Here is a 57,671-nt window from a genome sequence, read left to right on the forward strand (position 1 = left end):
GCGTAGACCACGGTCGTTCAAATAACTGGCGATCTGCCGGACGCCCATCGGCCCATCGCCATCGCCCAGCCGCGCAAGCCGGAAGATCAGGCGAACTGTTTCAACCTGGGTCGGGTCAGGCTCGATCTTTTTCTTTGTCCGGGCGCCGCGCATCTCGACCGCAACCACTTTATAGCCGAAGGGTGGTCGCGAGCCATTCCAATAGCCTTGGCGCGCGTTCTCCTTCATCGCCCGGAGCGTGTGCTTTGCATTCTCCTTCGACTGATATTCATCAAATAGCGCCATAATCTGCCGCATCATCACGCTCATCGGATCGTCGCCCAACTCTTGCGTGATCGACGTCAATCTGACGCCATTTTTAGCCAGCCGGCGCACATAGAATTCGAGTTGAAACTGATCGCGAAAGAAGCGCGAGAATGAATGGACGATGATGACGTCGAACGGCGAGGGCCGCTGAGACGCCTCATCCATCATTCGTTGGAAAGCGGCCCGCTTGTCGTCAGTTGCCGTTGCGCCAGGCTCCACGAATTCCGCTATCACCTCGATGCCACGCGCCGCGCAATAGGCCCGAAGTTGACGACGCTGGTCGGGAATTGAGAGATCTTGCTCGGCTTGGCGGCCGGTCGAGACGCGAAGATAAAGTGCTGCACGTCCCAAGACGACCGAGGTGGAGGCCGCATTGGCATTCATGCGAGACCTCCCTTGGAACGATTACTTTTTGAAGCCGAGGATTTTGTCCAATTCGTCGCCGAAGTAGAGTTCGTATAGCTCAAGCTCTTCAACATAGACCGGCACTTCCTCTGGCCAGTCATCGACAATCTGCGGCGCCCATTTTTGCCTTCGCCGGCGCGAAATTCGTTCGCACGACGGCGGCTCTTCAATTCGCTCGGCGCAGAAGTCGAAATCGTCGGCTTTACTGTCCTCTGGCGCGAGACATGGAGTGACCTTTCGGGACATGCCGCCATTCTTGCGCAATATCCTATATAATCCAAAGCATTACCTCCATATGTTAATGCGAGAGATTGGATAGTGCCGCGCACGGGCGGTGAGCGTCGTGCAGAAAGGACGGCGGCAGCGTAGTGCAAATACGCACGCTTTTCGGTGCAAATACAGTTCAATGGGGACGCGGCGGCTCCCAAAGGCACCAGTGAGGTGGTTGGCATTAGGCAGCCTTAAGCGGACGGGCGCGTTTGATCCGCTCGCGCTCCTTGGGACTATGCAACGCCTCCCAAAGGTCAGTGCGCCGCTGCACGTTCAGCCAGAAGTCTGGGCTATTACCGAAAACCCGGGCCATGATGAGGGCCGTCGATGCCGTCACATTCCGACGCCCATTGCACAGCTCATTGACGTGCTTGCGTTGTACGCCCATCGCCTCGGCGAGAGCCGCCTGAGTCAAGCCCAAAGGCTGCATAAACTCTTCCACCAAAATCTCGCCGACCGTGATCGGCTTGCGCTTTGTCATCAGCATGTTTGCTTCGCCTTACCTGTAGCTATGGTCATCCAGATAAACGCCATCTGCCTCACCTCGACCGCTGTCCCATCGGAAGACCAGCCGCCATTGTTTGTTGACGCGGATCGAATGGAACCCCGCCAGATTGCCGCGCAGCTTTTCAAAGTGGTTGCTGGGCGGCACGCGCAAATCTTGATCGGTCGCGGCGTCGTCAATCATCTGCAGCTTCCGAAAGAGTCGGCTTTCGAGATCGGGTGGGATATTTCGAGAGTGGATATCCTCAACGAAAAAGGCGCGCAGCCATTCGTCCTGAAAGCTCACGATCATACCACAACTCCGCGCGAGTGTATGTACCACTCCGTGGTACATCTTGCAATAGTTTTGATCTTGAAACAGCGCCGGACCCTAGGCGAAATGGCATAAGGAGGCCCTCGCCTAGCCGCGAACTGAGAAGCAACCGATGTTGAACTTTCAGCGTCGATCAGTCCCTGACGATGTCACCCTCCAGCGTCCGCTCTTTTCCAGAGTCAGGGCCGGATCTCCGACGCGGATGCGTTCGCCGAGAAAGTCGATGAAGGCCCGCACACGGGCTGGCAGCGGCCCCCCTTGTCCCAGGTAGACCGCGTGGATATCTTCCCGGTCACCAGGATTGAACTCTTCCAGCACCAGCACGAGCCGCCCCGCCTCGATGTCCTGTCCGATGTGGAACAGCGCTAGCCGCGCGATCCCGATGCCGCCGAGCGTGAGAAGTTTTGCTGCCTCGCCGTCGCTGGCGCGCGCGATCGGTGGAGCGGAAACCGCCTCGGTCCCCTGCCCGCTGCGGAACGGGCCATCCCCCGATGGTCCGAAAGAAGGTCCAGCCAATGCCCTTGTGACGGATGAGATCGTCGGGACGCTGCGGCGTGCCGTGCCGCGTAAGATAATCCGGCGATGCGACGACCGCCATGCGACTGGTCCCGAGCTTGCGCAAGCGCAGGCTGGATTCTCGCAGCGGTCCGACGCGGATGGCGATATCGGCGCGCTCCTGAAGCAGATCGACCACGGTGTCGGAGAGAACAATATTCAGGGTGACTCCCGGATGCTGCTCAAGAAAGGCCGGCACCAGCGGCATCACATGGAGCAGTCCGAACGGGATATTGCTGTTGATCCTGAGGTGTCCCCGCGGTGACGCCAGACGCCGCGATGGAGATTTCCCGTTCAGACCTTCCGGAATTGTTTAAAATGCGACCAAGCGTCAAGTTTCGGCGTCATCGATGCACCGAGCCAAGATCAAGAAAAAGAGAACCCCATCATGAAAAGCGAAGCCGAGCCTGCGTTCGATCCCAAGGTTTTCCTTGCCAAGGCCGACGGTGGGCGGACTGTGTCCAAATATCAAAGGAACGACACGATCTTCACGCAGGGCGATCCGGCGGATTCAGTCTTCTACATTCAGCGCGGCAAGGCCAAAGTCACCGTCAGTTCTGCACAAGGCAAGGAAGCCGTGGTTGCGATCCTGGGGCCGGACGAATTCTGCGGCGAAGGATGCCTGGCGGGACAGCCCCGACGTATGGCGACAGCGACAGCAATGACCGATTGCGAACTCATGCGGGTGGAAAAGACCGCTATGATCCGCGTCCTCCACGACGAACCGGCATTTTCCGAGATGTTCGTCGCGCACCTGTTGGCCCGGACCATTCGGGTCGAAGAGGATCTGGTCGATCAATTGTTCAATTCGAGCGAAAAGCGCTTGGCACGGGCGCTACTTCTGCTGGCCAATTTCGGCAAGGAAGGCAAACCCGAACCGATTATTGCGAAGGTCAGCCAGGAAACGCTTGCCGAGATGATCGGCACCACGCGGTCGCGCGTCAGCCACTTCATGAACAAATTCCGGGAATTGGGCTTCATCGAATACAACGGTACTTTGAAAGTTCATAGCTCGCTGTTGAGCGTCGTTCTGCATGATCAGCCGCAGATCAGGCGCGACGATGAGGAAACATGACAGGGCACGGCACGATGGTCGTAACTTCGACATGCAATCGCCATCGCTAGAGCCGTTTACGGCCAGGCACCGCGACATCGCAACTATAGGATCACCAAGGCGCGCGATCCGCGATTCATGTGACATTTCGATGGGATCTCGACGATCGGTGCGAGCACGCGGTTGCGAAATGCGATCGCAGGCGCAGCCCGTCTCGCCGATCTGGTGGCTGCAACGGAACGGGCGCGACCTCAAAAATTCAGAGTGATCGGCAGTTGTCCGCCTTGGTGCGCCTCGTTTTTCGGAACCAAAGATGGTTGCGCCGTCGCGCACTGCGATCTCAGGCCGCCACGCGGGACTGATGAAGGTGAACCATTTCGGCTTCGTCCTTCAGCGCCTTCCGCGCGGAAGGACGTGCTTCGACGCGGGCGACGTAGGCCATCAGGTTCTTGAGGTGGTCGATCTTCACTCCTGACCGCTCATGCCACATGGTGGCCCAGACATAGGCATCGGCCACGGTGAACTTTTCGCCGGTGATATATTTCCGGCCATCGGCCAGGCGCCGATCGAGTTCGGTGTAAGCCTTCACAAGCTTGTTGCGGGTCCACTCGGTACCTTCGTCGGTGAGCAGCTTGCGCATCAGGGGGATGTGCTTCTGCGCGATCTCCGTCGCGAGGTAGACGAGAAGCTGGTCGAATTTCGCGCGCTCGAGCGTGCCGGCGGCTGGGATCAGCCCAGATTCGGGATGCTGGTCGGCGAGATACGACGTGACGACGATGGTCTCCGTCAGGCGATCGGATGCATCGTTGTCCAGTTCGAGGACCGGCACGTAGGCCAACGGGTTCACTTCGGTGAATGACTGACCGTTCGATGTGGTCCTGTTGTGGACGTCGAAGTGGACCAGTTCGGGGGACAGAGCGAGTTCGTTCGCGACGAGCTGAGCGGCGAGGGAGCAGGTTGCCTGTGCGATGTAGAGTTTCATAGTGGGTTCCTTTCGTTCGGATGATCGGAACCTATCTGGACCTTGAGGAGCGATAAATGGCGGGCTGGGCGGAGGAGTGTCTCCTTGAAGGATACAATTTCGACGGCTTTTTCTCGGACGTCCTGCGGTCGGGTGCCCCTATCCTACTCACCAAAAAAAGCGCCCGCCCGCCGATGCACAGCGGACGGGGGCGGCGGTCGCTCGAAAGTTCAAGCCGCGAGCGCCAGTCGCTCCGGAGGGGCCGCGCGGATACGCTTCGCCTTGGCACCCGACAGGCGACGCACGACGACATAGAACACCGGCGTGAACAGAAGGCCGAACAGCGTCACGCCGAGCATGCCGAAGAAGACGGCGATCCCCATCGCCTGACGCATTTCCGCGCCTGGTCCGCTCGAGGTGACGAGCGGCAACACGCCCAGGATGAATGCAAAGGACGTCATCAGGATCGGGCGGAGCCGCAGCCGCGCCGCCTTCACGATGGCCTGCACCATGCCGTTGCCGGCGTCTTCAAGCTGGCGTGCGACCTCGACGATCAGGATCGCGTTCTTGGCGGCGAGACCGACCAGGACGATGAAGCCGATCTGGGTCAGGATGTTGATATCTCCGCCGAGCATCCGGACGCCGGCCGAACCGGTCAGGAGAACCATCGGCACGATCAGCAGGATCGAGAGTGGCAGGCTCCAACTTGCGTACTGCGCGGCCAGAACGAGGTACACGAACATGACAGAGAGCGGGAAGATCAAGAGTCCCAAATTGCCCGTCGTGGTCTGCTGATAGCTCAGGTCCGTCCACTCGAAGCTGATGCCGGCCGGCAGGATCTTCTTCGCCAGTTCCTCCATCTTGGCGACGCCATAGGCGGCCCCCATTCCCGGTAATGTGTCGCCATTGATCTCGGTCGCGGGGAGCAGATTGTAGCGTGGCACGCGATCCGCGCCGAAGATATCGCGCATCGTGGCGACGTTGCCGAGCGGGACCATATCGCCCGCGGCGTTACGGACCTTGATGCGGGTCAGATCGTCGGCGCTGCTCCGGAACGGAAGGTCAGCCTGCGCGGTCACGTGATAGGTGCGACCGTACATGTTGAAGTCGTTGATGTAGCTCGACCCGAAATAGGTCTCGATCGCCGCGTTCACGTCCTGGCTCTGAACGCCCAGCATCTCGGCGCGCTCGCGGTCCAGATCGACCTTGATCTGGGGCGTGCCCGCCGAAAACGTGGTGTAGACGCCGGTGAGCCCGGACGTGGCGTTGGCGGCGGCAACGAGATCGTCGGTCGCCTTGGCAAGCGCGGCGGTGCCAAGACCGGCGCGGTCCTCCAGCCTCAGCGAGAAGCCGCCGGCGCTGCCGATACCGGAGACCGGCGGCGGTTGCACGACGAGGATGTTGGCGCCGTCGATATTGGCGACGCGCCTGGTCAGTTCGGCCTGAATCCACGCGGCCGTCTGGCCGTGCTTCATGCGCTCTTCGAACGGCTTGAGCACGACGTAGGCCGCGGCCGAGCTTGACGAGATGGTCTGCGTCGCTCCGGAGAAGCCCGCGAAGGTCGGCAGGTGCGACACGCCCGGGATTTCGAGCGCGATACGCCCGACTTCCTTGGCAACCTCGGTGGTGCGCTCCAGCGAGGAACCGGCGGGAAGCTGCGGGATCGCGATGATGTAGCCGCGATCCTGGGCAGGGATGTAGCCTTTCGGGCTCTCGATCAACAGGTAGCCGGTCGCGCCTAACAGCGCGACGTAGACGGCGAGCATCGCCCTGGAATGCCGCACCAGGCGTACGACCAGCGCACCGTACAGTTTCGACAGCTTGTCGAAACGAGCGTTGAAGCGCTCCGAGGCCGCGGTACCGAGGCGCTTCAGCACGCCCCCGCCCTCCCCGTGCCCGGCATGCCGCTTCAGCATCATCGATGCTAGGGCGGGCGACAGCGTGAAGGAGTTGAACAGCGAGATCACGGTCGCGACCGCGATGGTGATGCCGAACTGCCGGAAGAACTGGCCGGACAGGCCGGGCACGAACGCCGTCGGCACGAACACCGACGCCAACACCAGCGCAATGGCGACCAGCGCGCCGCCGACCTCGCGCATGGTCAGCAGGGTCGCCTCCCGCGCACTTTTGCCTTCCGACAGATGCCGCTCGACGTTCTCGACCACGACGATGGCGTCGTCGACGACCACGCCCACCGCCAGAACCAGGCCGAACAGGCTGAGGTTGTTGATGGAGAAGCCGAACGCCGCCATGACGGCCATGGTTCCGATCAGCGACACCGGTATGGCCAGGATCGGAATGATCGACGGCCGCCAGCCCTGCAGGAAGACCACGACCACCACCACGACCAGAACCATCGCCTCATAGATGGTCTTCACCAGTTCGTGGATGCTGTCGGCGATGAAGCCGGTCGGGTTGTAGCCGATTTCGTACTGGATGCCCTTCGGGAAGTCCTTCGCAAGTTCGGCCATGGTCTTGGCGATCTCGTCCTGGGTCGCCAAGGCGTTGGCGCCGGGACGCTGCAGCGCGGCGAGCGCGACCGCGGGCTTGTCTCCGAGGTAGCCGCCGGTCGAATAGGTCAGCGCGCCGAGTTCGACCCGGGCAATGTCCTTCAGCCGGACCACATGCCCGCCATCCGCCTTGACGATGATGTTGCCGAACTCCGCCGGCTTTTTCATGCGGCCCTCGAAGATCAGCGTCGACTGGAACGCCTGATCCGTGACCGGCGGCTCCGCGACGACGCCGCCGGCGACCTGCGTGCTCTGGGCGTTGATGGCCTTGGTGATATCGGACGGCGTGATCCCGAAGGAAGCTGCGCGGTCCGGATCGAGCCAGATGCGCATGGAATATTCGCGGACGCCGAACAGCTGGATATCGCCGACGCCGTCGACGCGCTTCAGGACGTCGACGACGGCGCGCAGCGCGTAGTTCGAGACGTAGAGCTGATCGTAGCTTCCGTCAGGAGAGAACAGGAAAACGCCGCTGAGGATGGTCGGCGAGGACTTCTTCACCGAGATGCCGTTCCGCTGCACCGGCTGCGGCAGACGCGGCACGGCCAGCGCGACGCGATTCTGGACGAGGACCTGTGCCTTGTCGAGATTGGTGCCTGGCTTGAAGGTCACGGTCAGGGTCAGGCCGCCGTCCGAGGTGGCCTGACTGTACATGTAGAGCATGTCCTCGACGCCGTTGACTTCCTGCTCGATCGGCGTCGCCATGGTGTCGGCGACGGTCTGCGCGGAAGCGCCCGGATACATCGTGGAGACCACGACGGTCGGCGGGACGACGTCGGGATACTCCGTGACGGGAAGCGTGAAGTAGGCGATGCCGCCGACGATCACCGTGACAATCGATAGAACGATGGCGAAGATCGGCTGGCGGACCGAGAGTTGACCGAGATTCATAACACGTCTCCCTTCGAGGCGAACTGTTCAGGCTTGATGGTTTCCATGCGGACGGTGACTTTGGTCCCGGCTTGCACGCGCTGAATGCCGGAGACCACGACGCGGTCGGTGGACTCCAGGCCGCGCGTGACCTCGCGCATCTTTCCGAACATGCGCCCGAGCTCGACGGGACGCGCGGCAACGCGGTCGTCGGCGCCGACGACGAACAGAACCTGCTGAGAAGAATCGCTGGCCACAGCCGTGGCCGGCACCAGAACGGCCTGATGCGCCGGTTCGGCCGCGAGCGAGACGCGCACGAATTGGCCGGGCATGAGCACGTGGCCCGGATTGGCGATGCGGGCCCGCAGGCGCAGCGTCCCGGTTGACGCGTCGAGGCGATTCTCGGTGAAGTTCAGCCTGCCGGTGAAGCGCGGGCCTGCTTCGCCGGGCAAATGGATACCGACTTCGCCGACGGCTTCAAATGCGCTGGCCTGGCTGCCCTCCTTGCCGGCGCGCCCGTAGCGCAGGAAACTCTGCTCGTCGATGTCGAAATAGGCGTCGATGGTATCGAGCGAGACGATGGTCGTCAGCAAGGTGGCGTTCGAATCGCCGCCGGCGACCAGATTGCCTTCGCTGACGAGCTTGCGGCTGATGCGCCCCGTAATAGGTGCCCGCACTTGCGTGAAGTCGAGATCGAGCTTGGCACGAACCAGCACCGCGGATGCGACTTCGACGGCGGCTTCCGCCCCCTGCTGGCTCTCCGATCGCTGATCGAGAACGTTGGTGGCGATCGCTTGCGTCGTGATCAGCGACTTGGCGCGATCCAACTCTTTATTGGCCAACACAAGCTGAGCCTTTGCCTGCGCAAGTTGGCCCTCGGCCTGCTTTGTCGCGGCCTCATAGGGGCGCGGGTCGATGACGAACAGGAGGTCGCCCTTGTGAACGTAGTCGCCGTCGCGGAAGACGACCTGTTCGACGTACCCGTTCACGCGCGGGCGCACCTCGACGGTGTCAACCGCTTCCAGGCGGCCGGTGAACGTGTCCCGTCCGGTCACCTCCTTCAGAAGCGGCGTGCTCGCCGAGACGGTCGGCATGGCTGACGGTGTTGCGGCGTCGGGACTGCAGGCGGCAAGTATCAGCGCGACGAGGCTGGCCGCCGAGATTCTCGTCAGAAAGCGTGCGTGGGACATGATCGAAACCTTCGTATGAATTTGACGCGAGCGAGTGGGACCAGCGTCCGGACGGACGTCGGGTATCGATGTGTTTGGTCTTCCGTAGTGGTTCGAGGCGGGGCGGCCCTACCGGGCGGGTCGCCCTAGATAATCAGGCTAGGGCGGCATGACTTCTTGAGGCTGGCCACCCAATCGGCATGCCCGCTATCGGCGGTCCTGATGAAACGCGTCCACCGCATGGCTCAGATCTCCCGCTTTGCTTGGGCGGCAGCCACCTCGGTCCGGAGCCGTTCGATATCCTCGTCGTGAATGCCATGATCTTGCAGGCCCTCGGAGGTCCGGAATAGATAGTCCGCGGAGGTCCCGAGCGCTCCGGAGGCGGTGGCCAGGCGGCGGACCACCTGTTCTCGCTCGAGGCCGCCGGCGTAGTTTTCGGAGGCAGGATCGATCGTGAAAGCGATAGCGCAACCGAAGCGCACACCGTGCTCATCAAGAAGATCGAGCCAGCGCGGCACGTAAGAAGCCGAAAGCATTTCGCGTTTCCAAAGCATGGCGAGTTCGGGCTCGACGATCTCTCCAGATATCCGGAACGCGACGCCATCGCAGTGTCTTCCTGCGTCGAGGCCGAGGACGAGACCCGGATTGTCAACCGAGCCGCGGCCCGCCGGCGTCGACAGGCAGAAGGCGCGATGCCATCCCATCACCCGCGCGACCCGGCGCTCGACGAAATGGACCGTTGGATTCCAGATCAGGGAGCCATAGCCGAACAGCCAGACATCGTCCTGCGGCTTCGCCGCGAGCGTCCGGAGCAGAGACTCTCTGCGCTCGGCATCCGAAAGGATCCGCACGGTCGGCGCGTCGCGCGCGACCATGGCGTCGATCGCACCGGCATCGATCAGGTCACGGGTCAGGAAATCCAGTTTCACAACGGCCTCCGTAGTTACAGGCCGCCGATATGATCGAAGGTGCGCCGAAGATAAACAGTGCCACGGGAGACGGATTGTCTCCAATAAGAAGACAATCTTGGTAAATCGGAAATAACTTAGTAATTCCTATTACTTATGGCGCCTTGGCACATAACAGGCTGCGCGACCGAAGTCGCTGGAGAGTGGAAATGACAGCTTTCAAGCGATAGTTAGGGCCAAATCAGCGTTTTGTCGCCGAGGAGATGACAGATGGCGCTCACCGAGCTTCCCATCAACGATATAGCGACGTTCGTGGCCGTCGCCCAGAACGCCAGCTTTACCAAGGCCGCCGAAAAGCTTGGCACCAGCAAGTCCAACGTCGGCAAGGCCGTGCAGCGACTGGAGGCCCGGCTCGGGACCCGACTGCTGCAGCGGACGACCCGGGCGGTACGCCTGACCGAGGACGGCGAACTCTATCTCGATGCCGCCCGCGCCGCGCTCGACGGATTGAGCGAAGCGGAAACGGCACTTTCCGCCCGCCGCGACGAACCCGTCGGCCGAGTAAGGCTCGACGTTCCGATCGGCTTCGGGCGCCTTCTGCTGCCGACCTTCCATCGCATCCGGCAGCGGTATCCGAAGGTCACGATCGAACTGAATCTGAGCGATCGTCAATCAGATCCGGTCAAGGACGGTTGGGACATCGTCGTCCGTGCCGGCGTGCTGCCTGCGGAAGGCGAAATGACCGTCCGGAAGCTGTGCGACATGCGTCTCGGGCTCTATGCATCGTCAGCCTATCTCGCGAGCCACGCACCGCTCGTCTCGATCGACGACCTGACAGGACAGGAAGCGATCGTCTTCCGGGCGGGCTCGGGCAAGACAAGGCCATGGACGGTGACCGACGGCGCGCGCGTGTTCGATACCACGCCGCCAGCAAGTCTGATCACGGGGGACGGACGCGCATTTATCGACGCCGCCATCGCTGGCCTGGGTATCGCTCAGATCTTCGATCGCGTGGCCGCGCCTCACGTCGACGCCGGTGAGTTGGAGCCCGTTCTGACGCAGGCCGACGTGGACGGCCCGCCCGTCCATGCATTGATACCGGCCGGACGCGGTATGCCGCCGAGGACCCGCGTCGTTCTCGACCATCTCGTGGAATTCTTCAGAAGGCAGCTTTGAAGGTTTTTGTTTTGGGTGCAACGGGCGGAACCGGACGGCTGATCGTCCGCGACGCCCGGCGAAAGACCATCCCGTCGTTGCCTTGGTTCGCTCGAAGGCCCGCGCCCTGGATCTCCCCGCAGCAGACATGATGCTATCGAACTCATGGCTACCCCGTTCGGCGCAGCGAGGAAGGCGCCACAGTTCGATTAGGCGTTAGCGGCAGACAGCTCAACTCGCCACAGCGCGGTAGCATACACATCTTAAGCTATTCCATTTCACCTTGCTTGACGCCGGATCCCATTCAAAAGGATATCCAGGATATATCCCGCAGTTCGGTCTGCATCGTTGGGGTTGGAGCCAGCCGGGAACCACGAGCCAAGCATAGGCACTCGAAGCAAGTCAGCTTCCGTCGGTCCAATTTCAGGCGCCAAGCAGACCTCTTACCCTTGATGCCGATCGGCGGACCGATCCGAGGCCTATGAACAAACGGCGGCTTTCGCACTCTGCGACCAGCCTGAGAGCTGAAGATCGGGCGCCTCTCAGAACCGGCGCAAGCGCGGATCAATGATGGCGCTGGCTCGCTAATTAACTTGTCGATGCGCAGCCCTCATCAGAGCAACCATCTCGAACAGATCAATAGCGCTCACGAATCAAGTCGATCAGCGCACGCAGCCCGGCCGGCACATGCCGGCGCCCGGAATAATACAGACACAGACCGGGGAAAGGTGGTGTCCAATCTTCGAGCACGCGCACCAACGCGCCGCTCGCCAGATCGGGGGCGACGTTCCATTCGCTGAGATAGGCGAGAGCGACGCCAGCACGTGCCGCCTCCAGCATTAGGTGCGGCTCGTCGAGGATCAGCGGGCCGTTCACGTCGATCGCGGCCTCCTCACCGTGCCGCTCGAATTCCCAATGATAGATGGCGCCGCTCGGCAGCCGCATCCGGATGCAGCGATGCTGCAAAAGATCCGCTGGGGTGTTGGGTTGCTGGTGGTTTTCGAAATAGACCGGGGATCCCACCACGGCGAAACGCAACTTAGGGCCGACAGGCACGGCAATCATGTCCTGCGGCACCAGTTCGGCCAAGCGAAAGCCCGCATCGAAGCCGTCGACGACGATATCGATCAGCCGGTTCTCGGTGACGATGTCCACCGTCATGTCGGGATAGCGACGCAGATACTCAAGGATGATCGGCTCCATCATCTGCCGCGCGGCGCCGGTCGATGTGTTGAGACGTAATGTGCCGGCGGGCGTGTCGCGATGGCTTCCGGCCTGTTCCATCGCTTCGCGAATCTGGCTGAGCGCCGGAGCTACTCCGGCAACGAACTGCTCACCGGCTTGCGTCAGAGAAACACTCCGCGTGGTGCGGTGGAACAGCCGGACACCGAGCTTCGCCTCCAGCGCCGCAACGGCGTGGCTGAGCGCCGAACGCGACATGTCGAGCTCGATCGCGGCCGTGCGGAAGCCGCGGTGGCGCGCCACCGCCAGCACAGCATCAAGTTCGACCAGTCCGGACGACCTCATTGTCCTGATCTTTGCACCATTTCATGCCGTTTTATACAGCTTATCGGGGCAATGGACACCCTCTATCTCCCGATCAGTCCACCTTCGTGCCGCCGGGAGAGCAAAATGAACATCATCGACAAGGTCTATATCGACGGCGCGTTCGTCACCCCGCATGGGACGGATTGGTTCGATCTTCACAACCCGGCGACCGCGCAGGTCATCGGCCGGGTCCGGCTCGCCGACGCGGAGGACGCCCGCGCGGCGATCGCGGCCGCAAAGGAGGCTTTCCCCACCTTCTCCCGCACGAGCAAGATCGAGCGGATCGCCCTGCTCCGCCGCATGCACGACGCCTTGAAGGCCAGACGCGACGATCTGCTGGAGGCGATCATCGAGGAATATGGCGCACCCACGGCCCGTGTCGCCTTCATGGCCGATCATCCGGCGAGCGTCCTGCTCGATGCGGCACGCGTGCTGGAGGAATATGATTTTGTCCGCCGTATCGGCATCGCTGAGGTCGTGATGGAGCCGCTCGGCGTCGCTGGGCTCATTACGCCCTGGAACAGCAACGCAGGCTTCATCTGCGGCAAACTCGCAGCCGCGATCGCCGCAGGCTGCACGGCGGTCATCAAGCCGAGCGAGATGAGCGCGATGCAGACGCAGATCGTGACCGAAGCGTTGCACGAGGCAGGTTTGCCAAAGGGGGTCTTCAACATCGTCACTGGCCGCGGCGAGGTGGTCGGCGCGGAAATCAGCAGCCATCCGGACGTGGCGAAGATCTCGTTCACCGGCTCGACCGCGGTGGGAAAATCAATCCTGCGCGCCGGCGCGGAAACGATGAAGAGGGTCACGCTCGAACTTGGCGGCAAGTCACCAAGCCTCATCCTGGACGACGCAGACTTCACACAGGCGATCCCGCTCGCCGTTGGCGTCGGCTTCGGCAACAGCGGACAAGCCTGCATCGCTGGCACTCGCGTTCTCGTACCCCGGAGTCGCTTGGCGGAATTCGAGGTGCTGGCGAAGGCGGCGGTCGAGAATGTCAGGGTCGGCGATCCCCGCGATCCGGCAACCGCGGTCGGTCCGATGGTCAGCCAAAAACAGTGGGACCGGGTACAGCGGTATATTCGCATCGGCATCGATGAAGGCGCGACATTGCTCGCCGGCGGCCCCGGCAAGCCGGACGGACTCGACGGCTGGTTTGTACGGCCGACCCTGTTCACCGGCGTCCGCAACGACATGACCATCGCGCGCGAGGAGATTTTCGGCCCGGTGCTATCGATCATCGCCTATGTCGACGAAGCCGAGGCGATCGCCATTGCCAACGACACGGTCTACGGCCTGCAGGCGTACGTGATGTCGACCGACGAGGATCGGGCGCGACGGGTAGCGAGCCGGATCGTCGCCGGCCGCGTGCTGATCAACACCTATGCGCACGAGCCGATGGCGCCTTTTGGCGGCTTCAAGCAGTCCGGGATCGGACGGGAATACGGCACATTCGGACTGGAGGCGTTTCTCGAACCCAAATCCCTCCTCGGTCTGCGCGCAGCTTGATCGGGAGGGCTGGCGGGTCCGCCGATCGGCATTCACCTATCGTATTGCACCCTCAATCATAAGCGCTCGCACGTAGATCCTGGCCGACGAGGCAGATGTCGTTGAACTTAACCCCGCAGGTGTTCGTCCCGAAGAGGTGAAAGAGTGGCGGCTCATTTGGGAGGTATGGACGAGAAGCCCTACTCTCAAGCAGGTCATGCACCTTCGCAACAAGGAGCTGGCTCACCTCCCGTTTTTGGACCTCGCGATACCTAAGTCGCTTATCTCTCAGTTGTTCGATACATCCGAGGAGACCACGCGGCAGCTTCACCAGCTTGCGCTGATGCTCCGCTGCAATCAGACAAACATGGATTTCGAGCGCAACGAGCAGCGCAATAGTGCTGCAGCATTTTGGGATGTCTGGAAGCGTTCCCCGTCTGATTCCGCTCCGTTCTCAAAGAACGAATCGAAATCGGACAATTCAACCCGGGCCAAATCTTAACAATCGGTTTAAAGCAAATGTTAATGAAGCTCTTCGAGGAAGCCCTCCATGAATTCCTGGGAAGGGAGCGAAACAACATCATTGCCAATATATCGGAGCGCAACCTCTGCGGCCGACTGATGCTGTACCTGGACGCCGCGCGGCTTAGGTATGAACTGACCGACTACTACACCGACACCGAATACAACCGAAACCTGGGGGACATTAAACGCATCAGGCACAGCCCGACAGAATTCAACATCATTACGTGCAACCTCATCCTGCACAGCCGCGGCCAACGGGACGACAACCTGATAGCGATCGAGATGAAGAAGAAAATTCACCCGACGGCGTCGAAGAATGCCGATCGCATGAGACTGGTCGCCCTCACCCGTCCTCGCGACGCTGCCCGCAGGCTCTCAAGGCGGCAAGATCACGTTTACGGTTATCACCTGGGCCTGTTCCTTGAACTGAACACGGAGGACGCCGAGTACCTCCTCGAAGTCTACCAAGAAGGCGAGAAGGTAAGCGAACATCGATCACCGTTTTAGGCCTTCCGCGGGCCCTTAAACGAGCTTTGGCGCAGCCCCCGAGATACATCGATGGGCTCATCTTGTCGGAAGAAGAGCCCGGTGGTTTAGACGCGCAAGCAGCGTATCGCTTCCGCAAAAAGATAGACGCCGCGCTCACCGCATGGCGCCAACTCAACTCTAGCGAGAACTGACCTAACCAGATAGTTTTGTGCCTTTAGGGGGCAAGCATGGATTTCGATTCGATAGGCGCGGACGAGTCCGAAAAGGCGGCGATCCACGACTTCTTCATTCATGCCACCCTGCCAATTCTAATTCAGGAGGGTGACAAATTCGGGATAATCGCGACTGGAACGCTGTTCAAGATCGCCGGCAGGTCTTTTCTGATCACCGCTGCCCACACCATGGAAAGCTATCATCCTGAGAACTGGGCCTTTCCGACCCACCCTCGCAAGGGAACGATTCACACCATTGGTGTGGCCGATTACGTGAAACCTTCGGATGCCGCTTTAGACGTTTGCGTTATTGAACTGAAGGACCCAGCCGTCAGCGCCATGCTAGATGTGAATTGGCGATTCCTCACGCTCAAAAACGTTTGGTTACCAGACTTATCAGCCGATGCTGTTTTGCTGGCTGGCTATCCGTCCGCCCGAACGAAGTTCGAGGACGCCAACCTTCACGGCAAAATTTTCATTGTCAGGCAGAAGTACCGCGATGGCGTTCCGCCCGAGGTCGAGCACTCATCAGACCCGCTCACAAAGGGCATAGATTTTTTCATCGAATACCAGGACGCTATAAACGAGTACACAGGCGAAAACATATCCAGCGTTCATGTCGGCGGCATGAGCGGCTGCTCTGTGTGGGCATATCGGCGTCGCGGTTTGGCATCTCACAGCTTTTGGTCGGCTGAAGTCCCTCTTCGGGTCATTGGCATTCAGTCGGCTTTTGTCCGGAACAACTACTTACGAGCAAAAAGCTGGGGTGCTGTGCTCGCCACCCTTTCTCTCTTGGACGAGGAGATTCGAGAAGAGGTCCGGCTGTTCATTGAGCGGTTCATAGCTTTGACCGGTCATAGGCCAGAACAATAACCTACCGCACGTCGCCGGCGCTTCTGCTGCCGCTGATCGACACGGGTTTGTTCAGAAAATAATCCCGATTTCCCGTGGCAGCTTCCGCATACTGGTCGGTCGCCACGATGATCGCCTGACGTGCTGGTAGCACCACCCTTCCCGCGTCGACTTGTGTCGCACAACATCAAGAGCTTTGAGAAACGGCGACAGCTCCAGCTCATCGGAAAACCATCGAAGCGGTTCTATTCCTTCCAAACCACCAGCAAGTCGAACCCCTCTATAGACTTTGCGGGCGGGTCCGGGAGCATGTTCGGTATCCGGGCGAAAAGTTCATCGATGGCATTCCTGCAGGCCTCCGCGTCGGTCAGGCTGATGTTGTCGAGGCGGTGGAAGAACCTGTCCCCGAACTTCAGATTCGTCGGGACCGAATACCTAGCCTTCCAGATCACGACCTCCGACAGCCACGCCAGGAGTCTAGTTTCCGGCTCGCTGAGTGCCACCCCAGCCTCTCCCGCCAGATGCACCAGATCGTGGCTCTTCAGGTCCTGCGAAAGTTTGTCGGCACCGATCAGGTCGGGGTCCTTGTGGACCATCACCGCCTTGAACAGGTTCTCCAAGGCGGAGCCGAACATGCTGAAGGCAGGAAGCATGTCTGGGTGTCGGTGGCGTACCGGCGCCTTGCTCTCTTCTCCAATCTCCTCCAACGCTTTTTTGTAAGCTTGGTCGTAAAGCTGAAGGTCAGGAAGGTCCGCGTTGTACAGAATCAGTGACGCGCGCTTCAGCTTCTTCGCTTTTTCGAGCCAGTGATCCCACTCCTGATAGTATTTGAAGTGCTGTCGGAGGAATGAGTCTTCTTCTTTCATCGATCCAATCTTTCAGAACGACCCGCCGAGGCGCTAATCAGAAACCCCAACCCACCCGATGGCTGGGCCTCGGTGCCGGGCTTTCCGATTGGACATAGGTCTAATAGGCATCGTGCTTGGAGCCGTGACCCAGCGGCCCATTACAGCGAAGCAAAGCGCCACATCGGGGCGATGACTGCCAGCACAAAGCTATTCGCTTAGCCACTCGTCTTGGATGAGTTCGCTCCACACTTTGCGTCGAATACATCGTTCTGCGCCAACTATAGGAGCAGGTTGCGCAAGTGGTTCGAGTAAAGGACGTTGGCGTCAAGTAGTGCTTTGACCCGGCTTGGCATAGTTTTCTTCGAGATATTCCGTGTCGGCCGACAAGGCCGCCGCGAAAGTCCGGCGACTGTCCTCGAACTGTTTGAGCTTGGCAACGTCGGTCGCACGGATCCTTCGGTGCGTTCCGACCCCGTCTCGGCGATAGTTGCCAGTACGCTTTGCATCGCGCGAAGCAACGAGGCGGGCATTTCGGCCAGGACCCGTTCGCCGTTAGCCTTAGTGAGGAACAGCCCGCCATGTGGGAGCATGGAAGCTCGCTCCAGGAAGCTCGCGCCCTGTTTGGCCTGTTCGCGCTCCGCTGCCTCGACCTTGAACTTTGTCACCGCGTCATCCATGACACTCTCCATCTGTAATAATTGTAATATCTGCAATGTATGTAAGTCAGTTTTGCAAGCTCCCACCCCCAATTCGGGCAATTCCGAATCTGCGTTTCAAGAAGTGAGCGATACGAGATACCCCCGAGATATCGCCTTGACTTGAGTGGCGTACTCGTAATCTCCGTCGGCGAAGCGCCCTCAGCCCCTCCCACGGGAGGGATTGGCGCCTGCCTCCGTGTACCCGCCGAGGCCGCCTAATTCGTCCCGATCGGGATGTTTAGGCCAGATTTACCAGATTCCAACCACAATCGTCCCGATCGGTTCTTTTTTATCGCAAGAGGGCCGGAACTTGCTATAATCGCCCCGATGGGGATGATTATGCAGACGATCACGACGAGCAAAGGCCTTGGTGAATTGATCCGCGAGGAGCGGAAAGCCCAGGGTCTGACTCAGGAGCAGCTCGCCGGACTCACCGGGGTCGGCGTGCGTTTCGTGCGCGAATTGGAAGCCGGAAAAGAAAGCTGTCAGCTTGGTCGCGCGCTTCAGGTTGCGGCGGCGCTGGGCCTCAGCCTGTCCGTCAGCAGCCGCCGGGAGACAACGCGGTGAGCCACCTTCTGGATGTCTATTTCAGCGGGGTGAAGGCCGGCATCCTCAACCAGGATGACGGCGGAGCACTCAGCTTTGTCTATGACGCCGGCTACCTTGCCCAGCAAGAGCCCCGGGCGATCTCGTTTTCCATGCCGCTGCAGGAGGGCCCCTACTTCGATCGTGCAGTCCGCCCTTTCTTTTCCGGCCTTCTGCCCGACGAAGCCGCCCGGCAGCGTCTGGCCGGCGCGCTGGGCATCTCGGCAGGAAACGCCTTCGGCCTTCTTGAAGTCATCGGCGGAGAATGCGCTGGCGCTTTGTCACTCTATCCAGCCGGGCAGATGCCACCCTCGTCCGACGACAATGGCGTCGAAGCGCTCAGTCCGGTGCGGCTCGAAGAAATTCTTGGCAAGCTACGCGAGCGCCCCCTGCTCGGCGGTGAGGAAGGAGTCCGCCTGTCACTCGCCGGAGCACAAGACAAACTCGCCGTCTGCATCGAGGGTGAAGCGATCGGGCTCGCCAAGGGTGGCCGCCCCACCACGCATATCCTGAAACCTTTCATTCAGGCGCTCGACGGCAGCGTCGAAAACGAACTGTTCTGTCTACGCCTTGCCGCGCGCCTGAAACTGGCGGTACCCGAGGTTCAGATGCGACGCAGCGGCGCCATTCCGTTCCTCCTGATCGAACGTTACGACCGCTCGAAACATGAGGATGGCACGATTACACGCCTCCATCAGGAGGATTTCTGCCAGGCGCTGAGCGTGCCGCCCGAACTCAAATACGAGGAGGAAGGCGGACCAGGGACCGAGCGCTCGCTGAATCTGCTCGACCGCGCCACCGCGCGGCCGGCGGCCGACCGGTTGAGCTTTATTCGCATGCTCATTTTTCACTATCTGGTCGGCAATGCCGATGCCCATGGCAAGAATTACGCGCTGCTCTATCGCGGCAGGGCGCCGGACCTTGCCCCGCTCTATGATGTCGTCTGCACGGCAGCCTACCCGAGACTGGCCAAGAAGCTCGCCATGGCGATCGGCGGGCGCTCCATCCCAGACACGATCCAGTTGCAACACTGGTTGACGCTCGTCCCAGCAACGCGCGGCGCGCAACGTCTATTGGTCAAGGATATGACGGAGCTAGCGGGACGGATCAGAGGTGAAGCGGACACCCTTCTGGCCGACCTGGAAGCCGCAGGCATAGCCCACGCCATTCTCAAAGCCGTTCGCGCCATCATTGAGACGCGCGCGTCCCATTTGCTCCGGATCACAGCGAAGGCCTGAAAGAGGCGCAAAGCCAATTCGTGCTAACGAAGAACCTGACTGATAAAGGGGTCACGCCATAGAACGGGCAGGAATCCACGCCAAGCAGACAAAGATAGAACCAACAGGCCTGCGGCGGCGCCGACGGACGGACGAAAGGCACACCTTATTTCCCGCCCTGGACTGTTGGGCAGGCGGACTTATCCGCGTCAAACGCCCCATTGTCAGAATCGCGGCCTTAAAACCTTATCGAAAATCGGCAGAGCGCGAAGCTGCCGAACTTCCGCTTTGGGGGAAAGGAGAAATTGCGTTTGTCCGCCGCTTGCGACGACTGACGACCCGGCGCGATCATGTCGAACGCTCTCGCCGTTCGGCTCCGGGCTTCAAGTTGCGGTGAGGGACAGAAACGCGCGGGTCTCCGCGAGCACCCGATCCTGAAATTTGGGGTCGCTGGCGAGCGTCGAACCCCTCGTCGGCCGACCCTTGTGATCATAGTAGACGCCGGTTCCGACGGATTTGTTGGTCAGAATCGTGATGATGACGCGCGCCGCCCGCTCGGGCGTATTTCTGTAGCGGTTGAACGGCGGCAGCCGCGAGATGATTTGTTCAAACACGAAACGCATTAATCCATTTGCACCGCCGAGACCGGTCGCCGGATTGATGCCGGGCTCAACGGCGTTGATGTGCAATCGGGGTAATTCTCTGGAAAGCGCCAGGGCGGAAACGAGGATGCACTGCTTTGACGTCGCGTAGGCATCCATGCCCGTGATCCTGGATCCAGGCTGTTGCCATTCGCCCCGCGCGCTCGCCTCTGTCGAGATATACCGTCCGCCGCGCATGCCCATGACCTTGACCGTGGGCCGCTCCGGGTCTTCGACCCCCGACGCGACGAAGAGGACGTTTGCGCCATCCGGTAGATGCGGGACGAGCGCCTCCGTTAGCGCGAACGGACCAAGGTGGTTGGTCGCGAAGGTGAGGTCCCAGCCCAAAGCGTTCTTGCCCGGCTTCGTGAGCATGACGCCGGCATTGTTGAGCACGCCGGTGATCGTCAAACCGATGGCGATGATCTCCCGCGCGGCGCGCTGAACACTCGCTGGATCGGAAAGGTCGCAGACGACCGTGAAGGCCTTGCCGCCAGCCCGCTCGATCTGGTTTCGCACGCCGTCAAGCTTGCTGCGATTGCGACCCACCAGGATCAACGTTCCATGCGGAGCCAGATCCAGGGCCGTGCGAAGTCCAATGCCGGATGTCGGCCCTGTGACGATGTAGGTGTCATTTTCGGACGGCTTCATGAAATCTCCAATGTCTGAGTAGTCAGTCTTTTATGGTCGAAAATTAAGCGATCATTCGCCACATGGCTTCGAAACCGGCTTGGCTGTGCGCCTCGACGTTCGCCGGGTCATGGACAATAAAATCGACCGTCGCGTCCGCGGCGGCGTTCATGAGACCCACGACCAAACCGAACGGTGCGGCGCGCATCGGTCCAGTCTCACGACTCCGCTCAAGGATTGCGGAGACCTCGGCCATGGCGCGGTTGCCGACGTCCCGGCTCGACCGGGTTATTTCGTCTGACACCGCAAGCTGCGCAAGTGTCCGGCGTTTTTCAGGATCGGCGGTCGCCCAACCAAGCCACCCGCGCCACATGCTGGCCATCTGATCCCGAACATCTTGGTCAACAAGCACGCCGTCCAAGGCGGTTGCGGCCATCTCTGTCTTCAGTTCGACGTAGAGCTGATTCAAGAGATCCGCCTTGGTCCCAAAGTAGGTAAATAGGGACCCGTTCGAGACACCGGCCTCCTTCGCGATCAGCGCCGTCGGCGCGGCCAGCCCGTGGTTCGCGATAACATGGGTTGCCGCCGCGATGATCGCGTTACGCCGGTCCTCGCTTCTCGGTCTTGCCATGCCAGATCGTCCAATAGGGTTCGATCATATAAAAGAGTGTCTGGTCGGTCAATCGGTCGGGCTATGCTGGGTTCAGGCAGATCCGGACGGCGACCGAGAGCCTCATTGAACCGTAGCTTCGTGGCCAGCCAGACGGCTTCGAGTTGGCTTAGAAATCGCAGGCGAAACTCGGACCGGCTGCGGCGATCAAGCGGGCCGAGAGCTTTACCTTCGTCGACGAGCGGCGCGCGTTCGGGCTGATGATCGCTGATCGCCTAGAAACGATCATTCAGAAGGCCGGCGAAGTATATCCAAAGCGGGATCGCTGATTACGTTAGATGTTCCAGAGCGAGCCAAGGTACGTCGCTAACAGAAATAGCTCCTGAGCCGGGAGCATTTTTTCTGGGAGCGCATGTATTTGCAATGCATGTATTTGAAATAAAGGATGCTCGCGTCGTCATGCTGCGATGACCGAATCAGCAACGACGCTGATGATCCAGCGCTTCGGATTGCTGGAATTAACTTCCATGACCGAATGGACCAAGCCCGTGAGGAGCGATCCATCCACTTTCACGGTTGTTTTTTGGCAGCGATGTTGGTGATAGCGACAGCGCCTCGCCACTTTTGAATCGATCGTTTCGAACGTTTGCATGCTTTACCAATTAGAAGAATGCGAAACCGTTCCTCGACCGCAATTATTCTCGATCGGGCGATCAAAATATGGCTGCTCGGCGCGCCCACGGCGAACGACAACGGACGCGACGGTTGAGCTATTTTGACCAGACAGCGCACGGTCACATCGCTAGATTGCGGATGTGCATGCTGGCACCGAACTAACTCCAAGAACTTCTCACCCCTGCATCGGGACCCTGCCCGTTCCGGTGCAGGGTTTTCTTTGGCTAGGCCACACCCCGGCGCACCGGCGAGCTCGGGCCGGGCAAGGGATTGAAATGCCGGAGGGTGCCGACGCCAAAACGGGTATTCGATCGCTCGCCGAAAGCCAGGCGGTGAAAGCGCCGCAAGCTAACGCCCGGTTGATGACGGCCCGCGTGTTATTTTCTATTGCGGTCCCGGCGTTGACTGCAATCGCGGCCTATCTTGCGATCCGATGGGTGTCGGGTATCCTCCAGACGTTATAGTGATCATCAGAGAGTCCGCCGCACACTGCCATGACGGCCGGTACGCGCGGCGTCCTAGAAGCGCTGCGGCGGTCGGGAAGCTCCGCACGTTCAAAGCCAATTCGGGCAACACCGTTCATCAGCATTGCGGCGTGGGGCATCGGCCCGACCGCGAAATATGTTACGGGAATTATCGCTCGCGCACCGGTGGGCACGGCGAAGCGCACGTTTTGGGCAAAGCCATTTCGAGATTTTGAGAGGCAATGAAATTCGCACGCCTGGTACGAACGACCTCTGGCGACGCTCTCGGCCGCAATAAGACCCTTGTCGCAGCGCATTCAGCATCTACGGGCCGGGGCTGGGGCCCAGTCGCTAACTATATGGCGGTGGAGATAGCAAAGACATTATTATACTTTGCCAGAGGCTTAATAGCGGGAATATTGCCGCCGATTGGGTTAAATCAATTAGAGTATGTCTGGATCGATGTTCCGCATATCGTTGGATAGGCGGCACAATTGAAAGCAGAAGTGATGCTGCGGTGAAAATGCCTGAGAAGAGATAGACGGCTGATTATGACTCTTCCTGAAGCAGATGACGAATGGCCAGGACGCGCGTGGCGCGGCAGGCTCGATATCGATCAGTCTCTTTTAACCCAGAGCATCGCCCACTCCGATCTGAATGTAATCCGGCACGCGCGCAGGAGCGGCGGCGGTGGCTGGTCTAATCCGAGTTCCGTGGCGGATGGCTTCGTTGTCACCCCTTGCCTTCTTCCCACCCGGCTTGCTGAAGTGCAATTCGATGGCAGGACCGTCGCGTCCTCCGTCCTCGTACCGAGGGGTGGGCTGCTCGTCTATTCGATGAAGTCATCTTATCAGGTGCATATCCCCGACCCGTTCGACGCAGTCAGCTTCCGGCTCGACCAAGCCTTGCTTGATCGCGCGGCGCAGCGGCTAGGTTTGCCGTCGGCACCTGAGCTAAGCGAACCGTTTCTGTCGACGTCCGACGAGGTGCTCGTAAACCTCTCTCGCGCGCTGCTCCCAGCGTTGAGACGCCCGGCGGAGGTCACCAGGTTATTTGCTGGGCATGTTGTAGATGCCGTGGTCTTCCATCTTGTCGGAAAATCCGCGCGGGTCAGGACAGAGAAGGAGACGGTCACACGCCAGCCCGCAGAAAAAGTGCAAGCCGCCCTTGAGTACATGCTTGATTGTCCTTCGGACGACGTCGATGCGGCTAAACTTGCTGATCTTTGCGGACTGTCAATCGACCAGTTTAACCGCGCTTTCAAGATAGCAACCGGCATACCGCCACATCAATGGCTCGTCGGCGAACGCGTAAGGCGTGCGCGAGAGTTACTGGCCGAGACAACTATCCCGATTAGCGATATCGCTCTGTGCTGCGGCTTCGCCGATCAGAGTCATCTGACACGCGTGTTCAAGGGCCACGTAGGTGCTTCTCCCGGCGCGTGGCGACGCGAGGCCCGAAAGTAGGCCGGCACCCCAGCGCCGCAGGAACATCCAATCCGCAGAAGTCTGCAAGACCGGCTTACCTGATCTAGGTAAACTTCGGTGGTGGCTGATGTGGGGAGAATAGCGGCGATCTCGGCGTAACGCAGCACGGGAGGTCGTTGCCAAAAACTCCGGCAGAGATGGAACGCCCGTTCCACCCGCGCGCGCGACCACATGGAAGTAGGCCTCCATGCTGCAGGTTTCCATGCGATGTCAGAAACTGATTTGCGTCCTGCCATGCTCTCCCTTGTCGGACGCGAAGCGCGTTTCGGCCCTTTTCGACTGATCCCAGCGCGTCAGCTGCTGCTATGCGGCGACAGGATTGTCCCGCTGGGCGCCAGAGCTTTCGAGGTGCTGCTGACGTTGGTAGGTCACGCCGGCGAACTCGTCGGCAAGGAAACGCTGATCTCAAAGGCGTGGCCGAATACATACGTCGATGAAAGCAACCTACGTACCGCAATTGCTGCGATCCGGCGGGCATTGAGTGGACAAGATAGCGTGCGCTTTCTCGCTACCGTACCGGGACGCGGATACCGGTTCGTTGCGAGTGTGACGATCTCCGACGACGTTGCCCATCGGCGAAACCTGCCTGCATCGATCGCTCGTGTTATTGGACGCGAGCATGCCATCGACGCGCTAGTCGCTGAGCTGAAAGCACACAGGCTGGTGACCGTTGTGGGACCAGGGGGCGTCGGCAAGACCACCACTGCTCTATCAGCCGCACGGCGCACCGTTGAACGGCGGGAATTCTCCGCCGCGGTCGTCGTCGATCTTGCGCATCTCAAGGATCCGGTTCTTGTTCCCAGCGCATTGCGATCCGCCCTCGGCGTTGTGGCCGACGGCGATGACATGAGCGCGATTCAGACACACCTGGCGGACGAGCGCCTACTCATTCTCATCGACAGTTGCGAGCCGTTGCTGGCCGCGGCCGCGGCCGAGGCCGAGTCGATCCTGACGCTTGCCCCGAGGGTTTCCGTTCTAGCGACCAGCCGTGAGCCGCTCCGGGCCGATGGTGAGCGCATTTGGCGCTTGGACCCCCTGTCAGCGCCACCACCGTATGCGTCGTGCAGCGCCAGCAAGGCGTTGGAGTTTTCAGCGGTGGAGCTCTTCTGCGAGCGCGCAGCAGCCTCCCGCGCAGACTTCGAACTCACAGATTCGATCGCTCGGGAGGTCTGCGAGATTTGCCGACGACTCGACGGTCTCCCTCTTGCCATCGAACTCGCGGCCGGGCGGCTAGACGTGCTCGATGTCTCAACCCTCGCGGCTGAACTGAACGACTACTTCAGGCTCCATATGCCTGGCCGCAGCTCGAGCCTGCCCCGCCATCGAACGCTGCAAGCGACGCTCGACTGGAGTTTCGAGAGGCTGACCGAAAAGGAACGCGTGCTTTTCCGGCGATTGGCCGTTTTTCGCGACCCGTTTGCGCCCGACGCTGTGCGCGGAGTCGTAACCGACGCGCTCCTGCCCTCGGTCGAGATTTCGTCGATCCTGGCCAGTCTCGCGGCGAAGTCGCTCATTGCAAAGGAGAACAACGGGCATGGGAGGCACCGCTTGCTCGACACGACGAGAGCCTATGCCCTTCAGCGGCTCGTAGACAGCGGCGAGGTGGATGATCTGCGTGAACGCCATGCCCGGTATTTCGAGCGGCGGCTTGGAGAGCCGGCTCAAGGCGCCGGGGACGGCCCAGCAATCGCGGCGGCCCGCGCGGGGATGAGGAGCCCACCGATTGAGTCGGCTGGTTTCGAAACGAATGCACCACATTACGGCGATCCTATGCGGGTGCCAGAAGCTGCACGGGACATGGTCGATCACGGCGGCACCAACGCCAAGTGGCTGTATGCCTCGTTACTGGCCTTAGAGCAGAAGGCGCGCATTCTGGATCCGCACGGTGATCATTCGACGTCCGAGGAGAAAGTTCGCGTGGCTATCGATTTCGCCGAGCGCGAGCAGGCAGGCGTGTCGAGTCAACAGGTCGTTCCCCTTCCCGACCCAGCGCCGTGCATCGGCACCGATTCAGGAACGGTGGCGTGACAACCTTCAATACGGCGGGTATTGAACTAATCGCTTGGCCACAAGTCGTATGGCAAACCGAGGCGCAGCTCCACGCGCATGGATAACGCGGCTGACAAGGCTGCCATCAACCTTCGCGGACGCGAAGCTCGATTCGGTTCGTTCCGCTTGCTGCCTTCCCGGCAGCAACTCTTGTGCGGTGACGAGGTCCTGCGGCTTGGCGGGCGCGCCTTCGACGTCCTCCGCGTTCTTGTCGAAAACGCGGGTGAAGTGGTCGAGAAGCAAGCGCTGATGACCAGCGCGTGGCCGAACACTTACGTCGAGGAGTGCAACCTGCGCACGGCCGTTGCCGCAGTGCGAAGGGTGCTCAACACCTGGGGATCGAAGGGCGACTATCTGGAGACGGTTCCTGGGCGCGGTTATCGCTTTATCGCACCCGTTTCGATCATGGACGGCAAGCCACGACGCAGCCTGCCCTCGCCGTTATCACGTATCATAGGGCGAGACCACGCCGTCGGCGCACTTGCTGCTGAACTGCGCACGGGTCGGTTTCTTACCATTGTCGGAGCGGGTGGCATCGGAAAGACCACTGTTGCGGTCTCGGCAGCTCGGCTCGCAATCGAGCAACGGCAATTCTATTCTGCCAGCCTCGTCGACCTCGCCCATCTTCGGGATCCGAAGATGGTTCTCAGCGCCATACGATCCGGCCTTGGTTTCGCAACGACCGCCGGCGACGACCTGAGCGAGATCCGAGCACTTCTTGCTGACCGACGCCATCTCATTGTTCTCGATAGCTGCGAGCCATTCGTGGCCGAGGTCTCAGCGGCGGTGCGGGTAATCCTATCGGGGGCCCCCTCCTCCGTCGTATTAGCGACGAGCCGTGAACCGCTCAGAGCAGCTGGCGAGCGGATTTGGCGCCTCGATCCACTGACTGTCCCGCCGCCATACGCGGCGATCAACGCAAGAAGCGCGTTATCATATTCGGCCGTAGAGCTTTTTTGTGAGCGAGCCACCGCGAACAGCGCCAGCTTTCGCCTTACGGACGACGCGGTGCGGCACGTTGCCGAGATCTGCCGCAAGCTGGACGGGCTACCACTCGCGATCGAGCTGGCGGCCGGACGGCTGGACACCCTCGAGGTGGCGGAGCTTGCAGCCGAATTGACCGACTATTTCCGGCTGCACATGCCTGGGAGGAATACAGGCTTACCAAGGCACCGCAGTCTCCAAACCACTCTCGATTGGAGTTACGAGACCCTGTCCGATGCGGAGAAGGTTCTCCTTCGACGGATGTCCGTTTTCTGCGGCGCATGCAGCTATGACGCACTTAAAGCGGTCGTGGGCGGTGACGGCCTGGATCCGCTGGCAATTCATTCGCTCATGGCAAGCCTCGCGGCGAAGTCACTAGCGATTGGGGCGGGTGAACTTAGCGCGAGCGGGCATCGTCTCCTCGATACCACGCGGGCTTACGCGCTCCAGCGACTCGAACAGAGCGGCGAAGCAGAGACGATCAAAGAACGACACGCCCGCTACTTCGAGCAGTTGGTCGCCGCGACAGCTGCGTCCGTCGGCGGGCGATCTACTGTCCAATGGAGTGCCTTTTGCGCGCAGACGATTGATCAGGTCCGGGTGGCATTGGATTGGGCCACCGCTCGGCCGACAGCGGCTCACCTGGCCTGGCGCTTGGCCATCTCGGCGCTACCCATGTGGGCAACCCTAGGTCTTGGGGATGAATGCTTCGCTCAGATCGCTCGGATCGGACCACTCCCCGCCAGCTGAGATCATTGTCTCGCTAACGTCCTATCCTCCTCAGGGTGATGTTGATCCGGCCGCTCGCCGCAAAGCCGTGCTCTTCGAGTAGCGGCGAGGTTCCCGGCCTGATGCCCTCGACCCCGTGGAAAATCAGCCGCGAGGGCCCGCCAAACCAGACCACGTCGCCACTCCGGAGCCGGAGGCGCCTGACAGGGTCTTTCCGGACCATCCCGCCAACGGAAAAGGTCGCCTCATCTCCTAAAGAAACCGAAACGACCGGGGCTTCCAGGCTCGACTCCCCCTTGTCCTGGTGCAGGCCGAGACGGGCTCCGGCGTCATAGAAGTTGATGAGACACATGTTGGGCGGTTCGATCTCGCTCGTCACTCCTTGCCACAGATCCAGAAACACCGTCGGAATCGGGGGCCAACGCTTACCTGTCACGGGGTGGACTGTTTGATAGCGGTAACCACCTTCGCGGTCAGTTACCCAACCAAAATCTCCCGCATTACTCATCCGCACACTGAGAGGGGCGCCGCTCTTAGGCATGCTCTGTTTGAACAAGGGCGCCTCGACCAATAGTTGCCGAACGTCGGCAACCAGCGCCCCCTGGGCCGTCTCATCGAAATAACCCGGCAGGTAGTGGAGACCCGCTGGGAATGGTTCAGGGTCGGTAAGCTCCAGTTCAACCTGCGGTTTGCGAGGGAGTCGAGGCATCGTCCTCACCTGTTCTCAAATGGGCCTGGGTAATTGCCATCTGGGATGTTGGAAATTCGTCCACCAGATCTTTTCACAAAAATACACAGCCGAGACCAACCGATCGAGTTTAACAGAGGGTAGACGCGTGGCAGAACTTAGGAGCCTCAGATGCGAGCCGTCGGCCTTTTCGAACCCTCGCCGCTTAGTGCTGAGCAGACCCTGGCTGATCTCGAAATCCCGGCGCCCGAACCTGGCCCCCGCGATCTTAAGGTTGCGGTTCGTGCCGTGTCGATCAATCCCGCCGACTACTTCATGCGCAGGCAGTTCACGCCCACACCAGGCAAGCCCCGTGTGCTGGGCTACGATGCGTCGGGTGTGGTTGAGGCGGTCGGCTCTGATATCTCGTTGTTCAAACCTGGCGACGAGGTCTTCTACGCGGGTGACATGACGCGAGCGGGATCAAACGCCGAACTCCAACTCGTGGATGAGAGGATTGTTGGTCCAAAGCCAAAGACCCTCTCCTTCCTCGAAGCCGCGGCAATGCCGCTGACATCGATCACGGCCTGGGAGCTACTTTTTGACAGGCTTGGCGTCGGCTACGGCTCGGAGTCCACGCCGGGCGTGCTTTTGATAATCAACGGTGCCGGCGGCGTAGGCTCGATGCTCACCCAGCTGGCTCGGCAACTGACGGGCTTAACCGTCGTCGCCACGGCCTCACGCCCCGAGACAATTGCTTGGTGCGAGGAGATGGGGGCCCACCACGTGATCAATCACCACGAGCCGCTTGACGAGGGGCTGAGAAGAATTGGCATCGAGCAAGCTGACTTCATCGCTGGGCTCACCGGTTCCGATCGACAGATGTCCGCGATTGTAAAGGTTATTGCTCCTCAAGGCAGATTCGCCCTCATCGACAATCCTGACGTGCTCGATATCGCTCCATTCAAGCTGAAATGCGTCTCTGTGCATTGGGAGATGATGTTCACACGATCGATGTTCCATACCCCTGACATGATCCAGCAACATCGTCTGTTGACCTCGGTCGCCGAACTGGTCGACGTCGGCGTGCTGCGGACGACGCTAATGACCAAACTCGGGCCGATGTCGGCGGCGACCATCGCCCACGGCCACAGCCTCGCGGAAAGCGGGCGCTCGATCGGTAAAATCGTCCTCAGCGGCTTCCCCGTGACTCAGTAGATCGAGCCCTCCATGGGGGGGGGCGATAGCATTCGCTGCGACCAGCAGCGATCCCGAAGTCTGCCCCGGGGTATTCAACCGGCCGGCGATCTCCTCTTTCCTGCCGGACTGCATCTCAGTAACCCATCTCCAAGAGTGATACGCGATGACCGTGGTAAAAGGGAATGAAAGCAGGTCTCCCGAACTGAAGACGCCCAGTGGACTTTCAGCAGATGCTGCGCGAGACGTGCCGGCTGCGCTGACCACGCTGCTCGCTGACGTATTTGCGCTTTATCTCAAGACCAAGAATTTCCATTGGCATATGTCGGGTGAGCATTTCCGGGATTATAACCTGCTTCTCGATGAGCAGGCCTCTGACATATTTGCCATGACAGACGACATCGCGGAGCGCTGCCGCAAATTGAGCGGCACGACGCTTCGCTCCATCGGCCACATCGGCCGCTTGCAACGGCTGGCGGATAACGATGCCGCTTTTGTCACCCCCAAGGACATGTTGGCCGAGTTGCGAGAAGATAACGAGCGGCTTGCGGCCTCAATGCGCGAGACCCATAGCTTGTGTGAAGATTGCGACGATGTGGCTACGGCGAGTCTGCTGGAAAACTGGATTGATGAGGCGGAGCGCCGCGTGTGGTTTCTGTTCGAAACCTGCCGCTGACTAGCCGTATGGCGCGGGAAATGAACAGCCAATGGACGTGCATCGCAAGCTTGCTAACTTGTTGAGTTCGATCCTTCGAGAACGCTCCCGGTGGGGGTTGATCAGTTACAATTCAGCAGAGTGTCGGCTGTAGTGACGTCTTACAGATGTCACTACAGCCGACCTTAAGGGAACGCAAAATGAGTGACACTATGCTGGGGCTGCTGGTCGAGCGTCCCGACGGGCCTTTCCTATCCGTCAAGCTACCCAAGCCTGTGCCGCAAGCTGGCGAGGTGCTGGTCCGAGTGCATGTGAGTGGTGTGAACCCATTAGATACAAAGATCAGGGCGGCTGCAGCACCGCATGCTCGGCAACCACTGCCGGCCGTGCTGGGAATGGATCTCGCCGGCACGGTCGCAGCGATCGGTCCAGGCATCGCTCGGTTCGGTGTCGGGGATAAAGTCTATGCCATGGCAACCGGCGTCGGGGGCGTGTCGGGCTCGCTCGCCGAATACGCGGTGGTTGATGCTGACCTGCTCGCCCATATGCCCGCCAACCTCGCGATGCGCGAAGCGGCGGCGCTCCCTCTGGTGTTAATCACGGCCTGGGAGGGCCTGGTCGACCGCGCCGATGTGCAACCTGGCCAGACCGTCGCGATTCTCGGGGCCGGCGGCGGAGTTGGGCACGTCGCTTCGCAGATTGCAGCGGCGCGTGGCGCCAAGGTCTTCGGCGTCGACAATGCGGCTAAAGGCGATCGCATCGCCAAGCTGGGGGCTATCCCGATCGACCGTGAATTACCTGTCCCGCAATATGTCGCGCAGTACGCCGAAGGGCGCGGATTCGATCTCGTTTACGACTGCGTGGGCGGCGCTTCGCTCGACGCGGCCTTCCAGGCGGTCGGCCGCTTCGGGCACGTCGTGAGTTGCCTGGGCTGGGGAACGCACGCCCTCGCACCATTGTCGTTCAAGGCGGCTTCCTACTCGGGGGTGTTTACCCTTCTTCCGCTCCTAACCGGCGAGGGCCGCGCTCGCCACGGCGACATCTTGCACGAAGCCGCGGCGATGATCGAGGCGGGCCGGCTTAAGCCCCTCCTCGATCAGACGCCGTTCGCCTTCAGCCCGGACGGCGTTGAGCAGGCGTATGACGCCGTAACCAGCCGTGCCGGTCGCGGTAAGGTGGTCGTTACTTTGGTGCCGGAGTGAGCGGTGCTGTAATATCCTCCTCACCATGAAATTAGCCTGCGGTTTCAGCGCCCGTCGTGGAAACCCGTCCGTGCCGCGTTCTCCTCCCATGCAGCAAGATCGGCTTGGAGCAAATGGTGCGACTTCTTCAGCGAGGGCCTCGGAGAAACTTTCGACCGCAAACTTGCTCGCATTGTAAAGGCCGAAGCCCTGCCGACCGGTAATTCCACCGACGGACGAGAAATTGATGATCCGGCCACCTCGACGCTGACGCAGCGCTGGCGGCGCGGCGCGGGTGGTCTCGATAACGCCGAACAGGTTTGTTTCGAACATCGACCGATACTCCTCCGGCTCGGTTTCCTCAATGGCGCCGATCAAGCCGAAGCCCGCATTGTTGACGAAAATGTCCAGGCCTCCGAACGTTTCCGCTTTGGCGACGGCAGCTTCGGCATCGCCCGTGCGCGCAACGTCCAGCGGCGGCGCGTTCTGGGCAGTGCCTGACGAGGTCAGACATGGCGGCGACGTCGCGCGCGGTGGCGACGAGTTTATCGCCGCGGGCAAGAACGGCCTCTGCGAGTACGCGGCCGAAGCCGGTGGAGCAGCCGGTGATAAGCCAAGTCTTCATCATTAGCTCGGACCTCGGTCTTTTGGCAGAGACGGTTCAGGCGTGATTGAGGCTACAGCGCTCTACTCAAGAGGTAGGCGATATAATTGGATTGGCCAGACGACTTTGGAATTGACGCCGTGGAAAAGGGCCGCGCGATCGAGCTGCGGGACCGGCAGCCAGATCGTGTGTTGCTCATCGATAAAAGGCGCATCGACCCAATGCAAATCGGGGGTCGGCGATAATGGTGGTGATTGTCCCGTCGGCACTGCGGCGTTTCAAGGCGCTCTCAGCGAGGTCGCTAAAGTACAGATCGCCGTTGGAATCCATGACTTCCCCGCCCATTGGCGGCAAATCGGCCCAGGGTTCAACCTTGCCGCTCAGCGCGTCGGCGGACAAAGTCGCGTCATCCAGGAAGCGCGTTTCGATCCTTGACCAAGGCCCCTCGAGCGGACCGAAATAGAACCAGCGACCGTCCGGCGAAACCTCCATCGGATCACTGTTGACCTTCAAGGGGGTACCCTTTGGATCCATGACAGTCTCGCCGGCCACAATAATCGGACGACCGCCGGCCGTCGCGGCCGCATGAGCGTCAAGGACCCGTCGAGCGGCACCCGTCTTCAGGTTGAGCACAATCAGACCAGGACGGCCCGCATCGGTGAAGTAGGCGTGGTCGCCGTGGAAGCGAATGTCGTCGACGTAGCTCCCTTTCCCGGCAACCTCTCGTCCAAGTGGATAGATACGCGACACCTTGTTCGTCGCTAGGTCAATGCGCACCGCCTTGGCTCCGCCCGGCAAAGGATCGCCGCCAAAAACGGGGGAGCCGGTATCGATCACCCAAAGGCCACCTTGTGTATCGCGGTGCAGGGCGTTGACGTTGACGAATGCCCGGCGCGGGTCCGCACCTGTGCGCCAATCATTCCAGGCGGCGTCAGGATATGGGTGCGCGGCTCCGGCCTCGTCGATCCGGGCAACAGAGGGGCCCGTGGAACCAGTCCAGCGTGGTCCTGCCACGAAAATCCGGCCATGATCCACGGCAACGGCGTTCCAGATCATCGTGCGACTTTCTGCCGCCACTTCAAGCTGGGGCGAGGCTCCGAGTGCGGCGCTGGGCGACAGCGCGGCTACGAGTGCTGCCGCGGCGCGGGCTGACTTCGTGGCTTTCCCGCTCATGTGTCAGAATCCCGACAGCACAATCTTGCCGATCGACTGCGCGCTTTCGATCATGGCATGTGCTTTCTGCAAATTGGCGGCGTTGATCTTACCAAAGTTCTCTTTGAAGGTGGTGCGTAGCACGCCCGCGTCCACCAAGTCGGCGACCTCGTCGAGGATGCGACCCTGTCGGCCGCTCGACGCTGGCTGGTAGAGGCTTCGGGTGAACATCGATTCCCAATGTAGCGCGGCGCTCTTTCCCTTCAAGCGCGTGACGTCCGGAGGAGTCGCAGGGTCATCTATCAGCCCCAAATGGCCTTCTGGCGCGATCAGCTCGGCGATTTCGTCGAAGTGCTGTTCAGTATGAGTCAGGCCCATGATGTAGGCCACTCCTTGAGGAGCAAGCGGGCGTACCTGATCCACGAGCGGTTTGGTATGATCTACCACGTGGTGGGCGCCCATATTCCTCACCCAGTCATGAGTTTCAGGCCGCGATGCGGTAGCTATGACGGTCAAAGTTGTCAGTCGCCGCGCCAGTTGGATCGCCATCGAGCCTACGCCGCCGGCGCCGCCGACAATCAGTAGAAAGCCCGGCTCGCCGGATTTTCCGTAGGGCGCGGCGAAGCGATCGAAAAGCAGCTCCCAGGCCGTGAGGCTCGTTAGCGGCATCGCGGCCGCCGCGGCGAAGTCGAGCGAGGCTGGTTTTCGGCCCACGATCCGCTCGTCGACGACGTGTAATTCTGCGTTGGCGCCTTGGCGATTGATCGTGCCGGCATAGAACACCTCTTGGCCGATCTTGAAGCGCGAGGCACCAGTTCCGAGGCCATAAACGACGCCGGCGACGTCCCAGCCGAGCACCTTGTCCTCGCCTTTTGGGTCGACCCGCTCACGAACCTTGACGTCGACCGGGTTAACCGAGATCGCCTTTACCTCGACCAGCAAATCTCGAGGGCCGGGCGCGGGTGCTTCCAGCTCGACGTCGATCAGGCTCTCCGAGTGATCGATTTTCTGTGATTGGCGGTAGGCGACGGCTTTCATGCTCGATACTCCACGTATGCGGGACGGAAACCGCCTCGATTGAGAAAGAGAGACCTGAAGTGGTCTTGTCGTCCATCCGTGTCACGGTCGGTTTTCGAGAAACCACGGATGTTCACACGTTCGCTGGAGCTCTCAGCTCGGCACACCGGATCGGGCCCATCAAACTGGAAACGGATTGCGTTCCTGGAACTGGGCCTGATGCCAGTAGGGATAGGATAGCGGGCGTTTGCTGGCCTCATCCAGGGCCGCGATCTGGTCGGGGTCACCTTCCAGCCCACCGCACCCAGGTTGATCTTGAGCTGCGCCTTGTTGCGCACCCCAATCACCACGGTCGATACGGTAGGCTGCTGCTGCAGCCAGTTCAGCGCTACCTGCGGCACGCTTTTGCTGGATTCCGCCACCACCGCATAGAGATACTCGTCCTCGATCTGCGAGCCCGCTTCTGCCCAATCCAGCCACATGCCTCATGCTTTGAGTGTCCTGTTGATCACTGGCAATCTTAGCAGCTCGAGAAATCTCGGCGGATAGCGCTCTACGCAGATTCACAACTCACCACGGGACTCGTCAGCCGGGCTCGACCATCTTCCTGAGCTACGGCCACATCGGCCCCAGTAGGGAAGACACCGGCATGGGCGGAACGCTTTCGACATCGGCTTTGACTTTAAAGCGGCTGAATGTGCGGGCCGTTGTCGTTCCGCTTCGACGCCCGGTGATCGCCGGGATCGGCCGGTTCGATCAGTGGCCCTTGGTGCTTGTGGACCTCGAGACCGATGGTGGCGTCGTCGGCCACAGCTATATCGCACCATACCGCACCGCAGCCGTCCCCTCGATCGTGGCGGAACTTGCCGACCTTGCCAATACGCTTCATGGACGGTCGGTCGCTCCCTTTGATGCTTACGAGCGCGATCTGACCGCACTTAACGTAGTCGGCGTTACGGGCGTCTCCATGATCGCGACGGCAGCGATCGACATGGCCGCCTGGGACGCGCTCGCCAAGCAGGCGGGCCTTTCGCTTGCGGTTCTTCTGGGCGGATCGATCGGTCCGCATCGCGCCTACAACAGTAACGGCCTATGGCGTCACGAGGTTTCGACATTAGCCAAAGAAGCTACCGATTTGCTTCAAGAGGGTGGCTTCTCGGCGATGAAGTTGCGACTAGGCAATATTCATCTGAAGGATGATTTGGCAGCCATCGCTGCGGTGCGTGAAGGGGTCGGCTCCGACATCGATCTGATGGTCGATTTCAACCAAGCCCTTGGTCTTGGAGACGCGATCCGGCGTTGCCACGAACTGGATGAGCAGGGTCTCTACTGGTTCGAGGAGCCGATCGCCTACGATAACCTGCGAGGCTATGTCCAACTGGCCCAGCAAGTGCGCACGCCGCTGCAGATGGGTGAGAACTACTACGGGCCGCGGGATCTATTCACCTTCCTCTCCGCCGGCGCCATGCACTATGCGATGGCCGATCTCATGCGGATTGGGGGGGTAACAGGCTGGTTGCGTGCCGCGCATATCGCCTCCGCAGCGGGCATCCAGTTTTCCAACCATCTCTATCCAGAGTTTTCGGCGCATCTCATGCGGGTGACGCCAACTGCGCACTGGCTGGAATGGGTTGACTGGGCGACCCCGATCTTGGCGGAGCCGATGCAGCCTGTTGACGGGCAATTAACGCCATCGGCTTCCCCCGGTGCTGGGGTCAGCTGGAATGAAACGGCGGTCGCAAAATACCTCGTTAGGCCATGAGTTCCGTTGTCTCACCCAACCCAATCTTTACCGCATAAGAGGACCAAAAGCATGGCCTACCAGACCATAAATCCCGCGACCGGCCAGGTGGTGAAGACCTTCCCGGAAATCTCCGATGCCGAGCTGGAAGCGACGTTGGATCGTGCGCACACCGTCTATCAGAGCGAGTGGCGTCATCGGTCAATTGCGGAGCGCGCAAAGGTCGTATCGAGAGCAGCCGCGAAGCTCCGTGCGAACGCCGAGCATTACGCGCAGCTGCTTACACTCGAGATGGGCAAGTTGATCGCGCAGGCCCGCGGAGAGGTCAGCCTGGCTGCCGACATTCTCGACTACTACGCAAAGCGCGCCGAGCGTTACCTTCAGCCGCAGCCTATCCCGGAAGCGCCTGGATCGATCGTCGAGACGCGGCCGATTGGTGTGATCCTCGGCGTGGAGCCTTGGAACTTCCCCTACTATCAGCTCGCCAGGGTCGCAGGACCGCAGCTGATGGTGGGCAATGTCGTCATCATCAAACACGCAAGCAGCGTGCCGCAGTCAGCCGAGGCGTTCGCTGATCTCTTCGATGGTGTCGGTGCCCCGGCGGGAATATATGCCAACATCTTCGCCAGCTTCGACCAGGTCGGCCGGCTGATCGACGATCCGCGGGTGCGCGGTGCCACTGTGACGGGCAGCGAGCGCGCTGGCGCCTCAGTCGCGGAGCGCGCCGGACGCAACCTCAAGAAGTCCGTGATGGAACTCGGCGGCAGCGATGCGCTCATCGTGCTCGAGGACGCTCCCGTTGAGCCGACCCTCGACAATGCCCTCTGGGGCCGGATGAACAACACCGGACAGAGTTGCGTCGCCTCCAAGCGGATCATCGTGGTCGGACGCGAGCGGGCACAGGTATTTCTCGATGGCCTCACCGCCCGCATGGGCGCTCTCAAGGCCGGCGACCCTACGGACGATGCGACCACTCTGGGGCCGGTGTCATCAGAAAACGCCATGAAGGGCCTGCTGCACCAGATTGAATTGGCAAAGCAGGCCGGCGCGCGCGTGGTTGTGGGCGGTGGGCGTGTCAACCGCCCCGGCTTCTACGTCGAGGCGACCATCCTGACTGACATTATGAAGGAGAATCCGATCTTCACCCAAGAGCTTTTTGGGCCAGTCATGTCCTTCTATGCAGTGGAGTCCGAAGAGGAGGCGATCACGCTTGCGAACGCCACTCCCTTTGGCTTGGGAGGATCGGTATTCACCGCGGATCTCGACCGTGGTCGCCGCGTCGCCGAGCAGATCGATAGTGGCATGGCGTTCGTCAACCACCCGACCTGGACAGCACCCGAGCTGCCGTTCGGAGGGGTGAAGAATTCTGGCTACGGCCGCGAGCTGTCCGAGCTGGGTTTCGGCGAATTCGTCAACCGCAAGCTCGTGGCCGTTTCGCCCGTCGGGTCGCCCCCGCCCGGCGTCTCTGCCGCTGGTTGATTTCGCACCGTCACATTTCGGAGGCCGCCATGAGAACCGTGAGAGAAGCCTTTTTCGAAGTCGCGCGTCAGCTCCGGCTCACGACGATGTTCGGTAATCCGGGGTCGACCGAGGAGACCTTACTGGCCAACTTCCCGGAGGACTTTCGTTACGTCCTGGCACTGCAGGAGGCTCCGGCCGTGGCAATGGCTGACGCTTACGCTCAGCGCACAGGACACGCTGCTTTGGTCAACCTGCATACGGCAGCGGGAATGGGCAATGCGTTGGGCAATATCGAAAGCGCCTGGTACAACCGTGCTCCCCTGATCATCACGGCCGGTCAACAGACCCGCGAGATGCTGCTTTTGGAGCCATATCTAGCAAATAAAGAGCCGCTGGAGATCCCGAAGCCGTTCGTGAAATGGGCCTACGAACCCGCGAGGCCCGAGGACGTGCCCGGCGCGCTAATGCGGGCCTACGCGATGGCGGTGCAGCCGCCGATGGGTCCCGTTTTCCTTTCTATCCCCATGGATGACGTGGACAAGCCCTGTCCGAAGCTCCCGCCGATCCGCAAGGTTAGCCGTGGTCTAGGCGCCGATCCGCATTGTCTCAAGGAGCTGGCCGAGGTGCTCAGCGCGGCCAGCTCACCCGTTCTCGTCATCGGTGGTGCGGTAGACCAGTCCCACGGTTGGGACGCAGGCGTGCGTCTCGCCGAGCGGCTGCGCTGCAAGGTCTATGCAGCGCCCGGCGAGGGACGGCCCGGCTTCCCTGAGACCCACCCGCTTTTCCAGGGCGGACTCAAGAGCGCGATTGGGCCGGCGTGCGAGCAACTCGCTGGACATGACGTCATTCTGGTAATCGGAGCGCCCGTGTTCCGCTACTATCCGTACGTGGCTGGAGACTATATCCCAGAGGGCTCGCGCCTCTTCCACATCACGGATGATCCCAATGAAGCGGGCCGCGCTCCGGTTGGCGACAGCATCCTGGCCGATCCGGGACGAACGTGCTCAGTCTTGGCGGAACTCATTCCTCAGACGACACGGGAAGCGCCGGCACAGCTGCCCGCCCTAGCAGAGCCGGACACCCACTCGGGAATCACCGCCGACCAGCTCTACTATTCGATCAATCAGGTACGTCCAGATCACTGCGTCATCGTGCAGGAGTCGATGTCGACATTGAAGTTGCTGCGTCAACGACTGCCGACAAGCCGCTCGCAGTCCTTCTTCTCTATGTCGAGCGGCGTGCTTGGGTACGGCCTGCCAGCGGCGATCGGCGTCGCCCTGGCAGAACGCGACGAAGGAACGGATCGCAAAGTCATCGCGATCGTCGGTGACGGAGCAGCGAATTACGTGATCCAGGCGCTCTGGACCGCGGCGCAGCACAAGCTTGACATCCTGTTCGTCGTACCGCGCAACGGTGCCTATAATATCCTGAAGTCGTTTGCGAATTTGCTGCACACGCCAGGAGTTCCGGGCCTCGATCTGCCCGGACTCGACTTTCTCGCGCTAGCGGCCGGATACGGTGTGCCCAGCGAGCGGATCACCGAGCTCGCCGCTTTGGATGGCGCGCTGCGCCGCGGCGTTGCGATGGTCGGGCCGCACCTCATCGAAGTCGCGGTCGATGCGACCGTTCCCTCGCTCATCTAGTCATCCGCAACAGAATCAATGCCCCATTCAAGGTGATAAAAGCCATGAGCCAAGTTCCCCTCACCCAAGATCGTCGGCAGTTAACGTATGCAGGTGCGGTGGTCGCGATCGAAGCGGCCGTCGTAAAGTCGCGCGAGCTGGGCGCGCCGGAATGTATCGCGGTTGTCGATGCCGGGGGCAACCTCTTGGCCTACGCGCGAGTCGAAGGTGCGGCGGTGCTTGCGTTGAAGCCGTCGATCGCCAAGGCGCAAACTTCTGCGGCTCTCGGAGCGCCAAGCGGCGGCATTCCATTCGAGTTCGGTATCAATCTGACCACCGCCAGCGACGGCGGAATCACCAACCTCGGAGGGGGATTGCCTATTATCGTGGATGGTCAGGTGCTCGGTGCTATCGGCGTCGGCTCAGGGACAACCGAGCAGGACATAGCGGTCGCCACCGCTGGACAGGCCGCCATCCTCGCCGCACTTCGATCCGCCTGATCAACATCACCGCGCACGCAGCCGCGGCGGAGACTTCGATGAAACACTTCTCATCCGTGTTTGCTCTTACCCTCGCGGTGAGCGGCTACGCCTCGTCGCCAAGTATTGGAGCCGTCATGACCACCCCTCAATCCCTCCCGTCAGATGCCGTCATCGGCCACATCGAACAGGTAGCCAGCTTTCACGACGCCATGCCGACTGGCGTGACCGTCTCGGCCAAGGGCCGCATATTCATCAACTATCCTCAGTGGGGGGATAACGCGCATTTCACTGTGGCCGAGCTAAAGAACGGCAAGGCCGTCGCTTACCCCGATCAAGCAATCAACACGTTCGATCCCAACCGTGCGGGAGCCACCCTGATCAGCGTGCAGAGTGTGGTGATGGACCCTATCGATCGCTTGTGGATACTCGATACTGCGGCGCCAGGGTTCTCTGAGCCGAAAGATGGGGGCGCCAAGCTCGTTGCGGTGGATCTGGCGACCGACAAAGTGGTCAAGACCATCGTGTTGCCTGCGAGCGTCGTCCTGAAGACGACATATGTGAACGACGTCCGCTTCGATCTTCGGAAGGGCAAGGCGGGCGTAGCCTATATCACGGACTCCTCCATCAGCGGTCCCGGCGGAATCATTGTCGTGGATCTCGCCAGCGGCGAAGCTTGGCGCAAACTGACCGGGCACGCGTCGACTTCGCCGGACCCCAACTTCGTGCCCGTTGTCGAAGGTGAGCGGCTGGCCGTCCGCAAGGTGGGCAAGCCGCCAGCGCCCTTCAACGTCGCTTCTGACGGGATCGCTTTGTCTCCTGATGGCGCAACGCTCTATTACTGCCCCTTGTCGAGCCGGCATCTCTTCTCAGTCCCCACGGCGCTGCTTCTCGACCGTAGCGCCAACGACGAAGCCGTGTCGCTTGCGGTGAAAGATCTTGGCGAAAAGGGCGCGTCAGATGGCCTAGAGGCGGACACCAAGGGTCGAGTCTACGCCGGCGACTACGAGCGCAACAGCATTCGCCAGCGGCAAGTGGATGGCGAATGGGTCACCATAGCACACGATCCACGCATCCTGTGGCCGGATACCCTGTCGGTTGGCCCGGACGGCTATCTTTATTTCACCTCCAACCAATTGCAGCGCCAGGCTCAATTTCACGAAGGTAAAGACCTCCGGGTGAAGCCGTATTCGCTCTTCCGAGTGAAGATCGATGCGGGGCCGGTTTCGTTGAAGTAACCGCCGTGGTGCTTTCGCCAACCCGTTCGATTTCAAGCGCAGGCGGAATCATCGGTCAAGCCGTTATGGTGGAGCTGCTCCTCGATCCGAACCATGTTGTAGGCACACGAGACGATGAAGAAATTCGCCGGCGAGGATCTGCGTCATCGCCAGCTCGGCGAACTTATCCGTACCCATACCCTCGACCAGCGTCTCACTACCGAGCTCGGACCTCGTCATGCCCGGGCAGATCAGACCGACGGAGATATTTGCAGGAACCTCCTCGCGAAGCGCGACAGTCATAGCCAGCCAATCTCCTGAAAGTTGGCCACGCCGTGACGGTGTACAACAGGGCGCCCGGAGCGGCTGCGGCTCTTGTCACGCAAGGCGCCAAGCAGGCTCTGACGTCGAGGGAACCCTGGCCGTTGATGCGGTCGAGCAGCGGTCCAAAATGCCGACGGGTGCGCTGACCAATGTCTGGCCCACGGCTCGAATTTATGTGGAGTCAGACGTGGAAGAAACATCAAAAAATCAAAATTAATTAGCAAAATCAATTACCTTTGGCAGCCACCCCTTCCGCCAATATAAATTTGCTTTGGAACTCCGGTGATTTCCGGCGTGCAAAGACCAATGCAGGTCGGATTGTACGCATGAGCACGTACGTCACGCGCAGAGGCAATTCCTACGTTTTCCAGCGTCGTCCACGGACCTGACGGGACGGTGATCTGGACGGCCGCCGGGCAATATTTTCAAGAGCGACGATAGGCATTCCCCAACCTAACGGCTGGTGTGATCCGCCCCACCCACTTCCTTGATGAAGGCGAGCAGAAGCGTGCTGAGCCGAACCGGCTGCTCCTGTTGGATCCAGTGACCGGCGCCGTCGATCAGCTCGATGCCACCCATCCTCGTCGCCGCCTTCGTCCTCATAAAATCGACCGCGCCCGGCGCCGAATAGGTACCCCAATCGCTCTTCCCGCCAATGAAGAGCGACGGGACATCGATCGTCTTGCCCGAAAACAGCCGCAACTCAGCGTTCAGGTCAGGATCGGAATAGACGCGATAAGTCTGCAGGGCGCCTTGAAACCCAGTGCGGCCATACTCCTCCGTGTACACTCCAAGTTCCGGCTCGGTGAGCCATTTGCAGGCCTGGACCTCGGCGGCGGAAGGTTGGAATGGAGCGACGGTCTGGGGCATCGTCTTGCCGAGATCCATCACGTAATAGGTGGGCATTTGTGCAAGTTCTATGGCGGTTCGCGCCTTCAACGGATGCGGCTTATTTCCCGGCCAGTCAGCGCTCTTGACGTAGAAAAATGCACGAAGAAACGCGTGTAAACCTTGAGGGGGGTGCCACATGTCATCGTTCGCCTCCCGTGTGCTCAAGTATTGTTGATAAGACACTCTGGGCGGATCGAGCGCCGCCAGCGCGGCCGCTAATTTTTGATTTTCATTGTTCGGTTGAACCGACGATGGCTCGCTTTCCGCGGTGTTGAACGGAAGCGCCGGCGGACCGGGGAACGGTGCGCTCATCAGCACCACCGAGGGAAAGACGTCAGGTCGGGCTAGCGCACAATAGGCCGCCACGGGCGAGCCAAAGTCGTGCCCGACGAGCATCGCCGTACGCCGATACCCCAACGCCGAAACCAACCCGAGGGCGTCGCGCGTCATATTCAAGAGGCTGAAAGGCTCTAGCCGGGCGTCATAGCCGTTCATCCAACCGGTGGTGCGGCCAAAACCCCGCTGGTCGGGCGCCACGACATGGTACCCGGCGTCAGCCAGAATTGGGATCAGGTGTCGCCAGCCGTAAGCCAAATCCGGAAAGCCGTGCAGCAGCAGCGCGAGTGGCCGGCCAGGGCTTTCGTAACCGGCCTCGAGAATATGGACATCGAGGCCGTTGACCCCATGAATCATGCGCGAGCGGACACCGTTGGGAAGCGTTCCCTCGCCATATGTTGATGTGGTCAAATCAGTTCCTCCTATGGGGTTTGCGCGGGCCGCTCGAAGTGAAGCCGCAACCAGGCTGACGGCGCCCATCGCCAAGACGGCTCGTCGGGACGCCGATGGCTTGAAACTAATTGGATGGCTCATGACGAAACGCACCGTCCGCGTGTAAGCGCTCTCTTCAGTTTCAGCGACAACGCACGCGACGAACAATTCACACGGCGGCCAAGCAATCGAGGACGATCAGCCCCGAAACGAAGACGCTCGGCATAGGGTGAACGAGGAAACCCGCGTGCTTCGTCTCTGCTTATTCCTGCCGCGATCTGGGTAGGCTGCGCATCACCGAACGAACCTTCTTGGCTTAGGATTTGGTAAAGGAGCATCGCCGGACTCCTGCTATGGCGATCACCATAGTATGGTGATCGCCATAGCGACGTCAAGCGAAACGTGTTATGTTCACGGCATGCCACGTAAGACTGACGCTCGCGCTCGCGCGATTGCCACCGCCGAACGACTGTTTCGCATCCAAGGCTATACTGCGACTGGATTGACCCAGATCCTTGAAGAAAGCGGTGCGCCTAAAGGATCGTTCTACTTTCACTTTCCACGCGGCAAGGCACAGCTCGCAGAGGAAGCGATCGAACATTACGTAGCGGGTAGGATTGCCGTATTGCGGAATATCTCGGCGAATACGACGGGTGATGCTCTGAATTTCGTTCATCAGATTTTCGGCACATTCGCGGCCGAAATGGTCGCCTCTGATTTCCAGTATGGATGTCTAATGCAAAATCTGGCGAATGAGCTGCCCGCGCTCGACGCTGAATTGACCAAACGGGTAGCGCGCGGATTTGTTGATTCGACCGAGATTGTTGCGGAGCATTTTAGGGGGTGCGGTTTCGCTCCTGCGCGCGCATCCTCTACCGCAGCCGCATTGGTAGCCGCCCTCGAAGGCGCGCGAACGATCGCCCGCCTCGAACGCACGCCGGCTATATTCGAGGCGCTGGCGGATGTTAGTGTCCAGAGGTGGGCTACCCCCGAGGGGTGATCCGGGTCCAATGCTCTCGCTCGGGCGTGGAAAGTCGATCCGGACGCTGTAGCGATAGGGAAAGCCCGGTGAGCCGATGGTGGAGCGCACACCTCGTCTCATATCCAGCTATTCATTGCCCATTCAAGTTTTTTCAAGTTCCGGTCTTGGGCTTTAGCTGCCGTGCCGTTTCCATAAAAAAGATGCCAGCCAAAGTAGCTACCCAACGCAATCGCCAAAGCAGGAACCAGTAGCTTCCAACTATATCGGAGAGCTGGCATGTAAGCTTGGGGCAAACGCGTCTTCTCTGAATCCGGAATTGCGATAGGAAACATAACGTTCGATTGTGGGGATAGGCAGCTTCGGAAACCACGCACACCGGTCCTGCCGGCGCATTTTTGACGAAGATGAAGACAGCCCCGACAATCTTATTTCACTTTGGAGGCTGGAGCTCGCTCAGAAGCCAACCGAGCGTGTAAGAGTTGATCGGGTCAATCGCCACCATGACTTTTTCAACGTGATTGCAGTTGATGCACTCAAATGTTCGCAAGTCCAGATTTGACCGCGACGGCATTATTCTACCGAGCGCCATTTCCGTCTGGCAATTGGGGCAATGTGGCCGGGGAATTGATGGACGACAGGACAATAAATGAGCCAATGCGGCCATGATAACCACCTCGGATCAGGCGCTGCACACCACCCTGTGACCGGCGCGGCCTGGTAGCGCGCGGTAATAAAAATATCTGTGGCTTTCCCATCGCCTCCGCGCTGTTCAATATTGGTCAGTCTGAAACGAGCATTTCAACTTGAATAACAGGCACTTTCAGCAGCTCAAATTTTTACGGCAACATAGCTGCCCTATTTGCGCCATGCGACTAGCCTCTCGAACGCTGACTCATTGCTGGAAATATCCGAAAATAAATCCGGACAATTGTTCTCTATTGAACAGCATGTTCCGCGTTCGCGTTTATTAACTTAGTTATTCTCCGGATCTCATCCGAGAGGCGATTAGTAATGGCGCCCATCAGGGTCGAAAGTCGCAGTTCAGACGAATTAGCGCCGCGCTCCAAAAGATCTCGCACTAAGCAAGCCGCCCAGAGATCAAAAAAATTGACAGCAACTCTGAGGCGAAGAGCACTGAAGCGAAAGATTCAAAATTAGCCGAGGCCAGTTCCACTGATCCGTCTCGTGGCCGTGCATAATGAAGGAAGAGACGACGCCGAGGAGAAATTGATGACCCGTCCAAGACCGCAAGAAAGGCGGCCGCCTTGCCTCGATCAGATCAGGCGAGGCAAGCGTGAGGGTGACAGACATCCAGGCGATTACGCCCCGCCTTACGATAGTTTCTCGCCGCCGCCACCCGTCTTAGATGGCCAGAACCGTTTCAAGGAGGCATTGGAAGAGCTTGAGAAGCAGAATAAATACCTCAGAGGTCTTGTTGTAAGCCTTTCGGAAACAATCATTAGACAGGTCACGGCCAAAAAATGAGTTCGCAACCAATTGCGAAGCAAGCCGAGACCAAGATTACCGGCCCAACGGCACGTTGAGAACGACATCCATTGGGCGTGGAATAAACAGCCCCCCGGTACGGGCGGGTCAACGTTCTGCTTTTGGCAAAATGGCAAAGAAGCGGCTTTGAGGTTCCTAAGGGAAAACACGCCGCGATAGCGGCATGGGCTCTTCTCCATAGCGAATGATCTCTAGTCCGTTACCACATCTTATTTTATTAGCCCGCCGGCTCCTTTCCCTCGTCAATGGCGGCAATCATTAATTCCTCGGAATCTGTAACCCCCTCCGAAGCAATTTTAACAATACGCTGCGCCATTTTTGCCTTCGTGCCGGGCGTCCGGTGGGCCACCGAGATATTCTGAACCGCAGCGTCCAGCGCCGACCGCATCGTGAGGACAAACTCCCGATCAAACCGAAGCAATGATGATTCTATCATGAGCCATTCCCGTGTTGTCCAACGCGATGAAGCTTTTGCCCATGAATGAAGTCACCGGCATGACGAAGTGAACACAATATCGTTTGCGCAATTCCATCGATTATTCCTCGAATTGATACGACGATGATTATTGATCGGGGGACAGATGAATCCAACTTTCCGGACTGAGCAATATTGACCACCGACGCCCGGTAAACGAAGGCATATTGCTTCCAGATTCGGCACCGTCCTGTTCGCGATATCTCCGGTGATCGAAAGCGTTGCCCTCTCGCGGGGGTGGACGGAGCTTCAATATGTTGAATGATCGATGACGGAAACGTATTCCTCACCACACAATCAATTGAACGCCGGCGAGAATCTTCGCTGCTCAAAGTGCAATACGACGATGGTGCTTGCTCGGACTTCGGTTGGACCATCCGGCTTTAACATTCGCACGTTCGATTGCACCAATTGTGACCACGCCCATATCGTGACGGTTTCGACTGCGCTTCCAATCTCCGATGGGTGGAGGCGGGCCGCCAAAGCGGCAGACGCGCTGGAGGAAGCGCGCCAGATGCCGCCCGGCCCAGAGCGAATAGATGCATTGAAGAAGGCCGGCAGGCTTCGCCATATGGCTGATCGACACGGCCTGACCTTTGCCAGGCGGGGGCGGCCGCCGAAATCGTCCGCCTAAACACGGCAGTCCTGCTACGCCTCACGTCGATCCGTCCCCTGACCCTTTGGAACGAAAAGGCGGCCAACGCGGCCGCCGTTCTCCTTCCGCACGCAAGTTGAGAACCGCTTATTGGCAGGGATGGCGCTGGCCATCATAGCCAAGATACGTACCCGATGCCGGATCGTAGGACTGATAGCGCTGCGCGCTTGAACCAGGCTCTATCGATACTCGAACATCGAATTTTATAGTCGCTGTTATCTGTATTTCCGTGATCGTCACGATATTCGCTCCGAAGGCGGAAGGCAGCTCTTTCTCAGTTATAGGTCAAAAAAATGACCCCTTGTTGGGGCCATTTTTTTGTTCGGATAAAGTCAGTACCGATCAGCGTGATGGTCGTGATGACCGTGCCTCACTGCGACAGAAACCCCACGGTGATGGCGGCGGCCATGATCACCAACGCCGATGCCGACTCCCCCTGCCCCGACGACGATTCCCGCAGCGTTCGCGGCAGGCACCGCCATAGGCAGAGCCAGCCCGAGAATTGCGAGCGTAGCGAATGAAAGTATAATTCTCCGCATGATAATTTCCTTTGTTCTGGTGGGCGCGCTCAGTGGCGCATCACAGCAACTCGCGCGGAGAACAAGCGTTCCTGCCGGCTGCAATTAGGCTCCGGAATCCTGTCCCAAAACAGGGACTTGCAATCCATTTTCCGGATCGCCGGTGATCTCTTTTGCTCATGTGACATCCGATGAAACGACGTAGATGCGCGGAGGGAGGCGGAGGCATCTGCTTGGACATATCGCCTGCATTGTGAGACTAGAACAGATGGTTGGTTTCGGAGCGCATCCCATCGGTACCTCTTCACCCTCGCCGTCCGCCTCGAGCAAACGGCTTCTCCCGTGGCTGGTCGCCGTCGCATTTTTCATGGAATCGCTCGACACGACGATTTTGAACACGGCCGTGCCGATCGTATCTCAGGCCCTTGATGTGACTCCGCTCAGCATGAAGTCGGTGCTAGCGAGCTACACATTGAGCCTCGCCGTCTTCATTCCGATCAGCGGCTGGATGGCCGACCGCTTCGGAACCCGTCGGGTTTTTGCGTCCGCAATAGGGATCTTCACGCTCGGGTCCGTGCTTTGCGGCATCTCAAGCAACATTCATTTGCTGGTCGCCTGCCGTGTCCTGCAAGGCTGTGGCGGAGCATTGATGGTGCCGGTAGGCCGGCTCACCCTGGTCCGCGCGTTTGCCAAATCCGAGCTCATCCGCGCCATGAGCTTCGTCGCGATTCCCGGCCTGATCGGCCCGATGCTCGGGCCTATCGCCGGAGGCCTGATCGTCGGATATCTGCACTGGCGATTCATATTTTTCGTGAATCTACCCATTGGAATCGTCGGCCTGGTTTTGGTCTATCTGCATCTGCCCGACTATCGCGAACAGGACACCAAGCCGCTCGATATTGTCGGGCTCATCCTGTTCGGTGCCGGCGTTGCCCTGCTATCCTATGTGCTGGAGATATTTGGTGACCACTCGTTGGGCCTGGCCGAGATTCTAGGGCTGTTGGCGCTGTCATTGACGCTGCTCGCCGGTTACGGGCTGCACGCGACGCGGACCGCCTTCCCGTTGTTGCAACTGGGCCTGTTTCGTATCCGCACCTTTGGCGCGGCGGTGAGCGGCAGCCTCTTCACCCGGCTCGGCATCGGCGGCGTGCCGTTTCTCCTGCCGCTCCTCTACCAGGTCGGGCTCGGCTTCACACCCGTTCAGTCGGGCCTGCTCATCATGCCCCAGGCGGTCGCCGCCATGAGCACGAAATTCCTCATGCCGCAAATCCTCGACCGCGTCGGCTACCGCGGCGTGCTGATCTCCAACACCATTGTCCTCGGTCTCCTTCTGATGCTGTTCGCCACCATCGGGCCTGGCACGCCGCTCTGGGTCATCGTGCTGCAAGCCTTCTGCTATGGCGCCTTCACGTCCTTGCAATATACCAGCATGAATACATTGGTTTATGCCGATATCGACGAGGACAAGACGAGCAACGCAAGCTCCATTGCTAGTACGATACAGCAGATGTCCATCAGTTTCGGTGTCGCGGCGGCCGGAATCACCACCGCGTTTTTCATTCCCGATCAATCGCGTTCAAATCCGGCCGAGATGATTCACGGGCTACATGAGGCGTTTCTCGTCCTCGGCGGATTCACCATCTTGTCCACCCTCGTTTTTTATCAATTGAAGCGCGGCGACGGCGGCAACGTAAGCCGGCAAAAGGACCTTCATCTCGGGTAACGGTTCCAGCCGGATCTACCATGCACCAATCGCCGCGCAAGGAAGATCAGGCAAACGGACCTCACCGTGCCAACGCGTATCTCAGTCGAAGGCAGGAGGAAATTGGCCGTTGCGGAAGATAACCGTAGGCTCGTCATCATAGTCACCCATCTCAGGGTCGCCGGTGGATGAGAAGGCAACGACGCCGAGTTTGCTCAATGCCAATCGTTCCGCTGTTCGGATAGCGCCTGTTTCCGATTTGCACGCTATCGCAGCATCCGCCTTCAGGGCTCCTCCCTTGCCGGCGTTGAATGACTGAACAAAATAACTTGTTTCGCGGACCATATGGTCTCCTTACAGCTGACCGGCACAACGCCGTCGCTTGCGTTTCAGCGAGAACACAATCAACTCGTCATCGTACTTAGCAGGTCCGAGATCTTGACGGTCGCGAAATTAGAGAACGTGTCCGACACGGCGTATGGCAAAATGATCTGATCATTGTGCCTCATGGCCCCGCAGGTATAGACGACGTTGGGAACGTAACCCTCGCGCTCCGATGGTTCGGGCCGCAGCAGCGGCTCGCGCGAACGCGCGAGCACCTTGAGGGGGTTTTCCTTGTCGAGCAGCGCCGCGCCGATCGAATATTTGCGAACCGGACCGACGCCATGGGTGAGCAGCAGCCAGCCTTCATCGAGCTCAATCGGCGACCCGCAATTGCCAATCTGAACAAATTCCCACGGAAATTCCGGCTTCAGAATGGATTGGCCGTCTTCCCATGTGTAAAGGTCATTCGAATAGATCAGATACAGGTTCTCGTTGTCCTGTCGTGCGATCATCGCATATTGGCCGTTGATCCTGCGGGGAAACAGCGCCATGCCCTTATTGTGCGATGCCGCCCCCTGCAGCGGCGACATCCGGAACGACAGGAAATCGTCCGTCGCAATCAGTTCGGATCGGATCGCCCGCCCGCTGTACGCCGTATAGGTCGCATAATAGGTCTTTCGACCCCCATCATCGAATTCAACGAAACGGGCGTCCTCTATCCCGTTTGACTGGGATTCCGTCACGGGAAAGATAACACGTTCGCTGATGTCCTCGTCAGGGCTGAATATCACCTCGACATTGTCGCCAATCGGTCCAGAGATCCGGTTTCCAATTCGGGGGCTCGAGGCGAGCCGAGCCGTCGGATCGATCTCCAGGTTACCATCGGAAGTGATGGTGCCGCCGCGAAACGTCAATGATGATACGTGCCCTTCTCCAACAGCACGAAGACTGAGAACGAATCGCAAGCCGCCTTTCGGAGCGGCTGATTGGTCGGGATGCGGCACGATGCTGGGGTTGAACAAAGCCGAGGCTTCGAACGAATACTCACTGAGAAAATAGGCTCCGATCAACTGACGCTGAACTTTTGAAAAAGTGCCGTGAGCCTCCAGCGCCTCTTCCATTTCGTCGGCTCGGGCTTCAAACGTCGCCAGCAAATTGCGGTGGCGGCCAAGGAAATTCTCCAGGACGTCGGCGAGTTGGCTGGCAGCGACTTCGGAATCGAGTGCGAGCACACGATCGACTATATGGTTTGCCCGTGTCCTGTCGGTCGGATTGAAATCGCGCGGTTCAGTCGCCGGTTTGAACGGACGCACGATCACCCGTGCGGGGTCGGGACGCAAATAGAGCGCCTTCCGATTTATGAATGTGGTTTGCAACAACGTGCCCTCGGTTCACAGGAATGGGGGGTGAAAATCAGGCTTCGACGGCTTGAACGGCCGAAGATTTTGTCAGGCCCGCGTTGCTGCGCGCAAGCTGACGAATGTCGGCCAGGCCGAGAAGATAGGAAACCACCGATTCGCCCCCGCGGTTTTCGTTGGCTCGATCGGGATGCAGCCCGTCGCGGCAGCTTCCGGTGTGTAAATCAACCAGTGCAACAGACAGGTCATTGCTGCCGAGAAACCAGGCGAACACGTTGGTTGCGATGGCCTTCCATTCCGGATCGCTCTCCGCGCGCCAGGCCACAAGGCAGGCGGCAATCGTCGCCGTGGCTTCCAGAGGTTGCTGATCGAAGCCGCGCGGATGTTGCCGCTGTTCGCCGAAGCCAGCCGTGCCGACCGGCCGGAAATGACCCGCCGGGGTCATTTGTTGTGTCATTAGCCAACGCAGGGATCTCAACCCGGCCTCGACATAGGCTGGCGTTTGCGTTGCCATACCGGTCAGTATCAAGGCCTGCGGCAGGCGTGCGTTATCGTAGGCAAGTCCTGCCTCGAACCAGATCCAATCCTTTGTCTCGACCGACGCCAGACACGACATCATCCTGTCGGCGAGAAAATGCCGGACTTCCTGGGCGTGGAGATCATCTGGCGCCGCGGCACAATAGGAATTCAAACCGAGCAGCGTAAATGCCCATGCCCGTGGGGAGCGGAAGGATTCCGCTGTCGACAACGCTTCGACAAACAAGGCCGCGGCCCACCGGCGGCGTGACGGCCCTGCGTCCCTGCCCGCGCATTCGCCCAAGGCCCACAATGTCCGCCCATGACTATCTTCGGAACCGCTGTCTTCAAGCCAGGCTCGATTGAAGCCCATGAAGTTGCGAAATCGCCGGGTATCGGGATTCCACGCATGCTGTACGAAAGCGGCAAAACGGGCGGTCAGAACTTCCGACAAACGTTGTTCGCCCGGATTGTTGAGGGCGCATGCCAACAGCAGCGCACGGGCGTTGTCATCGACACAATATCCGTGCGACCGATCCGGCACCGAATGCACGGCGTGCTGGAACAGTCCGGTGTCGTCGCACATCGACAGGAAATGACCGATCTTCATGTCAGGCGTAGCGGGTTTCTCAGGTTCCGACAAAGTCTTATCGGAACGGGCGATGATCTTGAGCCAGTAGCCCTGCCTCGCGCTCGCGAAGGCGGTCAAGTAACGTTCGGCGGTACGCGCCCATGTCATGGAGCGGCTGGTTTCGTAGGCGCGCACGCACATCGCCTGCCGGCGAGGATCATCGGTAAGCAATTCCGCGATTTTATCGGCGATCGCCACCGCGTCGCCGAAAGGAACCAGAACGCCGCGCCCGTCAGCCAGCAGCTCGCGCGCGTGCCAGTACGGCGTCGAGACGACCGGCTTTCCCAGCCCAAAGCTGTAGGCCAAGGTGCCCGACGTCATCTGCGCTTCGTTAAGATAGGGCGTGACGTAGACATCGCACATCGAAATGAATTCGAGCAACGTAGCCTGATCGACGAACTGATCGAGGAACACGACATGATCCTCGACGCCAAGTTCACGCACCCGCGTCAACAGGCTCTCTCGATAGGCTTCGCCCTGGTCTCGAACCAGATTTGGATGCGTTGCACCGAGCACGACATATACCGCATCCGCGCGTCGCTTCAGCACCGACGGCATGGCGTCGATCATAACTTCGATACCCTTGTTGGGGGACAGCAAGCCGAACGTTAAAATGACCGAGCGCCCACTGAACCCGAGCCTGGCCTTCGCCGCGTCCGGCGCAATAAACGGAAAGTCGGGAATGCCGTGAGCGATGACCTCGATTTTGTCGTCCGGCACCTGATAGACGCTGCGTAGCAGTTCACGGCCCTTGTTGGCCATCACGACGACCTTCGAGGACGCCCCGACGACGCGCTTCACGACCGCACGCTGGACCGCAGTGGGCTCGGCCAACACTGTGTGCAGTGTCGTAATCACCGGCATGGTAAGGCGCGACAATAGCTCAAGAATGTGGGCACCGGCCTCGCCGCCGAAAATTCCGAATTCGTGCTGCAGGCAAACCGCGTCGAACCGGCCGGCATTCAGGAAGTCCGCCGCACGCACATAGTCCTCGATCGTATCGTCCTCGATCTGCAATGCAACCGAACGGGGGTAATCATAGGCCTGACCATGGTCGGTCATGGCCACGATGCAGGTCTCCAGGTTCGGGCGAGAAGTCGATATCGCTTGTTGCAGGTCGGTCGTAAAGGTTGCGATGCCGCAGCGGCGGGGCAATGAATTACCAATAATGGCTATGCGGCGGAGCGGCGTCATGCGTCCGCCTCGATGGGGCCCGTCTGCGGGACGGTCAGATCGACCGGCGCGATAAAATGGGACGATTGCTTACCGAGGTTCTGCAACAAGGACTCCGCTGGATTAGGTCCCGGATAGGCGATCAGACCACTGAAACCATTGGTACCAACCTCAATGCTGGTACGATCGCCGCCGACGAACATCGCGTGCCCAACAGAGACGGCGATCAACCCAATCGCGGCCTGGCCATCCAGCCCGAGAATCCAAGTCTCCGGGTTGGCAAGCAGCACCCAGCTTGAACCCTCGGGAAGATCAATCCGTTCCAGAATGAAATGCTGATTGGCGACGAGAACCGTTCGAGCGCTGCTGAGCCGGAGTGGATTGCACGGGCCTGGAGCCGGCCCGGCATCGGCGACGGCTACAGCGCTGTCTTCGTGCAAATCGCGCTGCCTTCCATAGTCGAACAGACGGAATGTGACGTCGCTGCGCTGCTGAATTTCGGCAAGCACAATGCCGGCGCCGATGGCATGGATTGTACCGGCGGGGACGAAGATGACATCGCCTTTTGCAACTGGACGCCATTGAACCAGATCGGCAATCGAACCGTCCCTGATCGAGGCATGGAGTTCCTGCGGCGTGAGATGCCGCTTCAATCCAACAGCAACCCGTGCGGCCAGCGCTGCAGAAAGAATGTACCACGCTTCGGTCTTGCCGGATGGCAGACCCATCTCACGCGCGAATACGTCGTTGGGATGAACCTGGATCGATAAGGGCTCGCTGGTAAATAACAGCTTGAGCAGCAACGCCGGGACTGGCGCATGTCTATCGGAGCGATCAAACCATAACTCCCCGATGGCGTCTCCGGAGCCGTCAAGGTCGCTCCAGGGGTGCAGATCGATAAGCCCCCAAGGCTTTCGCACGACCTGCACGGAGACATATTCGATAGCCATAGGTTGTCCTGTCCCGTAACGCGCATATCGATGCGATATGCCGTTGGTCGATCCCGTCCGTAAATTTTGGCATGGCTAAGCTTAGAGATTCGGGATCTGCGCCATCGAGGCGATCCGAATGCACTGTTTCATCAGATGGATACTCCGGCGCGCAATAGCAATTGGCCTGCGGTAATAAAAGGCCAGAGCGCTGACATGGCCGAAACTACGATAAACTGTCGGCAGTAAATCGAGCATGCCTGCGATCGCTCTCGCAATCGGAGGTTTGCACCCCGATTTTGGTGCATTTGTAACCCACCGCGTCCATATCTCTGATTGTTGTTAGCTAATCGGGGTCACATGGACTATGAGATGTTAACTCTGCGCCCATACCCGTTCTTTGCTAAGGCGTAGGCCATTTCCTTTGTTCACTTTCGAAAGCACCTTTAATGATGATCCTGGATCATGCGGCTATCCCAGCGGTCGTTCTCGTCGTCGAAGATGAAGCGCTGCTGCGGATGTGTGCGGTCGATATGGTGGAAGACGCCGGCTACACGTCGGTTGAGGCCGTGGATGCCGACCAAGCCATCGCAATCCTCGAATCCAGGTCTGACATCGCGTTGATGTTCACTGACATTCAGATGGCCGGCAGCATGAATGGCCTGAAACTCGCCCACGCGGTGCATGAGCGTTGGCCGCCGATCAAGATCATCCTGGTGTCCGGGCAGCTGAAACTGGCAAACACCGATATTCCCGCAGGCAGCCGGTATTTCGGGAAACCACTCGATGCCAAAGTCATGATTGCCCAGATGCAGAACATGATCGATCAAGCCTGATGCCGCATTATCGGGCCGCAGCGGCGATATATCACCCAATCGTGCTGCAATTGCGTTGCAATAATTAGTCCAGGGTCGCTCTGAGACGGTATAGTCATTGATGTTTCAAACCAACGATAGGCTGGATCTGGGCCGTTCGAGCAACGCATCGTCCGCCGGGATTTGGCAGCGGAGAACATCAGCCTTCGGCTGCTGCTGGAGCAAGCCGAAAATGATGCTCAGGGATTGCTGGCTCAGGCCGGTATTGAGGCCAAGCAGCACGAGGCGGCTGATAAGATTCAAAGACTGATCCTGGAAGAGCTTCATCATCGCATCAAGAATACCTTGGCGATGGTCGGCGCGATTGTTTCCCAAAGTTTGCGGAACGTGCCGGGAGCCGAACATGCGCAGTACGCCATCGAAGGCCGTCTGCTGGCGCTGGGACAGGCTCATGACCTTCTTTTGCAGGCAAGATGGACCGGCGCGGATCTCGGAAAGGTCGTTCGCGGCGCCACCGAGGCCTTCGATAATCCCGACATGCCCAAATTTACGATGGCCGGACCCGATGTACGGTTGACGTCAGCGGCCGTCACCGCGATTGCAATGATCTTCAACGAACTTTGCACCAACACCACGAAATTCGGCGCGTTGTCGGTGCCTGCGGGCCGCGTCGAGATCGCCCGGACGCTCGATCCCAAGACGCAGCGTCTGCACCTGACATGGATCGAGCGGAACGGCCCCTCGGTTCGGGCTCCGACAAAGCGCAGCTTCGGGACGCGGCTGATCGAAACGCTTGGCGAGCAACTCAAGGGCGATGTGCATTTGACATATGAGCCCAGCGGCTTCGTGTACGCATTCGACATGCCCCTACCGCCTTTAACGTGAAGCGGCGCCTTTCGAGAACTTAAGCGCAAAGAGAAAAGCCCCGAGCAGGGAGCGCTCGGGGCCTTCGTTCATCGGAGCCAAATGGGCGACATAGGGCGTCCGGCAACGCTTGGACAAGCCAGCCAATCAGTAATGGCTCCCGTCCCTTGTTACCTGACAGATCGCGACGCCTCTCCAAACGAAATGAGCCGGCGTCCCACCTCGTCCCACAGAGCCCTTCGTACACACTGCAGACTTTCGATCAGAGTGATCCGTCCAACAACAGCGAGCTCCGGATAATCCAGCAACACATCCGGCAACCGATAACAAGGAATTCGGCTGCACAGATGATGGACGTGATGGATCCCGATATTAGCTGTGAACCAGCGCAAAACGCCCGGCAAGTGATAGTAGGAACTGCCATGCAGCGCAGCTTCGTGAAAACTCCAGGCGTCGTCACGGGACCAGGAGGTGTTTTCGAATTGGTGTTGAACATAAAACAGCCAGACACCGATAGATGCCGCCAGAACCGTGATCGGCAGGTGAACAAGGAGAAGCGCCTCAAACCCGACCAGCCGGATCATCGCGACGACCAAAATCGCGATGGCCGCGTTCGTGCCCATTGTACTTAGCCACGGCTCCCATCCGCTGCGCATCATCCCGATCGGCAAGCGATGCCGCAAGATGAACAAATAGGTGGGACCTACACCAAACATCACGATCGGGTGCCGGTACAGGCGGTAAAGGAACTGATGCCATCGAGGCCGCGCGAGAAACTCGCGCACGGTCAACGTGTCAATATCGCCGATGCCCCGGTGATCGAGGTTACCTGAACTGGCATGATGACGTGCATGGCTGCGTCGCCAGAAGTCGTACGGAGTCAGGGTCACGACGCTAATGGCACGGCCGACCCAATCATTAGCGAGACGGCCGTGGAAAAACGACCCGTGGCCGCAATCGTGTTGGATCATGAAGAGGCGAACGAGAAAGCCCGCCGCAGGTATCACCAGCAGCAGACCAATCCAATAGCCGTGGTCAAGAGCCGCCGCCATCAGGGCCCAGATAACGAGGAAGGGCGCCGCCGTGATCACCAGCTCGAATACGCTCCGCGCGCTGTTCGGCTCGCGATAACGGGCGAGCAGCTGCGCCAACGCGCGGGTTTCTGGTGGGTTATGAACCATTTTCTGGACCGGTTTCCTATGCCCCTTCAGCGAGCCGCCACTCGCAATGGACTCCCGCGCCCCAAGGATTTCGTGAGCTGCGCCTCAAGTCGCCTGGAAAGCAGGTGCTGGTCCCTCACCTTTCAGAGCGATCTTCTGTGCCGAATTGTTGCTCGTCGGCAGAAGCTCATTTGCATTGGCCGGCGCCGTCGCATTTCCGCCAGCCAAAGCCAACGCCACGACGGGGTTCATGCTGTCGACCATCGAGGTGGGGATCAGGATCGTGGCACCACGTTCCTTGGTCGTCTCGTAGATGATATTCATGGCACGCAATTGCAGGGCAGCCGGTTGTCCCGCATAGATCGTGGCCGCCTCGACGAACTTGCCGGCGATCGCGGCCTCGGCCGATCCAAGGATGACGCGTGCCTGTTTCTCGCGTTCGGCCTGGGCTTGCCGTGACATGGCATCCTGCAATGCGACCGGGATCGCGACGTCGCGTATCTCGACGGACTTCACCGAGATGCCCCAGTCCGCCGTCTTGCGTCCGATTTCGCCGCGCAACAGGTCGTCTGCGGCGGTCCGTTCCGACAAAAGCGCTGACAACATCGACGAACCGATCATCTCCCGAAGCGACGTCTGGGCGACCCGATCGATGGCTTCGCGATAGTTTGTAATATTCAAAGCCGCCTTCTGCGCATCATGGACGAACCAGAAAATGATGGCGTCCACGTTCACCGGAACCGTATCCTTTGTCAGGGCCTCCTCGGCACTGAAAGCAGTGGTCTGAATACGCTCGTCAATGACGGCCACGACGTTGTCGATCACTGGAATGATCAAGAAAAGTCCGGGCCCTTTCACGCCACGCAATTTGCCGGCGCGCAGAATAACGAATTTCTGCCAGGCGTTCGCCATCTTCAGGGCGGAAGCGATGATAATCGCGACGACCACGAAAGCGACGCCCACGACAAGATAACCCGTCGCACCAAGGGCCGCGCCGACGACAAGGCAAGCGATCGTTAGAAATACGGTGATCGGATTCATTGTTATTGCGGCTTCCAACTCTCGAGGCCGTCCCAAGCGCCACGTTAATCCCTGTTTTGGCATTTTACTGAGCAATATTGCTCAGCCTCGGGACGGAAGCCCGCTGTTTTCCATTGCAGCCATGAAACGATTCAGGCGTTTCTTGCGGCGTGATGGGCGATTGAAACGAAGGTGCCTTGGGGACCGCTCGCGGTCACCACCAGCGCATTCAGTTGGCCGGCGAGAGCGGCGATGATACCGGTGCCGAGCCCGCCTTCGGCATTACCCGCGCGCTGCTGTTTGCCCTTCCCGTTATCGGATACCGACAGCGTCCATTCCGTTTCGACGGAATCGTA

Annotated in this window: 51 protein-coding genes and 4 pseudogenes (1 of these 55 running past the window's edge); 24 read left to right on the top strand and 31 right to left on the bottom strand. The window is 59.8% G+C overall.

The window, feature by feature from the left end; all coding sequences use genetic code 11:
• From HB630_RS26905 to HB630_RS28720, 6 genes and pseudogenes are all read right to left on the bottom strand, one after another.
• On the bottom strand, positions 1-690 hold a 690-nt coding region (locus HB630_RS26905), incomplete at its 3' end, for a recombinase family protein (RefSeq protein ID WP_213775756.1).
• 21 nt (positions 691-711) lie between these two features.
• Positions 712-957, bottom strand: coding sequence for a hypothetical protein (locus HB630_RS26910; protein WP_213775757.1), 246 nt, complete (start codon positions 955-957; stop codon positions 712-714).
• 205 nt (positions 958-1,162) lie between these two features.
• A complete protein-coding gene (locus HB630_RS26915) occupies positions 1,163-1,468 on the bottom strand; it encodes a HigA family addiction module antitoxin (RefSeq protein ID WP_213775758.1) in 306 nt (101 codons plus the stop codon).
• A 12-nt stretch (positions 1,469-1,480) separates the two neighbouring features.
• Complete coding sequence (locus tag HB630_RS26920; RefSeq protein ID WP_213775759.1) at positions 1,481-1,777, bottom strand: type II toxin-antitoxin system RelE/ParE family toxin; 297 nt, start codon at positions 1,775-1,777, stop codon at positions 1,481-1,483.
• Positions 1,778-1,921: 144 nt separating this feature from the next.
• Positions 1,922-2,314, bottom strand: coding sequence for a LysR substrate-binding domain-containing protein (locus HB630_RS28715; protein ID WP_276571649.1), 393 nt, complete (start codon positions 2,312-2,314; stop codon positions 1,922-1,924).
• A gap of 52 nt (positions 2,315-2,366) precedes the next feature.
• Positions 2,367-2,561: pseudogene (locus HB630_RS28720) on the bottom strand (LysR substrate-binding domain-containing protein); the annotation flags it as partial.
• A gap of 180 nt (positions 2,562-2,741) precedes the next feature.
• Between HB630_RS28720 and HB630_RS26930 the strand changes: the two are divergent.
• Positions 2,742-3,428, top strand: coding sequence for a Crp/Fnr family transcriptional regulator (locus HB630_RS26930; RefSeq protein WP_213775760.1), 687 nt, complete (start codon positions 2,742-2,744; stop codon positions 3,426-3,428).
• 319 nt (positions 3,429-3,747) lie between these two features.
• On the opposite strand, the gene HB630_RS26935 is transcribed toward HB630_RS26930, so the two are convergent.
• The 4 genes from HB630_RS26935 to HB630_RS26950 form a co-directional block, all read right to left on the bottom strand.
• Positions 3,748-4,389: a glutathione S-transferase C-terminal domain-containing protein gene (locus tag HB630_RS26935; protein ID WP_213775761.1), complete on the bottom strand. Its 642-nt coding sequence runs from the start codon at positions 4,387-4,389 to the stop codon at positions 3,748-3,750.
• 209 nt (positions 4,390-4,598) lie between these two features.
• Positions 4,599-7,769, bottom strand: a complete 3,171-nt coding sequence (locus HB630_RS26940; protein ID WP_213775762.1) for a multidrug efflux RND transporter permease subunit — start codon at positions 7,767-7,769, stop codon at positions 4,599-4,601.
• A complete protein-coding gene (locus tag HB630_RS26945) occupies positions 7,766-8,842 on the bottom strand; it encodes an efflux RND transporter periplasmic adaptor subunit (RefSeq protein ID WP_213775763.1) in 1,077 nt (358 codons plus the stop codon). Before HB630_RS26945 ends, HB630_RS26940 begins: the two co-directional genes overlap by 4 nt.
• Before the next feature lie 320 nt (positions 8,843-9,162).
• Positions 9,163-9,846, bottom strand: a complete 684-nt coding sequence (locus HB630_RS26950) for a gamma-glutamylcyclotransferase (protein WP_346656142.1) — start codon at positions 9,844-9,846, stop codon at positions 9,163-9,165.
• Positions 9,847-10,095: 249 nt separating this feature from the next.
• Between HB630_RS26950 and HB630_RS26955 the strand changes: the two genes are divergently transcribed.
• On the top strand, positions 10,096-11,001 hold the full coding sequence (locus HB630_RS26955; protein ID WP_213775764.1) for a LysR family transcriptional regulator: 906 nt from the start codon (positions 10,096-10,098) through the stop codon (positions 10,999-11,001).
• A gap of 615 nt (positions 11,002-11,616) precedes the next feature.
• On the opposite strand, the gene HB630_RS26960 is transcribed toward HB630_RS26955, so the two are convergent.
• A complete protein-coding gene (locus HB630_RS26960; RefSeq protein ID WP_213775765.1) occupies positions 11,617-12,507 on the bottom strand; it encodes a LysR family transcriptional regulator in 891 nt (296 codons plus the stop codon).
• Positions 12,508-12,612: 105 nt separating this feature from the next.
• Here HB630_RS26960 and HB630_RS26965 point away from each other — a divergent pair, with 105 nt between their 5' ends.
• The 3 genes from HB630_RS26965 to HB630_RS26975 all read left to right on the top strand — a co-directional run bounded on the left by HB630_RS26965 (position 12,613) and on the right by HB630_RS26975 (position 16,115).
• Positions 12,613-14,037 (top strand): aldehyde dehydrogenase family protein, encoded by a 1,425-nt coding sequence (locus HB630_RS26965; protein WP_213775766.1) that lies wholly within the window; start codon positions 12,613-12,615, stop codon positions 14,035-14,037.
• A gap of 504 nt (positions 14,038-14,541) precedes the next feature.
• A complete protein-coding gene (locus HB630_RS26970) occupies positions 14,542-15,048 on the top strand; it encodes a hypothetical protein (RefSeq protein WP_213775767.1) in 507 nt (168 codons plus the stop codon).
• 209 nt (positions 15,049-15,257) lie between these two features.
• Positions 15,258-16,115 (top strand): hypothetical protein, encoded by an 858-nt coding sequence (locus HB630_RS26975; RefSeq protein WP_213775768.1) that lies wholly within the window; start codon positions 15,258-15,260, stop codon positions 16,113-16,115.
• A 224-nt stretch (positions 16,116-16,339) separates the two neighbouring features.
• Here HB630_RS26975 and HB630_RS26980 read toward each other — a convergent pair whose 3' ends face one another.
• Together HB630_RS26980 and HB630_RS26985 are read right to left on the bottom strand one after the other, a co-directional pair.
• Entirely contained in the window at positions 16,340-16,960 is a 621-nt protein-coding gene (locus HB630_RS26980; protein WP_213775769.1) for a hypothetical protein, read from the bottom strand.
• 260 nt (positions 16,961-17,220) lie between these two features.
• Complete coding sequence (locus tag HB630_RS26985; RefSeq protein WP_213775770.1) at positions 17,221-17,619, bottom strand: hypothetical protein; 399 nt, start codon at positions 17,617-17,619, stop codon at positions 17,221-17,223.
• Positions 17,620-17,979: 360 nt separating this feature from the next.
• Here HB630_RS26985 and HB630_RS26990 point away from each other — a divergent pair, with 360 nt between their 5' ends.
• Both HB630_RS26990 and HB630_RS26995 read left to right on the top strand, forming a co-directional pair.
• Positions 17,980-18,207 (top strand): type II toxin-antitoxin system Y4mF family antitoxin, encoded by a 228-nt coding sequence (locus HB630_RS26990; RefSeq protein ID WP_213775771.1) that lies wholly within the window; start codon positions 17,980-17,982, stop codon positions 18,205-18,207.
• Positions 18,204-19,463 (top strand): HipA domain-containing protein, encoded by a 1,260-nt coding sequence (locus HB630_RS26995; protein WP_213775772.1) that lies wholly within the window; start codon positions 18,204-18,206, stop codon positions 19,461-19,463. Before HB630_RS26990 ends, HB630_RS26995 begins: the two co-directional genes overlap by 4 nt.
• Before the next feature lie 362 nt (positions 19,464-19,825).
• On the opposite strand, the gene HB630_RS27000 is transcribed toward HB630_RS26995, so the two are convergent.
• Positions 19,826-20,734 carry an SDR family NAD(P)-dependent oxidoreductase gene (locus HB630_RS27000; RefSeq protein WP_213775773.1) on the bottom strand — a complete coding sequence of 303 codons (909 nt, stop codon included), beginning with the start codon at positions 20,732-20,734 and terminating at the stop codon, positions 19,826-19,828.
• A gap of 43 nt (positions 20,735-20,777) precedes the next feature.
• On the bottom strand, positions 20,778-21,344 hold the full coding sequence (locus HB630_RS27005; protein WP_213775774.1) for a TetR/AcrR family transcriptional regulator: 567 nt from the start codon (positions 21,342-21,344) through the stop codon (positions 20,778-20,780).
• Between the two features lie 929 nt (positions 21,345-22,273).
• Here HB630_RS27005 and HB630_RS27010 point away from each other — a divergent pair.
• The 4 genes from HB630_RS27010 to HB630_RS27025 all read left to right on the top strand — a co-directional run bounded on the left by HB630_RS27010 (position 22,274) and on the right by HB630_RS27025 (position 27,732).
• On the top strand, positions 22,274-22,462 hold the full coding sequence (locus tag HB630_RS27010) for a hypothetical protein (RefSeq protein ID WP_213775775.1): 189 nt from the start codon (positions 22,274-22,276) through the stop codon (positions 22,460-22,462).
• Between the two features lie 551 nt (positions 22,463-23,013).
• Entirely contained in the window at positions 23,014-23,928 is a 915-nt protein-coding gene (locus HB630_RS27015; protein WP_213775776.1) for an AraC family transcriptional regulator, read from the top strand.
• A 228-nt stretch (positions 23,929-24,156) separates the two neighbouring features.
• Positions 24,157-25,977, top strand: coding sequence for a winged helix-turn-helix domain-containing protein (locus HB630_RS27020; protein WP_213775777.1), 1,821 nt, complete (start codon positions 24,157-24,159; stop codon positions 25,975-25,977).
• 78 nt (positions 25,978-26,055) lie between these two features.
• Positions 26,056-27,732, top strand: coding sequence for a winged helix-turn-helix domain-containing protein (locus HB630_RS27025; protein ID WP_213775778.1), 1,677 nt, complete (start codon positions 26,056-26,058; stop codon positions 27,730-27,732).
• Positions 27,733-27,745: 13 nt separating this feature from the next.
• Here the strand turns inward: HB630_RS27025 and HB630_RS27030 are convergent, their stop codons facing one another.
• On the bottom strand, positions 27,746-28,420 hold the full coding sequence (locus HB630_RS27030) for an alpha-ketoglutarate-dependent dioxygenase AlkB (protein WP_213775779.1): 675 nt from the start codon (positions 28,418-28,420) through the stop codon (positions 27,746-27,748).
• A 150-nt stretch (positions 28,421-28,570) separates the two neighbouring features.
• Between HB630_RS27030 and HB630_RS27035 the strand changes: the two genes are divergently transcribed.
• From HB630_RS27035 to HB630_RS27045, 3 genes are all read left to right on the top strand, one after another.
• Entirely contained in the window at positions 28,571-29,596 is a 1,026-nt protein-coding gene (locus HB630_RS27035; RefSeq protein ID WP_213775780.1) for a zinc-binding alcohol dehydrogenase family protein, read from the top strand.
• A 145-nt stretch (positions 29,597-29,741) separates the two neighbouring features.
• A complete protein-coding gene (locus tag HB630_RS27040) occupies positions 29,742-30,251 on the top strand; it encodes a DNA starvation/stationary phase protection protein (protein ID WP_213775781.1) in 510 nt (169 codons plus the stop codon).
• A gap of 191 nt (positions 30,252-30,442) precedes the next feature.
• Positions 30,443-31,432, top strand: coding sequence for a zinc-dependent alcohol dehydrogenase family protein (locus HB630_RS27045; protein WP_249781079.1), 990 nt, complete (start codon positions 30,443-30,445; stop codon positions 31,430-31,432).
• Positions 31,433-31,606: 174 nt separating this feature from the next.
• Here HB630_RS27045 and HB630_RS28545 read toward each other — a convergent pair.
• Positions 31,607-31,885: pseudogene (locus tag HB630_RS28545) on the bottom strand (SDR family NAD(P)-dependent oxidoreductase); the annotation flags it as partial.
• On the opposite strand from HB630_RS28545, the gene HB630_RS28550 reads away from it, so the two are divergent.
• Complete coding sequence (locus HB630_RS28550) at positions 31,776-32,042, top strand: hypothetical protein (protein WP_249781082.1); 267 nt, start codon at positions 31,776-31,778, stop codon at positions 32,040-32,042. The pseudogene HB630_RS28545 and the gene HB630_RS28550 sit on opposite strands and share 110 nt — an antisense overlap.
• 168 nt (positions 32,043-32,210) lie before the next feature.
• Here HB630_RS28550 and HB630_RS27055 read toward each other — a convergent pair whose 3' ends face one another.
• The 3 genes and pseudogenes from HB630_RS27055 to HB630_RS27065 all read right to left on the bottom strand — a co-directional run.
• Positions 32,211-33,188: an L-dopachrome tautomerase-related protein gene (locus tag HB630_RS27055; RefSeq protein WP_213775783.1), complete on the bottom strand. Its 978-nt coding sequence runs from the start codon at positions 33,186-33,188 to the stop codon at positions 32,211-32,213.
• 3 nt (positions 33,189-33,191) lie between these two features.
• Positions 33,192-34,205, bottom strand: a complete 1,014-nt coding sequence (locus HB630_RS27060) for a zinc-binding alcohol dehydrogenase family protein (protein ID WP_213775784.1) — start codon at positions 34,203-34,205, stop codon at positions 33,192-33,194.
• Positions 34,206-34,364: 159 nt separating this feature from the next.
• A pseudogene (locus HB630_RS27065) lies at positions 34,365-34,651 on the bottom strand (aldo/keto reductase); the annotation flags it as partial.
• A 182-nt stretch (positions 34,652-34,833) separates the two neighbouring features.
• Here HB630_RS27065 and HB630_RS27070 point away from each other — a divergent pair.
• Genes HB630_RS27070 through HB630_RS27090 form a run of 5 tightly spaced genes read left to right on the top strand, consistent with a single transcriptional unit; the run spans position 34,834 to position 40,725 of the window.
• Entirely contained in the window at positions 34,834-35,946 is a 1,113-nt protein-coding gene (locus HB630_RS27070) for an enolase C-terminal domain-like protein (protein ID WP_213775785.1), read from the top strand.
• A gap of 51 nt (positions 35,947-35,997) precedes the next feature.
• Positions 35,998-37,404, top strand: coding sequence for an NAD-dependent succinate-semialdehyde dehydrogenase (locus HB630_RS27075; protein ID WP_213775786.1), 1,407 nt, complete (start codon positions 35,998-36,000; stop codon positions 37,402-37,404).
• A 29-nt stretch (positions 37,405-37,433) separates the two neighbouring features.
• Positions 37,434-39,029, top strand: coding sequence for a benzoylformate decarboxylase (gene mdlC, locus HB630_RS27080; RefSeq protein WP_213775787.1), 1,596 nt, complete (start codon positions 37,434-37,436; stop codon positions 39,027-39,029).
• A 44-nt stretch (positions 39,030-39,073) separates the two neighbouring features.
• On the top strand, positions 39,074-39,508 hold the full coding sequence (locus HB630_RS27085; RefSeq protein WP_213775788.1) for a heme-binding protein: 435 nt from the start codon (positions 39,074-39,076) through the stop codon (positions 39,506-39,508).
• A 38-nt stretch (positions 39,509-39,546) separates the two neighbouring features.
• Positions 39,547-40,725: a major royal jelly family protein gene (locus HB630_RS27090; RefSeq protein ID WP_249781072.1), complete on the top strand. Its 1,179-nt coding sequence runs from the start codon at positions 39,547-39,549 to the stop codon at positions 40,723-40,725.
• Positions 40,726-40,788: 63 nt separating this feature from the next.
• Here the strand turns inward: HB630_RS27090 and HB630_RS27095 are convergent, their stop codons facing one another.
• Positions 40,789-41,007 (bottom strand): hypothetical protein, encoded by a 219-nt coding sequence (locus HB630_RS27095; RefSeq protein WP_213775789.1) that lies wholly within the window; start codon positions 41,005-41,007, stop codon positions 40,789-40,791.
• A 474-nt stretch (positions 41,008-41,481) separates the two neighbouring features.
• The gene (locus HB630_RS27100) at positions 41,482-42,666 is read right to left on the bottom strand and encodes an alpha/beta hydrolase (RefSeq protein ID WP_249781073.1); all 1,185 of its coding nucleotides are present in this window, start codon (positions 42,664-42,666) and stop codon (positions 41,482-41,484) included.
• Positions 42,667-43,105: 439 nt separating this feature from the next.
• Here HB630_RS27100 and HB630_RS27105 point away from each other — a divergent pair, with 439 nt between their 5' ends.
• Positions 43,106-43,687, top strand: a complete 582-nt coding sequence (locus HB630_RS27105) for a TetR/AcrR family transcriptional regulator (protein WP_213775868.1) — start codon at positions 43,106-43,108, stop codon at positions 43,685-43,687.
• Positions 43,688-45,392: 1,705 nt separating this feature from the next.
• On the opposite strand, the gene HB630_RS27110 is transcribed toward HB630_RS27105, so the two are convergent.
• Together HB630_RS27110 and HB630_RS27115 are read right to left on the bottom strand one after the other, a co-directional pair.
• The gene (locus HB630_RS27110; RefSeq protein WP_213775790.1) at positions 45,393-45,611 is read right to left on the bottom strand and encodes a hypothetical protein; all 219 of its coding nucleotides are present in this window, start codon (positions 45,609-45,611) and stop codon (positions 45,393-45,395) included.
• A gap of 781 nt (positions 45,612-46,392) precedes the next feature.
• Positions 46,393-46,470: pseudogene (locus HB630_RS27115) on the bottom strand (BA14K family protein); the annotation flags it as partial.
• A 621-nt stretch (positions 46,471-47,091) separates the two neighbouring features.
• Between HB630_RS27115 and HB630_RS27120 the strand changes: the two are divergent.
• On the top strand, positions 47,092-48,546 hold the full coding sequence (locus HB630_RS27120) for a DHA2 family efflux MFS transporter permease subunit (RefSeq protein WP_213775791.1): 1,455 nt from the start codon (positions 47,092-47,094) through the stop codon (positions 48,544-48,546).
• A gap of 81 nt (positions 48,547-48,627) precedes the next feature.
• On the opposite strand, the gene HB630_RS27125 is transcribed toward HB630_RS27120, so the two are convergent.
• Genes HB630_RS27125 through HB630_RS27140 form a run of 4 tightly spaced genes read right to left on the bottom strand, consistent with a single transcriptional unit; the run spans position 48,628 to position 53,477 of the window.
• The gene (locus HB630_RS27125) at positions 48,628-48,870 is read right to left on the bottom strand and encodes a hypothetical protein (RefSeq protein ID WP_213775792.1); all 243 of its coding nucleotides are present in this window, start codon (positions 48,868-48,870) and stop codon (positions 48,628-48,630) included.
• Between the two features lie 59 nt (positions 48,871-48,929).
• The gene (locus tag HB630_RS27130) at positions 48,930-50,228 is read right to left on the bottom strand and encodes a glycoside hydrolase family 130 protein (RefSeq protein WP_213775793.1); all 1,299 of its coding nucleotides are present in this window, start codon (positions 50,226-50,228) and stop codon (positions 48,930-48,932) included.
• 34 nt (positions 50,229-50,262) lie between these two features.
• Positions 50,263-52,548 carry a glycosyltransferase family 4 protein gene (locus HB630_RS27135; protein ID WP_213775794.1) on the bottom strand — a complete coding sequence of 762 codons (2,286 nt, stop codon included), beginning with the start codon at positions 52,546-52,548 and terminating at the stop codon, positions 50,263-50,265.
• Entirely contained in the window at positions 52,545-53,477 is a 933-nt protein-coding gene (locus HB630_RS27140) for a class I mannose-6-phosphate isomerase (RefSeq protein ID WP_213775795.1), read from the bottom strand. The genes HB630_RS27135 and HB630_RS27140 overlap by 4 nt, the downstream gene beginning before the upstream one ends.
• Before the next feature lie 428 nt (positions 53,478-53,905).
• On the opposite strand from HB630_RS27140, the gene HB630_RS27145 reads away from it, so the two are divergent.
• Both HB630_RS27145 and HB630_RS27150 read left to right on the top strand, forming a co-directional pair.
• Positions 53,906-54,292 (top strand): response regulator, encoded by a 387-nt coding sequence (locus HB630_RS27145; protein WP_249781075.1) that lies wholly within the window; start codon positions 53,906-53,908, stop codon positions 54,290-54,292.
• Between the two features lie 147 nt (positions 54,293-54,439).
• A complete protein-coding gene (locus tag HB630_RS27150; protein ID WP_213775869.1) occupies positions 54,440-55,156 on the top strand; it encodes a sensor histidine kinase in 717 nt (238 codons plus the stop codon).
• A 149-nt stretch (positions 55,157-55,305) separates the two neighbouring features.
• Here HB630_RS27150 and HB630_RS27155 read toward each other — a convergent pair whose 3' ends face one another.
• The 3 genes from HB630_RS27155 to HB630_RS27165 all read right to left on the bottom strand — a co-directional run.
• Positions 55,306-56,316: a fatty acid desaturase gene (locus tag HB630_RS27155; protein WP_213775796.1), complete on the bottom strand. Its 1,011-nt coding sequence runs from the start codon at positions 56,314-56,316 to the stop codon at positions 55,306-55,308.
• 84 nt (positions 56,317-56,400) lie between these two features.
• The gene (locus HB630_RS27160; RefSeq protein WP_213775797.1) at positions 56,401-57,336 is read right to left on the bottom strand and encodes a slipin family protein; all 936 of its coding nucleotides are present in this window, start codon (positions 57,334-57,336) and stop codon (positions 56,401-56,403) included.
• 131 nt (positions 57,337-57,467) lie between these two features.
• Positions 57,468-57,671: the 3' portion of a sensor histidine kinase gene (locus tag HB630_RS27165; RefSeq protein ID WP_213775798.1), read on the bottom strand. Its footprint extends 888 nt past the window's final position; the window shows 204 of its 1,092 coding nt (coding positions 889-1,092); its start codon lies off the right edge, out of view — the gene reads right to left on this strand; the stop codon is at positions 57,468-57,470.

This window comes from Bradyrhizobium sp. dw_78, from assembly GCF_018449525.1.
Taxonomy (GTDB): Bacteria; Pseudomonadota; Alphaproteobacteria; order Rhizobiales; family Xanthobacteraceae; genus Bradyrhizobium.

Coding starts and splice junctions, on each gene's coding strand:
- HB630_RS26910 (WP_213775757.1), bottom strand. CDS start 957: ATGTCCCGAAAGGTCACTCCATGTCTCGCGCCAGAGGACAGTAAAGCC.
- HB630_RS26915 (WP_213775758.1), bottom strand. CDS start 1,468: ATGCTGATGACAAAGCGCAAGCCGATCACGGTCGGCGAGATTTTGGTG.
- HB630_RS26920 (WP_213775759.1), bottom strand. CDS start 1,777: ATGATCGTGAGCTTTCAGGACGAATGGCTGCGCGCCTTTTTCGTTGAG.
- HB630_RS26930 (WP_213775760.1), top strand. CDS start 2,742: ATGAAAAGCGAAGCCGAGCCTGCGTTCGATCCCAAGGTTTTCCTTGCC.
- HB630_RS26935 (WP_213775761.1), bottom strand. CDS start 4,389: ATGAAACTCTACATCGCACAGGCAACCTGCTCCCTCGCCGCTCAGCTC.
- HB630_RS26940 (WP_213775762.1), bottom strand. CDS start 7,769: ATGAATCTCGGTCAACTCTCGGTCCGCCAGCCGATCTTCGCCATCGTT.
- HB630_RS26945 (WP_213775763.1), bottom strand. CDS start 8,842: ATGCCGACCGTCTCGGCGAGCACGCCGCTTCTGAAGGAGGTGACCGGA.
- HB630_RS26955 (WP_213775764.1), top strand. CDS start 10,096: ATGGCGCTCACCGAGCTTCCCATCAACGATATAGCGACGTTCGTGGCC.
- HB630_RS26960 (WP_213775765.1), bottom strand. CDS start 12,507: ATGAGGTCGTCCGGACTGGTCGAACTTGATGCTGTGCTGGCGGTGGCG.
- HB630_RS26965 (WP_213775766.1), top strand. CDS start 12,613: ATGAACATCATCGACAAGGTCTATATCGACGGCGCGTTCGTCACCCCG.
- HB630_RS26970 (WP_213775767.1), top strand. CDS start 14,542: ATGAAGCTCTTCGAGGAAGCCCTCCATGAATTCCTGGGAAGGGAGCGA.
- HB630_RS26975 (WP_213775768.1), top strand. CDS start 15,258: ATGGATTTCGATTCGATAGGCGCGGACGAGTCCGAAAAGGCGGCGATC.
- HB630_RS26980 (WP_213775769.1), bottom strand. CDS start 16,960: ATGAAAGAAGAAGACTCATTCCTCCGACAGCACTTCAAATACTATCAG.
- HB630_RS26985 (WP_213775770.1), bottom strand. CDS start 17,619: ATGGATGACGCGGTGACAAAGTTCAAGGTCGAGGCAGCGGAGCGCGAA.
- HB630_RS26990 (WP_213775771.1), top strand. CDS start 17,980: ATGCAGACGATCACGACGAGCAAAGGCCTTGGTGAATTGATCCGCGAG.
- HB630_RS27000 (WP_213775773.1), bottom strand. CDS start 20,734: ATGAAGCCGTCCGAAAATGACACCTACATCGTCACAGGGCCGACATCC.
- HB630_RS27005 (WP_213775774.1), bottom strand. CDS start 21,344: ATGGCAAGACCGAGAAGCGAGGACCGGCGTAACGCGATCATCGCGGCG.
- HB630_RS27010 (WP_213775775.1), top strand. CDS start 22,274: ATGCCGGAGGGTGCCGACGCCAAAACGGGTATTCGATCGCTCGCCGAA.
- HB630_RS27015 (WP_213775776.1), top strand. CDS start 23,014: ATGACTCTTCCTGAAGCAGATGACGAATGGCCAGGACGCGCGTGGCGC.
- HB630_RS27020 (WP_213775777.1), top strand. CDS start 24,157: ATGTCAGAAACTGATTTGCGTCCTGCCATGCTCTCCCTTGTCGGACGC.
- HB630_RS27025 (WP_213775778.1), top strand. CDS start 26,056: ATGGATAACGCGGCTGACAAGGCTGCCATCAACCTTCGCGGACGCGAA.
- HB630_RS27030 (WP_213775779.1), bottom strand. CDS start 28,420: ATGCCTCGACTCCCTCGCAAACCGCAGGTTGAACTGGAGCTTACCGAC.
- HB630_RS27035 (WP_213775780.1), top strand. CDS start 28,571: ATGCGAGCCGTCGGCCTTTTCGAACCCTCGCCGCTTAGTGCTGAGCAG.
- HB630_RS27040 (WP_213775781.1), top strand. CDS start 29,742: ATGACCGTGGTAAAAGGGAATGAAAGCAGGTCTCCCGAACTGAAGACG.
- HB630_RS27045 (WP_249781079.1), top strand. CDS start 30,443: ATGCTGGGGCTGCTGGTCGAGCGTCCCGACGGGCCTTTCCTATCCGTC.
- HB630_RS28550 (WP_249781082.1), top strand. CDS start 31,776: ATGGCGCCGATCAAGCCGAAGCCCGCATTGTTGACGAAAATGTCCAGG.
- HB630_RS27055 (WP_213775783.1), bottom strand. CDS start 33,188: ATGAGCGGGAAAGCCACGAAGTCAGCCCGCGCCGCGGCAGCACTCGTA.
- HB630_RS27060 (WP_213775784.1), bottom strand. CDS start 34,205: ATGAAAGCCGTCGCCTACCGCCAATCACAGAAAATCGATCACTCGGAG.
- HB630_RS27070 (WP_213775785.1), top strand. CDS start 34,834: ATGGGCGGAACGCTTTCGACATCGGCTTTGACTTTAAAGCGGCTGAAT.
- HB630_RS27075 (WP_213775786.1), top strand. CDS start 35,998: ATGGCCTACCAGACCATAAATCCCGCGACCGGCCAGGTGGTGAAGACC.
- mdlC (WP_213775787.1), top strand. CDS start 37,434: ATGAGAACCGTGAGAGAAGCCTTTTTCGAAGTCGCGCGTCAGCTCCGG.
- HB630_RS27085 (WP_213775788.1), top strand. CDS start 39,074: ATGAGCCAAGTTCCCCTCACCCAAGATCGTCGGCAGTTAACGTATGCA.
- HB630_RS27090 (WP_249781072.1), top strand. CDS start 39,547: ATGAAACACTTCTCATCCGTGTTTGCTCTTACCCTCGCGGTGAGCGGC.
- HB630_RS27095 (WP_213775789.1), bottom strand. CDS start 41,007: ATGACTGTCGCGCTTCGCGAGGAGGTTCCTGCAAATATCTCCGTCGGT.
- HB630_RS27105 (WP_213775868.1), top strand. CDS start 43,106: ATGCCACGTAAGACTGACGCTCGCGCTCGCGCGATTGCCACCGCCGAA.
- HB630_RS27110 (WP_213775790.1), bottom strand. CDS start 45,611: ATGATAGAATCATCATTGCTTCGGTTTGATCGGGAGTTTGTCCTCACG.
- HB630_RS27120 (WP_213775791.1), top strand. CDS start 47,092: ATGGTTGGTTTCGGAGCGCATCCCATCGGTACCTCTTCACCCTCGCCG.
- HB630_RS27125 (WP_213775792.1), bottom strand. CDS start 48,870: ATGGTCCGCGAAACAAGTTATTTTGTTCAGTCATTCAACGCCGGCAAG.
- HB630_RS27135 (WP_213775794.1), bottom strand. CDS start 52,548: ATGACGCCGCTCCGCCGCATAGCCATTATTGGTAATTCATTGCCCCGC.
- HB630_RS27140 (WP_213775795.1), bottom strand. CDS start 53,477: ATGGCTATCGAATATGTCTCCGTGCAGGTCGTGCGAAAGCCTTGGGGG.
- HB630_RS27145 (WP_249781075.1), top strand. CDS start 53,906: ATGATGATCCTGGATCATGCGGCTATCCCAGCGGTCGTTCTCGTCGTC.
- HB630_RS27155 (WP_213775796.1), bottom strand. CDS start 56,316: ATGGTTCATAACCCACCAGAAACCCGCGCGTTGGCGCAGCTGCTCGCC.
- HB630_RS27160 (WP_213775797.1), bottom strand. CDS start 57,336: ATGAATCCGATCACCGTATTTCTAACGATCGCTTGCCTTGTCGTCGGC.